The organism is Acidiphilium sp. JA12-A1 (assembly GCF_000724705.2).
Classification (GTDB): domain Bacteria; phylum Pseudomonadota; class Alphaproteobacteria; order Acetobacterales; family Acetobacteraceae; genus Acidiphilium; species Acidiphilium multivorum.
Genome location: NZ_JFHO01000062.1, coordinates 1 through 55,504, shown reverse-complemented (window position 1 = coordinate 55,504; position 55,504 = coordinate 1). Strand labels below are relative to the sequence as shown.

The window sequence follows — 55,504 nt, the reverse complement described above, 5'->3', positions numbered from 1 at the left end:
AACCGAGACGGTATACGGCCTTGGTGCAGATGCCACCAATGCCAGCGCCGTCGCCGCGATCTACGAGGCCAAAGGGCGGCCGCGGTTCAACCCGCTGATCAGCCATTTCCCCGACGCCGATGCGGCATTCCGCCACGCTGCCGCAGATGCGCGGGCGCGCGAAGCCGCTCAAGCCTTCTGGCCTGGTCCGTTGACGCTGGTCTTGCCGCGACGGGGTGAGAGCGATATCGCGGCGCTGGCGACGGCGGGTCTATCCTCTGTCGCCGTGCGCGTGCCTGGCCACGGGATCGCCCGGGCGCTTCTCGCCGCGACCGGTCGGCCTGTAGCAGCGCCATCGGCAAACCGGTCAGGACGGCTCAGCCCGACCCGCCCGGCGCACGTTATCGCAGGCCTCGAGGGGCGAATTGCCGCGATCCTCGAATCCGGCGCCTGTGAGGTCGGACTCGAATCCGCCATCGTCGATCTTACCGGGGCAACGCCAGTGCTCCTGCGCCCAGGCGGAATTTCCCGCGAGGCGCTGGAGGCCGTGCTAGGTCCAGTCTCGATCGCATCCGAGATGGGTGCGGCGGTAAAGGCGCCGGGGATGCTCGCCTCGCATTATGCGCCCGTGTTGCCGATGCGGCTTGGAGCCACCGCGCCGGAAGACGGCGAGGCATGGCTTGGTTTCGGCGTCGAGCCGCCAGCGCTGCCGCCGGTGTCGCGCAATCTTTCTCCAGCCGGCGATCTGGTCGAGGCTGCCGCCCGCCTGTTTGACTCCTTGCATGAGTTGGATGCCGCAGCCGGGCTGGCCGGGCTTCAACGCATCGCGGTGGCGCGCGTTCCGGAACGTGGACTGGGTGCGGCGATCAACGATCGTCTGGCGCGGGCGGCAGCCCCCCGGTCCTGACAGGGGCGAGCGCGGGACGCATCGATCAGACGGTTGCTGTGCCGCCGGGGAGGGCTGACTGCCGGGGAGGAAGGCCGAGCGCCTGCACCAGCATGTCGACGCTTTCCGTCAAGGTCAGCGTACAGGTCGCGGCTATTCGTGCAGCAGGCATGTCCCTGCTCGGCGCGGTGTTATTGACATCGCCGCCGCGGTGGATGCAGCCGATCTCGATGGGCATGGACCGCCGCGCTCCTTGTTCATCCAGCCAGGCACGGAAATCGTCGGCCACGGATCGGGAGACGCAAAGCGCGTTATCCGCCTCCGCGACGATTTCGAGCCAGTCGGTGCAGGGCTTTTCGCCATCGTGCGAAACCTGCCTGGGCACGCGTGCGGGCGGCTGGTCGTCGATGATAAAAGCTGTCCGGACGCCGAGCGTTCGCCAGCGCCGGTATAGGTCGGCTTGCCCAGAACCGGCGCGGTGGCTCGGATACAGCGCCAGAAAAACGTCGCCCGCGTGCGCGTCCACCGGTTCATCCTCGAATCCCTCAGACGGGACGCCGAGAAGGTTCATTGTCCAGCGCCTGGCGTAGCGATAGCCGTTGACCTTCACCGAGGCATGGACGGGCTCCACGCGAAATCCCGCCGGTGGCCTCCGCAACAGTTCGAGCAGAAGTTCCCGGGGCGATGATTGAATTCGGTCTTTCGAATCTGGTGCGAGCAGACCGGACACATCCACCAGGAATTGGCGAGTGATGGGCTGGGCTCCGTTCTGCGCGAGGCAGCCCGAGATCTGCGCGAGGTCGGCCGCGGTCAGTCCCGAAGCGGATCGGCCGATGGAACTGATCGCACCGCGGGTTGTTGCATCTGCCTGCCGATAGGCAACCTCGATCGCTTCGTGATAGGCGGCCGCGCATGCGCGCGGAGCGTGCGTCCTGAGGATGCGTTCGCGCGCGCGCTGGCCCAGGGCTTTGCGTTTCCCGGTATCACGCGCCAGAACGTCCAGAACGGCGGCCAGTTGAGCACGCTCGAATTTGTCCGGCAGCTTCCAGACCGTGTCCGCCGGGAGGTCCGCCATCGAACCGTTTGCGTTGACGATCGTGGCCACACCATAATTCATACAGTCAAGAACGGCCGCGGAGGTTTCCCCGCGCGACAACGTGCGTAGTTGCACCGCGATATCGGCAGCGGCGAGATAGTCGCGATATGTCGATTGATCGGTCCAGCCGGTGATGAGAATCCGTTCCGCGGCCCGGCTGTTCCTTGCTGTCGCAAGCAGGGCGCGGCCATAATCGTCGTTGGAATGGCCGCCGACGAAAGCGAGATAGGCGTCGGGACGATCGGCATGTGCCGAGGCGAGCCAGGCTTCGAGCGTGACGTGGTTCAGCTTGGTCGCGTTAAGGCCGCCGAAGCTGCAGGTCAGCATCGCATCTTCGGGCAATCCGATCCGCCTTCGTGCCTCCGATCGATGAAACCCAAAAGCGGGTGCACGGAGGAGGGGGATGATCGCCCAATCTCGTGCCGTGTCGGGGCCGTACCACTGTCTGGCGAGGCGCACCGCATTGGGGCCGTGAACGATGATTCCAATTGCATCCGAAAGCACGTCCGCGTTGCACGGAAAGTCCCAGATGACCGAATTGATGTCCCCGCGCTTGTAGCGCTGTTCTGCAGCCGCGTAACCGTGGCTTCGATAGAGCGCCCTTGCCAGATGGCCGGCGCGGCCGACATCGCCTTCCATCCACCAGGCGACGCCTGACAGGAAGAAATCGTGCAGCGTTACCACGCCGGGGACTTCTCGCAGAAGGTCGAACATGTGCTGATGAAATGCCGAGTTCCCGAACTGGTACAGGACCCGGTCGTAGGACGAGGGGTTGGCGCTCAGCCAGTCGGGCGAGCGGATCGGGAATTGGCTGCGGAGCCATTCGGGCCCGATATCCGGCCGACTGGCGATGATCTCGATTTCATAGAAGCGTGACAGTTCGGGAATCAGCTCGGCACTGTAATCGCTGATTCCGCTCTGTTCTGGCGGCAGAGGCGAGATGTAGGCCAGTTTTGGGCGGGGCGTTTGCGTGCGGCGCCTTTGCGGCAGCAGCGCATGGCGCAAATGGAGCGCTTCGAGAGCTTTCACCGCGCGTTGCGCCGTGATGTCCCAGGAAAAACGGGTGGCTTGCTCAAGGCCATGGGAGACAAGTCGTTCCCGGAACCTCCGATCCTCCAGAACCTGTTGGAGACTGTTCGCAATTGAGTCCGGATTCAGCGGATTGAACAGGGCTTCGTCCAGGCCCACCACTTCCGGTAGGCTCGATGCGTTGCTGGCAATCACCGGCGCGCCACAGGCCATCGCTTCCAGCGCGGGCAACCCGAAGCCTTCATGCCAACTCGGAAATACGAAGGCGGTGCAGGCGTGATAGAGGTGGATGAGGTCGTCCTCGGGCACGAAGCCGGTGAACATCAGCGTCGAGGCGCCAAGCCCTTCGCGTCGAGCGAGAGTTCTCAGCCGGTCTTGTGCGTCATCATCCGCCTTGCAGACGATGGCAAGCTGATGGGCTTCACGTAGGTGCGCGGGGAGTCGGGCGAAAGCGGTAACGAGCCGATCGAGATTCTTGCGATGATCGATTCCTCCGGTGTACATCACGAACGGCAGGTTGAGACCGTAGCGTGCCCGCACCGTATCCAGAGTGGAAAGAGGCAGATTTCGCCGATGGAATTGCGGATCCGCAGCTGCGCCGATATTGACCGTCTGACCCGCCGGAAAGCCGAGGTGGTCTTTTGCTTCCTTTGAGCTGGATGCTGAAATAGCCAGCAGCAGATCTGCGCGCCGCAGATGGTCCAGCTGGGCTTCGTACCATTTTTCTATCACGGCATGATGCGAAAGATAAGTTTCGCGGTGGATGAGCGGGATCAGGTCATAAAGCACCGCAGCCGTCGGAATGTCGTGCAAGGTGCCGATGCTGGCGACGGCGTCGTCGATCAGGCCCTCGAAGAGACTGGAAACCAGAACGACATCCGGCCGAAGCGCGGCGAGATAGGCTTCCCGGACGCATGCGGCTGCCCGTCTCCGCGCATGATTGGTGTCATCTGCCGCGCTGATCCCTCTCGGGCATTGCCAGACGCGAAATTGTCCTGGCGGCAGGAGTGGCGCGAAGGTCGCCCGAAGCAGCGGCAGCGATTCGGGAAAGGCATCACTGGCAGCGATAATGACGTCATGAGGCCCGCGCCAGCGTGCGATGCCTTGGGCCAAACCCATCGTGTAGCGCCCGATTCCGCGAAACGCGCTGCCGCTCGTCTGGGCTCCTTGCACATCAATGACGATGCGCATCAGCGTATCCTGGCCGTTTCGTCTTCATTGAGGCTGGCGCGAAGGAGTTGAGCGTAGATCTTCGCCGCCGTTAGCGGCAGGTCGGGATCCGCATGACGAGCCCTAGCCAGCCGCGATCGAGCCGCATGGGCCCGCATCTGTCCGCGGGGACGGGGAGAGCCGGGGGGCGTCGGCCGCAAAGCCGCGCGCAGAACCCGATCCAGCCATGGAAAGTGTCGCAAGATGTTGATTGCGAGTGCGCGCAGCCTCGGCATGGCCCGTACCCGATCCGCCAATCCGCTCAGGGTAAGACGCACAAGACGTCGAAAGAAATAGGCGGGTTGCACGGTCAGCCCTCATGAGTTTGGCGCGACATCCGCCGTATGAAGTTCATTGCGGCTCTAAACGGACTCGTCACGCGCCACGAGCGGCTGGCATGGATATCCATGATCAGCCGCTCCGCTTCACGCAGCCTGGAAGCCGCCTGATTCGCCTGTTGTTCCGCGTCATGTCGCAGGGCCTTTTCACGCTCCATCCGCCGCTCAGCTTCCTGCTCTCGTGCCTGGATTACGGCGAGCATTTGTCGGCAAAACGGAGCGGAGGCAAGCCCGCTCAAACTGAAATTATCAAATATATTTGGGCCGTAGCAAAAATAAGATTGTAATTCTAGATGTTGTATACTGATATAAAATCTGTTTAACCCATCAAAATATACAAATTTATAGCCTAATTTTGAGATAATTTCTTCCCAATCCGAAAAAGTCGGGTTTTTCGTATTGGGTTTGGTGCTTTCGATCACGATTATCCACGGCCGTACAGCGGACGGCGCCCAGGTGGAAATCACCTCTCGTTCCATCCCTTCCACGTCAATTTTCATCCAATGGATAACTTGATCCGTCATTTCATCGAGAATGTCGGATAGCGGTCGGCACGGCACCTTGATGCGGTTGACGGAAAATCCGCGTTGACGGTGCTCATCGGCAAGGGAGGCATCGCCCGTGCTCAACCCGGTATCGGCAATTTCGTAGAAGTCGATCGTATCGCTGGTCGCCCCGATCGCAGCTTCGATAACGTTCTCGTCAGGGCGCGCGACCCGGAGGCGTTCGGCATAAGCCGGGTTTGGCTCGACATGAACCCCGCGCCATCCGCGCTCGTAAAACGCGAGGCTAACGGAATCGATGATCGGATCCTGTGCGCCGATGTCGATATAGGTTCCAGGCGAAACATGCCCGAGCGCGCGCCAGAGCATGACATCCTCGAAATTCTGGGCATAGGAAATGAACTGACGTTCGGAGCCGGCTTCAGGCGCCATTAATCCCCACATAAAATCACTGTGAACTATACGTGCTGGCTCCGAAATAATCTTTTCGGAGCAGTCGTTCTAGCCGGCTTCCGGGTATGAAAGCCAATCGGCGCAATTCAGACGGCTGGCCCTGGCTACGGGTGAACGGTGGCGGACATCATTCGGACGGCGCCGCTCATAGGATCGACCCACCTGAACGGCGGGAAGGAACGAGTGAGAGGGAGGTGAGCGCAATGAGCGCTCATTCTGGCCAACGGAAGCGGGGCGAAGCGTGTAGGAGAGTGATCCGGGTTGCCGGGCGAGGCGTACGACACTCGGTCATGCCCGTCGACGAGCTTGATCTAGCCCGGATGTCTGGCGACATCCCCGATCCGACCAAGCACGAGGAAGCAGGCACAGCTGGAGGGACGGTCAGGCCCTCTGGCGCGCGTTGCTCAGCAGGCGCTCGATCAGCACGGCGATAATAATAGCTGAGCCGATCACCGTGCCCTGCAAGCAGGGCTAGACGTTCAGCAGATTTAGCCCGTTGCCGATGAACATCGTGACGAAGGCGCTGAACAGGTGCCGATGATCGAGCCGTGACCGCTGTACAGGCTGGCGATGCCGATCACCGCCGCGGCGATTGCGGCGAGCTTGAGCCCCTTCCCGCCGAGCGGGTCGATGGAGAGGATGCGCGAGGCGAGGAAGATCGCGGCGACGGTGCCCTTCGGGCCAGAGATGACATCGGCCACCACATTCCATGCGCGGATGCGCAGGCCTGCGCCGCGGCGAGGGTCACCTCGAGGTAGGAACCGATCCTGAGCAACTTCTTCTTGCCGCCGATCTTTTGGCAACGGAAGCGTCAGAGCTTTCCTCCTGCCATCGTTAACAGCAGGAACAAGACATTGGAATCGAACATCATGCAAGGCTTGTCGAGCGCCTTCGACTCACGGATGGCGGCGTCCGCAAGTATATCCCCATTCCCATACACGATGTCCGCCCCCTCGTGCCCCGAGGTTTGAGGCGATGTCTCGTGAGACGGATTGGGCCGCCGGTACGGGAGAAATAGAAGAGGTAGACGTCTGAGATCGTGTGAAAAGGCGAAACTGGCGGAGAGGGTGGGATTCGAACCCACGGTACCCGTGAAGGCACAACGGTTTTCGAGACCGTCCCAATCGACCACTCTGGCACCTCTCCGCGGCCGCGCGGCTTATAGGCATGTTGGCGCCGGCTAGGCAACAGTCGGCTTGCGGTTGGTGGTGCCCTGCCATCGGGCGAATCAATTGACAGCAGGGCGCATCCCGCTATAACCCCGCAATCTCGCGATGCCGAAAGGTTTCGCGCAGCTTTTTTTGTCCGCCCGCGCGGCGTTGCAGATAGAATTGGACCAGATCGATGTTCGCAGTCATCCGCACCGGCGGAAAACAATATCGCGTCGTGCCGGACGCGGTGCTGAAGGTCGAGAAGCTCGAGGCCGAGGCCGGCAGCACCGTCACCTTCACCGACGTTCTCGCCATCGGCGGTGAACAGGGCGTGACCTTGGGCAAACCCGTTGTCGAGGGTGCGACGGTCACCGCCACGGTGATCGCGCAGGACAAGCTCGATACGGTCATCATCTTCAAGAAGCGCCGCCGGCAGAACAGCCGTCGCAAGAATGGCCACCGCCAGCCGGTGACCGTGCTGCGCGTGTCCGGCATCAACGCCGCCTGATCGGAGGGATATCCCATGGCACACAAGAAAGCCGGTGGTTCGTCGCGCAACGGGCGCGATTCCGAGGGCCGCCGCCTCGGCGTCAAGAAGTTCGGTGACGAACAGGTGATCGCCGGCAACATCATCATCCGCCAGCGCGGCACCAAGGTGAAGCCGGGCGCCAATGTCGGCGTCGGCCGCGACCACACGATCTTCGCCCTCGTCGACGGACGCGTGAAGTTCTCCCGCAAGGCCGAAGGCCGCGTGCACGTTTCGGTCGAGCCGCTGCCGCTCGCCGCGGAGTAATCTGTCTCCGGCATGAAGGACGCGAAGGCCGGCCGGTGCCGGCCTTTTGCGTATCTGCACCCATGAAGTTCCTCGACCAGGCGAAAATCTATGTGCGTTCGGGCGATGGCGGCAACGGCGTCGTCGCGTTCCGGCGCGAGAAATACATCGAGTTCGGTGGGCCGGACGGCGGCAATGGCGGCCGCGGCGGCGACATCGTGTTCGAGGCGGTCGAGAACCTCAATACGCTGATCGACTTCCGCTATACCCAGCATTTCCGGGCCCGCAAGGGCGGCAATGGCGCCGGATCGGACCGTACTGGCGCCGCCGCGCCGCCGGTGGTGATCAAGGTGCCGGTCGGCACCCAGATCCTCGACGACGACCGCGAGACCCTGCTCGCCGATCTCGATGCACCGGGCAAGCGCATCGTGCTGCTGCGCGGCGGCGATGGCGGCCATGGCAACGCCATGTTCAAGACCTCGACCAACCGCGCGCCGCGCCGTGCCGATCCCGGCTGGCCGGGCGAGGAGCGCTGGGTCTGGCTGCGGCTCAAGCTGATTGCCGATGCAGGGCTGGTCGGGCTGCCGAATGCCGGGAAATCGACCTTTCTCTCGGTGGCCTCGGCGGCGCGGCCCAAGATCGCCGATTATCCCTTCACCACGCTGCACCCGCAGCTCGGCGTGGTCCGGCTGTCGATGACCGAGGAATTCGTCCTCGCCGACATTCCGGGCCTGATCGAGGGCGCTCATGACGGCGCGGGGCTTGGCGACCGCTTTCTCGGCCATGTCGAGCGTTGCGCCGCGCTGATCCACCTGATCGACGGGGCGGCCGGCGACGTGGTGGACGCCTGGCGGACGATTCGTGGCGAGCTCGAAGCCTATGGCGGGGGGCTCGCGGACAAGCCCGAGCTGATCGTGCTGAACAAGATGGATGCGATGACGCCGCACCAGATCGCCGGCCGGCGCTCGGCACTGGAACGGGCCTCGGGCTGCAAGGTCATGGTGATTTCCGCCGCCGCGCATCAGGGGGTCGATGCGGTGCTGCGCGAAACCCTGCGGATGATCCGCGAGCAGCGGCAATGAGCCCGGGGCTGCCCGATCCAGGCAGCGCACGGCTGCTGGTGGTGAAGATCGGGTCCGCCCTCATCGTCGATCCCGATGCCGCGGCGCCGCGCACAGCCTGGCTTGCAAGCGTGGCCGCCGACATCGCGGCCCTCCGGGCGCGCGGCGTCGGTGTTATCGTGGTGTCCTCCGGGGCGATCGCTCTCGCGCGGCGGCAGCTTGGCCTGACGCAGAAGCGGCTGCGGCTCGAGGAAAAGCAGGCTGCGGCCTCGGTGGGTCAGATCCGGCTGGCGCAGGCCTGGAGCGAGGCGCTTTCGGCGCACGGGCTGGTCGCGGCGCAACTGTTGCTGACCATGGACGATACCGAAGACCGGCGGCGCTATCTCAACGCGCGGGCCACGCTCCGCACGCTGCTCGAACTCGGCGCCGTGCCTGTGATCAACGAGAACGACTCGGTCGCCACCGGCGAGATCCGCTTCGGCGACAACGACCGGCTCGCCGGTCGGGTGGCCGAAATGGTGGAGGCCGACCAACTGGTCCTGCTCTCCGATATCGACGGGCTCTATACCGCCGATCCGCGGCGCGACCCGGCGGCGGCGCATCTACCCGTCGTCGCCGCGATCACGCCGGAGATCGAGGCGATGGGCGGCGCGCCGCCGCCGGGCTATTCCTCCGGCGGGATGCGGACCAAGCTCGTCGCCGCGCGGATCGCGACCCAGGCCGGCTGTGCCATGGCGATCGCGCTTGGCGGGGTTGCGCATCCGCTCGCGTCCCTCGAAGCGGGGGCGCGCTGCACCTGGTTCCTGCCGCAGCCCGGAGGGCGCTCGGCGCGCAAGCGCTGGATCGCCGGCTCGCTCGCGCCGCTCGGGCGGCTGCATGTCGATGCCGGCGCGGCGCGGGCGATCCGCCGCGGCTCATCGCTGCTGCCGGCGGGGGTGGTGCGCGTCGAGGGACGGTTCGAGCGTGGCGATGCGGTCGAGATCGCCGGGCCGGATGGGGCGGCGCTGGCCCGCGGCCTTGCCGCCTATCCGAGCGAGGATGCGATGCTCATCGCCGGCCACAGGACCGACGAGATCGAGGCGCTGCTCGGCTGGCGCGGTCGGGATGAGCTGATCCACCGCGACGACCTCGTGCTCGTCGCCGGCCCGTTGCCGTCCGTTTCGTCGTAGGCCCGAGCACAAGCGTCAGGCGACTTCCGTCCGTTCGAGGTCGACGCGCCGGCGCGGCAGCGCGTATGGATATTCCTTCTGCAGGAACGTGATCATCTGCTCGCGCACGAAGCAGCGCAGATCCCAGGCCTCGCCCGAATTGCGCGCCGAGACCAGGGCGCGCAGTGTCAGCGTGGTCTCCAGCGCGTGGGTGACCTGCAGCACCACCACCTTGCCGCTCCAGAGCGGCGTCGCGTGCACGATCTCGTCGAGCTTGCGGCGCAGCACGTCCATCGGCACGGTATAGTCGAGGCTCCAGTGCACCTCGCCGATCAGTTCTGACGAGTCGCGTGTCCAGTTCTGGAACGGCTGTTCGAGCAGCCAGGCTAGGGGGACGACCATGCGCTGCCAGTTCCAGATCCGCACCACCACGTAGGTCGAGGTGATTTCCTCCACCCAGCCCCACTGGCCGTTGATCACCACCGCATCCTCGACGCGCAGCGGCTGGGTGATGGCGATCTGGATGCCGGCGATGAGATTGGAGAGCACAGGCCGCGCCGCGAGGCCGACGACGAGCCCGGCCGCGCCGGCGGAGGCGAGCAGCGACACCCCGTAATCCCGCACCGCTGGAAACACCATCAGCGCGGCGGCCGTGGTGATGATGATGGTCAGCACATGGCTGGCCCGGCGCAGCACCTGCCATTGAGTCACGTGCTTGCGGGCGATGGCGTCGGCCTGGATGTTGTCGGGACGGTGGGAAAGCTGGCGCGTCGTGTAGATGTCGATCGCGAGCAGCACGGCCCAGCCGATCAGGATCACGAGGCCCGCGCTCAGCGCGTGCAGCACGCCGAAGCGCAGGCCCGGTCCGAGCGGCGCCTGCGGCACCACCGTGGTCAGCATCAGCACGATCAGGAAGGCCAGCACGATGGCCCGCACGCGGGCGACCAGCGCCCCCGTGGCCCTGCCGCGGTCGCGCAACGGGCGGGGGAGCAGCCGGAACAGCATCGCGTGGAACACGATCGCGACCAGGATCGCGGCGGCGGCCAGGATTGCCGTGGTGACCAAAGGCGGCCAGCCGTGCAGCACGATTGTAAGGTTGCCGGCGGCGTGCGCGATGGGGTTGCCGGGCGCGGATCGGGTCATGCGGCCTCCTCCTCTGGTGGCGCGCCGCGTCCCCCGCAAGGGATCGCGGCCGCCGGGCTCAGTGAGGAGGTAGACCGCCGTGCCGGCGATACAACCTTCGCCGGGGAAATGCGCGCCGCTTCAGCCGCCGAAATAGCCCGGCAGGATCTTCGAGGCGCTGGTTGCGGGATTGTCTTTCAGCAGCGCCGGATCAGTGGTGACGATGATCAACCCGGCCATCGGCGTGCCGAATCCATGCACGCCAGGACGCACCTTCGGCAGCCACACCCCGCCTGGAGCCTTGGCCAGTTCCGCATGGACCGGACAATAATACCATTCCGGCCCCTGGTGCCGGAAACTGATCGAGTAGGTGTGAACCTTGTGGCCCTTGCCGGGTGTGCCCGCCAGCGCCGGGGCGTCGAACGTCTTGCTCGCCGCACCGGTCTGCGGGCTGTAGCCGAGAATGGCGTGCGCCCCGGTATCCTCGTTGACGAAGACCACTTTCTGGCCCGGACGGACGAATACGAGGCGCTCCAGGAACTCGTTGGCGCCGTTCATGTGGATGTAGACCGGCTTCGGCGGCGCTGCGGCACTGGCCGCGGACGCACCGAAGAGGGTGGCAGTGGCGAGGCCGATCGCAAGGGCGGATCTGTTCATGGCATTCTCCTTTGGCATGCGGGCAGTCTCGATCGTCATCATGGCGGAACAAGGGCCCGGATCGGGCACGCTCATCAATCCGCCGTGAGCGGCGCGTTCAGGGGCCGCATTGCTGCACCGGCGCCAGATGAAGCGGCCAGGATGGGGGATCGTCGGCCGCGGCGAGGCTGTCGGTCAGTTCTGTCCAGGTGCCGCCGAGCAGGATTTCGACCGGGCGGAAGCGCGCCTTATAGGCCATTTTCGGACTCTCCGGCACCCAGTAGCCGAGATAGACATAGGGCAGGCCGAGTTCCCGCGTGCGCTCCACCAGCCACAGGATCGAACGCGTCCCCAGCGACTGCCGAGTGAGATCCGGCGCGAAGAAGGAATATACGGCGGAAAGCCCGTCGGCGAGGCGGTCGGTCAGGCAGGCGCCGACCAGTTCGTCCGCGCCGTCGCGAAACTCCACAAGCCAGGTCTCGATCGGCGTATCCTCGACCATGGCGCGATAGTCGTAGAAGCTCATGCCAGCCATATCGCCCTCGCCGTGGCGGGCCTGCTGGTAGCGCTGGAACAGCTTGAACTGCTCGGCCGTGGCGCGCGGCGGCATCTCATAGGCGCGCAGCCCGGCATTCGCGGCGATGATCCGTCGATGGGTCCGGCTCTGCCGGAACCGGTCGCTGACGATGCGGATCGGGATGCAGGAGCGGCAGCCCGCGCAAACCGGCGCATAGGCGATGTTGTGGCTGCGCCGGAACCCGCCGCGCGAGAGCCGGTTGTGCAGCGCGTCGGCATCAGCGCCGGTGAGTTCGGTAACCACCTTCCGCTCGGTCCGCCCCGCGACATAAGGGCAGGGTAGCGGGGCCGTGGCGTAGAAGAACTGCGGCGGGCGGCCAGGGACGGTCACGGCGCGGCAGGGCGCCCCAGCGCCGAGGTGTGGACGACCGTGAGGCCCGAGAGCAGGTCATGCCCCGCGCGGCGGCGGCGGGTGACCAGCACCAGCAGGAAGGGCACCATGCCGAGCATGAAGGACACGCCGAGCAGCACCGTCCAGGCCAGCGCCTGGGCGAAGCTCGGCCGCAGGGCAACGCTCGCCTCCAGCGTATCGTCCTGTCGGAGCGTGAGACCCAGCAGGCGCTGCCCCGGCGTCGCCGCGGCGGACGAGCACAGCCACAGGATGTAATAGAGCGGCGGGACGGCCCAGGTGAAATGCAGCAGCAGGAAACCGAGGCCGAACGTTGCGATGCCAAGCACCACGATCACCCACCAGACAGCGACGCTCAGCACGGCGAGAAGCACCATGTCGACAAGAAAGGCGATGATGCGGCGCGGCCAGACATCGCGGGTCAGCCAGGCGTCGCGCGCCGCTTCGGCATCGAAAGGCAGGGACTGGCTCATGCTCTCCAAGATAGTGCGCCGGGCGGGGCGCGCGCAATGGCCTGCACTGCCCGCGCGTCATGGACAGCGGCGGGAGCGGTTGCTACACGCGCCACGGATCGTCCGGTCCACCTCCTTCGACATCGGGGCCGCCCGTTCCGGCCGCAGGGATCCGTCACATGAAGATCGTCGCGTGTAACTCGAATCTGCCGCTTGCGGACGCCGTCAGCAAGGCGCTGCATCTGCCGCTGACCAACGCCATCATTCGCCGCTTCGCCGACATGGAGATTCATGTCGAGATCCAGGAAAACGTCCGCGGCGAGGATGTGTTCGTCATCCAGTCCACCTGCTTTCCGGCGAACGACAACCTGATGGAGCTGCTGATCACGCTCGATGCGCTGCGGCGCAGCTCGGCGCGGCGGGTGACCGCGGTGATCCCGTATTTCGGCTACGCAAGGCAGGACCGCAAGACCAACCCGCGCACGCCGATTTCGGCCAAGCTGGTCGCCAACATCATCACCGAGGCGGGCGCCAACCGGGTGCTCACGCTCGACCTGCATGCCGGGCAGATCCAGGGTTTCTTCGACATTCCGGTGGACAATCTCTACGGCGCGCCGCTCTTCGCGCGCGACATCCAGGACCGTTTCGCCGGGCGCGACATCATGGTGGTGTCGCCGGATGCCGGCGGCGTCGCCCGCGCCCGCGCCACGGCGAGCCGCCTTGCCTGCGACTTCGCGATCATCGACAAGCGCCGCCCGCGCGCCGGCGTTTCGGAAGTGATGAACGTGATCGGCGATGTCGAGGGACGGCACTGCATCATGATCGACGATATCGTGGATTCCGGCGGCTCGCTCTGCAACGCGGCCGAGGCGCTGATCCGCCACGGCGCGGCTTCGGCCTCGGCCTATGTCAGCCACGGCGTGCTCTCCGGCCAGGCGCTGGAACGCATCGGCGCCAGCCCGATCGAGACGCTGACCATCACCGACAGCATCCATCTCGATCCCGCACGCAATCCGCCGTCGAATCTGCAGGTGCTGACCATCGCCCCCTTGCTTGCCGAGGCGATGCGCCGCATCTCGGATGAAACCTCGGTCAGCTCGCTGTTCGACTGACCGGCCGCGAAAACGGGAGGAAACGGAATGAAACTGTTCTATGCGCCAGGCGCCTGCTCGCTCGGCATCCATGTCCTGATCGAGGAGCTCGGCCTGCCGCATGAAGGCGTGCTGGTGAACCTGCGCGACGGGCAGCAGTTCAGCGACGACTACAAGGCGATCAATCCGAAGGCCAAGGTGCCGGCAATCGTGCTCGACGACGGCACCGTGCTGACCGAGTGGATCGCCATCGCGAACTACCTGGCCGCGACCAACCCGGCGGCCCAGCTGGTGCCGTCCTCCCCGGTCGAGGCCGCGCGCTGCAACGAACTCGTCGCCTACATCAACGGCTGGATGCATCCGCAGGGCTTCGCCCGCATCTTCCGCCCCGAGCGTTTCGCGCCGAATCCCGAGGACAAGGAGGCCGTCCGCGAGCAGGGGCGGAAGATCTTCGCCGAAGGATTCGACCTGATCGAGCCGGTGCTGGCCGATGGGCGGGAGTGGCTGCTCGGCGCGTTCTCGATCGCCGATGCGGCGCTGTTCTACGTCTCCTTCTGGGCGGAAGGCCGGCAGACGATCCCGCTGCCGCCGAATGTCTCGGCGCATTATGCGCGGATGAAGGCGCGCCCGGCGGTGGCGCGGGCGATGGAGCAGGAGCGGCTGTCCTGATGACGCTGCCGCGCGCCCCGTTCTGGTTCCTCCGCCACGGCCAGACCGACTACAACGCGCAGGGCCTGTCGCAGGGGGCGATCGACATTCCGCTGAACGAGACCGGCCGCGCGCAGGCCCGCGCCGCGGCGCCGCTACTGCTCGGGCGCGGGATCGTCGGCATCGTCGCCTCGCCAATGCAGCGCGCGCGCGAGACCGCCGAAATCGTCAACGAGACCCTCGGCCTGCCGCTCGCCTTCGAACCGGACCTGCGCGAGGTGGTGTTCGGCGGCATGGAGGGCCAGCCGCTCGAACCCTGGTTCGGCGACTGGATCGAGGGACGGCTGACGCCGCCCGGCGCCGAAAGCTTCGCCGACATCACTGCCCGCGCCGGCACCGCGCTGCGCAGCATCCTGGCGAGGCCGGGGCCGCTGCTGCTGGTCTCGCACGGCGCCTTCTTCCGCGCGGTGCGCGGCCTGCTCGGCGTGAGTCTGGAAGGCCGCACCGCCAATGCAGCCCCCATCCTCTGCGCGCCGGACGGCGAGGGGTGGCGGACGGCGATGGCCGCCGAACTCGACGAGGCGGTGGCGCCGGGCGCAATGTAGATTGTCTTCATCCGGCCAGGCCGGATCGCCTGTGGGGGAACGTAACATGGAAATGGGCTTTTTCGCGCCGAGGCACATGGATATCGGCGGCGGGGCGGCGGCGCGGATTGCGGTCCTGCTCGGCCGCTTCGGCCTGTCGCGGCCGCTGATCGTCACCGATCCGGTCATGGTGAAACTCGGCCTGGTCCGCCGCATCACCGATCCGCTGGAAGCGGCCGGGATCGTCTGCACGATCTTCAGCGACACCGTGCCCGAGCCGGTCGATACCGTGGTGGAAGCCGGCGTCGCCATCGCCAGGGGCGGCGCGTTCGACTGCCTGATCGGCTTCGGCGGCGGCTCGCCGATCGACACGGCGAAGGCGATCAACATCCTGCTCGCGGCGGCGCCAAGTGCGCGCATGCGCGACTTCAAGGTGCCCGTCGCCGCTGATACGGCGGCGCTGCCGCTGATCGCGGTGCCGACGACCGCCGGCACCGGCTCGGAAGCGACCCGCTTTACCGTGATCACCGATACCGAAACCGACGAGAAGATGCTGATCGCCGGGCTCGGGGCGCTGCCGCTGGCGGCGGTGGTCGATTACGAGCTGACCATGAGCGTGCCGCCGCGCACCACCGCCGATACCGGGATCGATGCCTTCACCCATGCGCTGGAGGCCTATGTCTCGCGGCGGGCGAACCCGGTGTCCGACGCCTATGCACGCAGCGCGATGCGGCTGATCGGCGCCAACCTGCGCAAGGTCTGGCAGACGCCGCAGGATCGCGACGCGCGCGAGGCGATGATGCTCGGCGCGACCCTCGCGGGACTCGCCTTCTCGAACGCCTCGGTGGCGCTGGTGCATGGCATGTCGCGGCCGATCGGCGCGCATTTCCATGTGCCGCACGGCATGTCGAACGCGATGCTGCTGCCGGCGGTGACGCGCTTTTCGCTCAATGCCGCGCTGCCGCGCTACGCCGAATCCGCCCGCCTCGCCGGCTTCGCCCGCGCCGATGACGCCGACCAGCTGGCCGGCGCCAGGCTGATCGAGGCGTTGGAGGCGATCAATGCCGAGCTCGAGGTGCCCACACCGCAGGGTTTCGGCGTGGCCCGCGCCGACTGGGACGCGCTGCTGCCCAAAATGGCGGAACAGGCGCTGGCCTCCGGCAGCCCCGGCAACAATCCGGCGGTGCCGGACGCTGCCGAGATCGTGAAGATCTACGAGGAGATCTTTTGACGTCGCGTGCTTGATGCGCTTCTGGCGTCGCGTCCCTGACGCGCTTCTGGATTCGCGTGCCGGCCCCGCGCTCAGGCGAGTGCGAGGTCGGCCGCGAGTTCGAGCAGGGCGAGGTCGCGTCCCGGCCCGGCGATGAGCGACAGGCCGACCGGCGCCCCGTTCACCTTGCCGACCGGAATGGTGAGTTCCGGCAGGCCGGCGAAGGCGGCGATGATGCCGACGCGCAGCGTTCGCGTGCGGACGTCTTCATAGACCGCCTGCTCCGCCGCAACCGGCGGGGCCGGGCAGGGCGAGGTTGGAATCACCAGCACCGCGCCGCCGGCCAGCAGCGCGTGCATCCGCGCCGTGTGCGCGCGGCGCGCCACGCGGCCCTCGGCAGCGGCTTCGGCGGTGAAGCCGCCCGTCGCCGCGATCCGGCCCGCGGTGACGGGGTCGAGCAGCGGCTTGACCGTCTCGATGAAGCCGCCCAGCGTCAGCCACGTCTCGCGCCCGCGCACGGCGTTCTGCCAGGCCAGCATCCGGTCGAGCCCTTCCGGCACCGGGTCGGCCTCGCCCATCGGGCCCAGCCTGGCGAGCGCGGGTTCGAGGGCAGCGACGACGTCGGGATCGGCATTGGCGAAGGCTGCGGGAATCATGAGAAACTGGGCCGCGAGCGGCGGTGCTGGCGGCAAAAGCGCCTCGCCGACGCGAAGCATGGTCTCCGCATCGCGGGTGAACCAGCCAGGCGTGTCGAAGCTCGGGGCCAGCGGCGCCGCCCCGGCCAGGCTGAGCAGCCCCTGAGTCGGGCGCAACCCGTAGAGCCCGCAATAGCTGGCCGGAATCCGCACCGAGCCGCCGGTATCCGAGCCGACGCCGACATGGGCGCGGCCGGACGCGACCATCGCCACCGAGCCGCTCGACGAGCCGCCCGGCAGCCGGTCCGGCGCCGCCGGGTTGAGCGGCGTGCCGTAATGGGTGTTGCGCCCCTCCAGGCCGAAGGCGAGTTCGACCGTCGTTGTCTTGCCGGTGACGCGGGCGCCGGCCTCGAGAAGCTGCGAGACGATCCAGGCATGCGAGAGGGCGGGGCCGAAATGCCGCCCCCAGTCGGGGTTGCCGAAGGCGGTCACTTCGCCCGCGATGTCGAACAGGTCCTTGACGACCACGTCGAGTCCCGCAAGCGGGCCGTGCGGATTGCCCCGGATGTCGAGCGATTTGATCAGGCCGAGATCGGGAGCTTCGGAGAGGGGATGGCGCGTTTCCATGGCGAAAGGGTAACAGAGTTCGGCGCCGGGTTGAACCGGCTTCCGGCAGGGTTAAAATCGGCTGGCCGGCACCGATATCTCCGGCAGAGGACAAGGACGAGGGTCGATGAACGCCACTGCCATTACTGCGGATGCCGCGACGATCGAGGCCGCCGACAAGGCCGCCCGCCACTGGGTCAGCCCCGATCCCGGACCGCTGAAACCGGGCTCGGAAGCACACAAGCGCGCCGTTTGCGCGATGTTCCACGAAACCTTCAACCCTTACAAACCCTCGGTCATCGAGTGGCCGAAGCTCGACCCCGAAACCCTGCACAAGATCACCTCGCTGCCGATCTGGGACATCGCGGTGCAGACCGAGGGCAAGGCGCGGCTGCGGATGGCGGCCTATGCGCGGATCATCGCCGATCCGGACATGAGCAAGACGATCGAGCTGAACGGCTGGGAGGAGAACCGGCACAAGGAGGTGCTCTCCAAGCTGGTCGAGGCCTATGACATTCCGCTCGAACCGGAGCCGGAATACCGCCAGCCGAAGGATCCCGAATGGGCCTATCTGGTCACCGGCTATTCCGAGTGCGTCGACAGTTTCTTCGCCTTCGGCCTGTTCGAATTGGCGAAGCGGTCCGGCTTCTTCCCGGCCGAACTGGTCGAGACCTTCGAGCCGGTGATGCAGGAGGAGTGCCGGCACATCCTGCTCTTCGCCAACTGGGTCGCCTGGCACCGCGCGAGGCTGCCGCTGCACCGGCGGATCTGGTTCGAACTCCGCGTCGCGGCGGTATGGGCGTTCCTCGGCTGGGAGCGAATCGGCATCGCCCGCGGCATGGACGACGGGGGCAAGGACAAACCCAAGGCGCAGGACAACAATTTCACCGTGACCGGCAGCAAGTCGGTCAGCGCCGAAGACATCTCGGTGCCGGAACTGATGCGCATCTGCCTCGAGGAGAACGACCGGCGCTTCGCCGGCTACGACCGCCGGCTGCTGCGGCCGACGACGATGCCGACCCTGGTGCGGACCGCGCTGAAATTCATGCCGAAACCGCGCCAGAAGGCGGCGGCGTGAGCGGCGGCGGCACGGCCGGCGGCAACGAACGGCAGATCGCCTACTGGAACGAGGTCGCGGGGCCGAAGTGGATCCGCGTCCAGGCGGCGATGGAATCGAGGCTGACGGCGGTCGAGGACCGCCTGCTGGAGCGGGCTGCGCCCCGCGCTGGCGAGCGGGTGCTGGAGGTCGGCTGCGGCACGGGGACGACCACCGCGCGGCTCGCCGGGCTGGTCGGTGAGGGCGGGCATGTCACCGCCGTCGATGTTTCCCGCCCGATGCTTGAGGCGGCGCGCGCCCGGCTTGCCGGCCTGGCGCAAGTGACGCTGATGGAGGCGGATGCCGCCTTCGCGACCTTCGCAGCGCCGTTCGACCTCGTCACCTCCCGCTTCGGCGTGATGTTCTTCGAGGATCCGGCGGCCGCCTTCGCCAATCTGCGCGCCTCACTCGTTCCGGGCGGCCGCCTCGTCTGCGCCGCCTGGGGGCCGATCGCCGACAATCCGCATTGGTCGGTGCCGCTTGAGATCACCGTGGCACGGCTCGGCCCACCAAAGCCGCGCCGGCCGCACGCGCCGGGCCCCCTGGCCTTTGCCGACCGCGACCATGCACGGACGGTGCTGACGCAGGCGGGCTTTGCCGAGATCGCCATCGAGCCCGAGCGGGTCATGCTGTCCGGGCGGTCACTCGACGACGAGGCCGAAATGGCGGGGACGATGGGCCCGGCCGGCGCGCTGATCGACGAGAAGGAGGCCGATGCCCAAACGCGCGCGGCGCTGCGGGTGGCCTTCCGCGAAGCTCTCCCCGGCTATGCCGACGCCGATGCCTGGCTGCCGGCGACGATCCACATGATCACGGCGCGCAACCCGGCCTGATCCGGCTGGTCACTGCAGCGCCGCCTCGGCGTGGCGGACCGCCGCAAGCGGGGCGGCGGCGCGGCCAACGACACGCCCGCCGATCAGGGCGAGCCAGTCGCCATCGGCGGGTGGGCGGGGCAACAGGCGGATCAGCCGCGCCTCGTCATCCAGCGCCACGGCATGAAACCGGCCACGCGCGGTCGTCATCGGACCATCCAAATGAATGACGCGGGCAACAGCATTGCCCGCGTCATCAAGTCCCAGCCATTCACGGGCGCGCGCGCCGGTCTCGGTCAGGAAGCTGTCGCGGCCGCGCACCCAGCGAAGCCGCATCGCATCAGCTCCGCCAGGCCGGCGGGCGCCACACCATCAGGCACTCTTGGTCATGATCTCGTCGGCGATGTTGCGCGGCACGGGATCGTAATGGTGGAACTGCATGGTGAAGGAGGCGCGGCCCTTGGTCATCGAACGCAGGTTCGAGATGTAGCCGAACATTTCCTTCAGCGGCACCTGGGCGCGGACGATCACGGTCGAACCCGAGCTTTCCTGGTTCTGGATCATGCCGCGCCGGCGGTTGAGGTCGCCCACCACATCGCCGACATGGTCCTGCGGCGTGGTGATCTCCACATCCATGATCGGCTCGAGGATGACCGGGCCGGCCTTCTTCATGCCCTCGCGGAAGCACGCCTTGGCGGCGATTTCGAAGGCCAGCGCCGAGGAGTCGACGTCATGGTACTTGCCGTCGACCAGCGTGTACTTGAAGTCCACCGTCGGGAAGCCGGCGAGCACGCCGGTATCGGCCTGCACCTTGATGCCCTTTTCCACCGCCGGGATGTATTCCTTCGGCACGGCGCCGCCGACCACCTTGTTCTCGAACAGGATGCCCTCGTTGCGCTCCTGCGGCTCGAAGATGATCTTGACCTCGGCGAACTGGCCCGAGCCACCCGACTGCTTCTTGTGGGTGTAGGTCTCGGTGTGTTCGCGGGTGATCGTCTCGCGATAGGCCACCTGCGGCGCGCCGACATTGGCCTCGACGCCATATTCGCGCCGCAACCGGTCGATGATGATGTCGAGGTGCAGCTCGCCCATGCCGGAGAGGATGGTCTGGCCGGTTTCCTGGTCCGTCTTGAGGCGGAGCGAGGGGTCCTCGCCGGCGAGCTTCTGCAGCGCCAGCGTCATCTTCTCGACGGCTTCCTTGGTCTTCGGCTCGACCGAGATGTCGATGACCGGCACCGGGAAGGCCATGCGCTCCAGCACCACCGGGTCGTCCGACGAGGCCAGCGTGTCACCCGTGCCGGTGTCCTTCAGGCCAACGAAGGCGGCGATGTCGCCGGCGTGGACTTCCTTGACCTCCTCACGCTTGTCGGCGTGCATCTGGAACATGCGGCCGACGCGTTCCTTGTGGCCCTTGGTCGTGTTGAGCACCGTGTCGCCCGAGCGCAGCGTACCGGCATAGACGCGCACGAAGGTGAGCGTGCCGTATTTGTCGTTGATGATCTTGAAGGCGAGGCCGGCGAAGGGCGCGTCGGGGTTGGCCGGGATCACGCGGCGGTTGGCCGAGGGGTCTTCCTCCTCGCCTTCCGGCGGGGCGACCTTGATGCCTTCGATGTCGACCGGGCTCGGCAGATAGTCGAGCACGGCGTCGAGCAGCGGCTGAACGCCCTTGTTCTTGAAGGCGGTGCCGCACAGCACCGGGCGGAACGCGCCGGAGATCGTACCGGTCTTGATCGCGCGCTTCAGCGTCTCGGTCGCGACGTCGCCCTTCTCGAAATATTCCTCCATGCCCGCATCGTCGACCGACAGAGCGGTGTCGAGCAGGTTCTGGCGGTATTCCTTGGCCTTTTCCAGCATATCGGCCGGGATTTCCTCATCGTGGAACTTCGCGCCGAGTTCGCCGCCTTCCCACACGATGGCCTTCATCTCGACCAGGTCGACCACGCCGACGAACTGGTCCTCGATGCCGATCGGCAGCTGCAGCGGCAGCGCCACGATGTCGAGCTTCTCCTTCAGCGTGTCGAACGCGCGGTAGAAGTCGGCGCCGGTGCGGTCGAGCTTGTTGATGAAGATGATGCGGGGAACGTTGTAGCGGTCCGCCAGGCGCCAGTTGGTCTCGGACTGCGGCTGCACGCCGGCCACGCCCTCGATGATGAACACAGCGCCATCGAGCACGCGCAGCGAACGGTTCACCTCGATGTTGAAGTCGATGTGGCCCGGCGTGTCGATGATGTTGATGCGATGGTCTTTCCACTCGCAGGTAACGGCGGCGGAGGTGATGGTGATGCCGCGCTCGCGCTCCTGCTCCATGTAGTCGGTCGTCGTGTTGCCGTCATGCACCTCGCCAATCTTGTGCGACACGCCCGTGTAATACAGGATACGTTCCGTGGTCGTGGTCTTGCCCGCGTCGATATGCGCGGTGATGCCGATATTCCGGATCTTGGCGAGCGAGGTGCCGGACATGCAGTCTCTCCAGGGTGGGCTGTGCAGGGTTCAGCGAACAGCGATTACAACGAAAAACGGGCGCGACCGCCGGTGAGTGTCCCGGCAATCCACCCGATTACGACCGGCTTTCGACCAATCTTCGCCCGCATAATGGCAAGGCGGGCCGCATTTTGCAACCCGGCGGCGGTTTTTCCTTTCGCACGCGGCGAATTCGCGCTAGCCATTCGCCATGGGACAACCTGCCGCACGCCTGACCGACATGCATGTCTGCCCGATGGTGGACGTGCTTGTGCCCCATGTCGGCGGGCCGATCATCGGCCCCGGCGCGCCCACCGTGCTGATCGGCGGCATGCCGGCCGCGCGGGTGGGCGACATGGCGGTTTGCGTGGGCCCCCCCGACTCGGTGGTCGTCGGCGCGTTCACCGTGTTGATCGGCGGCCAGCCCGCGGCGCGGATGGGCGATTCCACCGCGCACGGCGGCACCATCATTCTCGGCATGCCGACAGTCCTGATCGGCTGAGAGGCGCCGCGCCCGTCAGGGCGCGGCCTGTATCGGAGCGTCGCCGTCAGAGCGCGGCTTTCAGCTTCCTCATCATCCTTGTGACGAATCCGGCCGGCGGGTCGTCCGCGAGGGCGACGGCGGGAACGGTCGCCAGGGTCTTGCCGCCGGCGCTGACGGTGATCGTGCCGACCGTCTGCCCGCGATGCACGCCGGCTGCCGGCGGCGGGTCCAGCGCCACGGAGGTCTTAAGGGTCTTCGCGGCAAGCGCCGGGATCGTCATCGTGATGCTGTGCGCCGGGCCGACCGCCACCGCGGTCGTGCGGTAGAGCGGCGCCTTCAGCATGCCCGCCGGCTTGCCGGCAACCGCGACCTTGGCATTGGCGTAGAATTGGTAGCCGTAATCGAGCAGGGCCTCGATATCGTGCGTGCTGACGGTCCAGCTCGGCCCGCCGAGCACCACGGCGATGAGGCGGCGGCCGTTGCGCAGGGCTGTGGCGTCGATGCAGTGCCCGGCTTCCTTGGTGCGGCCGGTCTTAAGCCCATCCACCGTCGGGTCGTGGAACAGCACCGGGTTCCAGCTTCGCTGGCGGATCTTGTCGAAGGTGAAGTGCTTCTTGACCGAAATCTTCAGGAACTGCGGATAGGTACGGACGATGTCGCGCGACAGTTTTGCAACATCCATCGCCGTGGTGCGCAGGTCCGGGTTCGGCAGGCCGTCCACGTTCGTGTAGTGGGTCGACTTCAGGCCAAGCGCCTTGGCCTCATGGTTCATCAGCCCGACGAAGCCGCTCCGGCTGCCGGCCACCGCCTGGGCGAGCGCCACGGCCGCATCGTTGCCCGAGTCGATGATCAGCCCGTGCAGCAACTGGTCCACCGTGACCGTCATGCCCGGCGAGATGAACATGCGTGAGCCGCCGGTATGCCAGGCCGAGACGCTGACCGGCACGGTCTGGTCCATCTTCAGCGAACCGTGCGCGACAGCCTGGTAGGTCAGATAGGCGGTCATCAGCTTGGTCAGGCTGGCCGGTGGCCAGGGCTGGTCCGGCGCCTTGGCGGCGATCACCGCGCCGGTATCGGCGTCCATCAGCACATAGGAAGCCTGCTGCGGCAGGGTCGGCGGCATCGGCACGCCGGGAATGGCGAGGGGCGCCACTGGCGCTGGTCCCGCGTCCTGCGGCGCGGTCGTCGCCGCGGTTGCGTGTGCCGCGCCCTTGCCCGGCGCGGGCGTGCGCCCGGCGGCGTAGGACGTAGCGGTGAACAGGGCGAGGGTGAGAAGTGAAAGGCGGCGCTTCATGGTGGCGGAAGTCCGGACTGTTGGCATGGCGAGAGGCATACAATCGCCCCCGTGCCGTGGCAAATCGCGAGGCCGTGCGTCGCGTTCACGGTGGTGTTTCGCCGCACTTCCTTGACTTCGCGCCCCCCGCACGGTTTGAAGCGGGCAGACAATATCAGAACGGGCGGACATGGCGCAGACGAAGGACTCGGTAGCAGGCTCGATCAGGGAATGGGTTGTCACTCTCGTCTATGTCGTGGTGATCGCCGTCTTCATCCGCTCATTCCTGTTCGAACCGTTCTTCATTCCCTCGGGCAGCCTGACGCCGACGCTGCTGCCCGGCGATTTCGTACTCGTGACCAAGTGGAACTATGGCTATTCGCGCTGGTCGTTCCCCTTCGGCGAGCCGGATTTCAAGGGGCGGATCTTCGGCTCGCTGCCGAAACAGGGGCAGATCGCGGTGTTCGCGCTGCCGCGCGACCCGTCGATCGACTATATCAAAAGGGTAATCGGCGAACCCGGCGACACGGTCCAGGTGACCGACGGCCAGCTCTACATCAACGGGCGCGAGGTGCCCCGCACCCCGGCCGGCACCTATGTCGAGACGCCACTCGACTCGGGGGAGGGCGTGCCCATCAAGGTGCGCCTCTATCGCGAGCACCTGCCGGACGGCGTGACCCATCTGATCGCCAAGGCGACGAATCAGGGGTTCGCCAATAACACGCCTGTCTATCACGTCCCGCCCGACCACCTGTTCATGATGGGCGACAACCGCGATTTCTCCGAGGACTCGCGCTATCTCGATGCCGTCGGCTACGTGCCGCTGGCGAATTTCGTCGGCCGGGCGCGGATCATCTGGTTCTCCATCCGGCTCGATCATCCGTGGTGGGAATTCTGGTACTGGCCGGTCGATATCCGCTGGGACCGGCTGTTCACGGTCATCCATTGAGCGAGGCGGCGGAAGCGCTGCTCGGGCATCGCTTCGCGCGACCTGACCTGCTCGCCCAGGCCCTGACCCATCGCTCCGCGGTCGGGCAGGGTGGTCTCGGGTCGAACGAACGGCTGGAATTCATCGGCGACCGCGTGCTGGGCCTGCTGATCGCCGAATGGCTGATCGAGCGCTTCCCGCATGAGCGCGAGGGCGGGCTGGGGCCGCGGCTGGCGCATCTCGTCTCCCGCCAGTCGCTGGCGGAAATCGCCGAGCATGGCGGGATTGCCGGGCTGCTGTCGGTCTCGCCGGGGGAGAGCCGGCGCGGGGTGCGCAACCGCGCGACCGTGCTGGCCGATGCGCTGGAAGCGCTGATCGGCGCGCTCTATCTCGATGGCGGGCTGGAGCCGGCGCGGCTGTTCATCCGCCGCATCTTCGCGCCCCGGATCGACGGCCAGCCGAGCGCCCCGCCCAAGGACCCGAAGACCGCGCTACAGGAATATGCGCTGGCGCGCGGGCCGGTTCTGCCGGCCTATGAGCTGGTGGAGCGGACTGGCCCCTCGCACGCGCCGCGCTTTCGCATCCGCGTGACGGTCGCCGGCCGCACCGCCGAGGGACTTGCCGGAACCAAGCGCGAGGCGGAGCAGAACGCCGCGCGCGACCTGCTGGAGCAGCTGCAATGACGACCCGCTGTGGTTATGTCGCCCTTCTCGGACGGCCGAATGCCGGCAAGTCCACCCTGCTGAACCAGGCGGTCGGCGCCAAGGTGTCGATCGTCACACCCAAGGCGCAGACGACGCGGTTCCGCATTTCCGGCATCGTCATGCGCGGTGGCGACCAGATCGTGCTGGTCGACACGCCAGGCATCTTCGCGCCGAAGCGGCGGCTCGACCGCGCGATGGTCGCGGCGGCGTGGGAGGGCGTTGCCGGCGCCGATCTCGCCTGCCTGATCGTCGATGCCGCGAAGGCGGACCCGGACGATCTCGCCGAGCCGATCGAGGCGCTCGCCGCGACCGGGCGGCCGCGCTGGCTGATCCTCAACAAGATCGACCTGCTGCCGCGCGACAAGCTGCTGCCGCTGGCCGAAACGCTGGCGCGGCAGGGCGGGTTCGCGGAAGTGTTCATGATCAGCGCGCTGAAGCGCGACGGCGTCGATCGCCTGCTCGACGCGCTGGCCGCGGCGATGCCCGAAGGCCCGCATCTCTACCCCGAGGACGAGCTGACCGACCAGACCGAGCGAATGCTCGCTGCCGAGCTGGTGCGCGAGCAGATCTTTCTCCAGCTGCGCGACGAGGTGCCCTACGGCGCCTCCGTCGAGACCGAGAGTTTCAGCGAGCGGAAGGACGGATCGGTGCGGATCGACGTTACCGTCTATGTCGCGCGTGCCGGCCACAAGAAGATCGTGCTCGGCGAGGGCGGGGCGCGCATCAAGTCGATCGGTTCGCGGGCGCGGCGGGCTCTCGAGCGCCAGCTGGAGCGGCGGGTGCACCTGTTTCTCAACGTCAAGGAACGCCCGGGCTGGGACGAGGAGGCCGCGCGGTTGCGCGCCCTCGGCCTCGACGGCTGAACACCGGCGCCGGGTTGGCCCGGCGCCGGTTCAGAACGTCAGGCGGCGAGCCGGCGGCGATGGTGGTCGGCGTTGCCGAACATCGTGTCGATCATGGTCAGCCGCTTGAAATAGTGGCCGGCCTTGTATTCCATCGTCATCGCGATGCCGCCATGCAGCTGGATCGCCTGCTGGCCGACGAAGTGCAGCGCCTTGCCCACCCCGGCCTTGGCCAGCGCCATCGCCTTGCCGCGCGCCTCGGCATCGTCGTCGGCGACCGAGAGGGCGGCGAAGATGGCGAGGCTGCGCGCCTGTTCCAGCGCCACATACATGTCCACCGCGCGGTGCTGCAGCGCCTGGAAGACGGAAATCACCACCCCGAACTGCTTGCGCTGCTTCATGTAGTCGACGGTCAGGCCGACCAGGGCCTCCATCGCGCCCACCGCCTCGGCGCAGAGGGCGGCGATCGTCTCGTCGCGCGCGCGCTCCAGCACCGCGAGATCGCCGATCTGCCGCGCGGCCGGAACCCGCACGCTGGCGAGCGAGATTTCCGCGCCGCGCAGCAGGTCCTGCATCGGATAGCCGCGGCGGGAGACGCCTTCGGCCTTCGCATCGACCAGGAACAGGCCGATCCCGTCGCGATCGCGCCGGCTGCCGGCAAGGCGGGCGCTGACGATCAGCCAGTCCGCCGTATCGCCGCCGAGGACCACCGACTTCTCGCCTTCGAGGATGAAATGATCGCCGTCGCGCTTCGCGGTAGTGGTCACGTCTTCGAGGTCGTGGCGGGAACTGCGCTCGGTATGGGCGACGGCGACGATCGTCTCGCCGGCGGCAAGTGCGGGAATCACCTCGTCCCTCACGGCCGCGCTTGAGCCGTGGCGCAGGACGGCGCCGGCGAAGACGATCGCGGCGAGATAGGGTTCGAGGGCCAGCGCCTTGCCGATCTCCTCCATGACGATCATGGTCTCGACCGGCCCGCCGCCGAAGCCGCCCTGCGCCTCGTCGAAGGGCAGGGCGAGCAGCCCGGCCTCGGCATATTCGGCCCAGACCGCGCGGTCGAATCCTTCGGGAAGTTTCGCATAGGCCTTGCGCTTTTCGAAATCGGCGTAGCGGCTGGCGAAAAGCTTGCCGACACTGTCGCGCAGCAGGCGCTGTTCTTCGGTAAAATCGAAATCCATTGTCTTGTCCTCAGAACCCCAGGATCGCCTTGGCGATGATGTTGCGCTGGATCTCGTTCGAGCCGCCGTAGATCGAGATCTTCCGCCAGTTGAAGTAGGTGGGCGCCGCCTCGGCCGCGTCGTCCGGCCCGATCGGCATGGCGTTGCCATCGTCATCCGGATCGGTCGAGCCCTGGAACGGCATGGCGAGCGGGCCGACGACATCGAGCAGAAGCTCGGTCGTCGCCTGCTGGATTTCCGAACCCTTGATCTTGAGGATCGAGGATTTCGGATCCGGCCGGCCATGCTTGCCCGATTTGCGCGCCTCGGCGAGCACGCGGAGCTGGGTGATTTCCAGCGCCTTGAGATCGATCTCGACATCCGCGAGCTTCTCGCGGAACCAGGGCGCGTCGATCAGCCTGGCATCGCCGGCCCGCTCGATCGCGGCGAGTTCGCGGATGCGACGCAGGCGCTGCTTCGAGGCGCCGACGCGGGCGATACCGGTGCGCTCGTTGCCGAGCAGGAACTTCGCGTAGTCCCAGCCCTTGTTTTCCTCGCCGACGAGGTTTTCCGCCGGCACCTTCACCTCGTCGAACCAGACCTCGTTGACCTCGTGCCCGCCATCGATCAGCTGGATCGGCCGGACGGTGATGCCGGGCGTCTTCATGTCGACAAGGATGAAGGAAATGCCTTGCTGCTTCTTCTCCGCACCCGGATCGGTGCGGGCGAGGACGAAGATCCAGTCGGCATACTGGGCGAGGGTCGTCCAGGTCTTCTGGCCGTTGATGATGTAGTGATCGCCCTCGCGGCGGGCCGTGGTCTTGAGGCCGGCCAGATCCGATCCCGCCCCCGGCTCGGAGAAGCCCTGGCACCACCAGATATCGAGGTTGGCCGTCGCCGGCAGGAATTTCCGCTTCTGCTCGTCATTGCCGAAGGTCGCGATCACCGGGCCGACCATGGAGACGTTGAACGGCAGCGGGCTGGGCGCGGGGGCCGATTGCAACTCGTCGAGCAGGATGAATTCCTGCACCGGGCTCCAGTCCTGCCCGCCCCAGGCGCGCGGCCAGTGCGGCACTGCCCAGCCTTTCGCGTTCAGCTTGCGCTGCCAGTCGACAATGTCCTGCTTGCCGATCTCGCGTCCCTCGATCAGGCGCTTCTGCACATCCCCGGGCAGGTTGTCGCGGATGAAGGCGCGCACCTCGTCGCGGAACGCGATTTCCTCGGGCGAAAAGCTGAGTTCCATGGCGCTCTCCTCAGTTGTTCTCGAAACGGCCGGCGCTGTCCTTGCGGGTGCCGGTGGGGGTGTCCATCCGCCCGCGCGGGGCGACGGCGATGGTGGGCGGGATCATGGTGCCGCAGCACCTGAAGCTCTGGCGGAAGCGTGCCGTTCGCGTTCCTCCGCCGCGAGTTCCTTGCGCGAGAACTTGCCGACCGATGTCTTCGGCAGGGCCTCGCGGAATTCGACGGCGGCGGGGAGTTCGTGCTTGCCGAGCTTGTCGGCGAGGAAGTCGCGCAGCGACTCGATCGTGAATTCCGCCGCACCCGGCTTCAGCGTTATGAAGGCCTTGGCCGACTGGCCGCGATAGTCGTCCGGCACGCCGACGACGATGACCTCGGCGACGTCGGGGTGTTCGTAGATCGCGCTCTCGATCACGGTCGGGTAGACGTTGAAGCCGCCCGAGAGGATCATGTCCTTCTTGCGATCGACGAGGAAGACCATGCCGTCCTCGTCGATATAGCCGACATCTCCGGTCAGGAAATGGCCGTCGACGAAACTGCGGGCGGTCTCCTCGGGGTTCTGCCAGTAGCCGATGAAGGTGTTGGGCGAGCGGATGCGGATTTCGCCGGTTTCGCCATAAGGCAGCACGCGGGACGGATCGTCGAGGGCGACGACGTCGAGCTTGATGCCGGGCAGTGGCATGCCGGCGGAGCCGAACTTGAACAGCCCGTCGAGCAGGTTGCCGGTGCCGGCCGAGGCGGTTTCGGTCATGCCCCAGCCGCCGCCGAGGCGCATGCCGGTCAGCCGCTCGAAACGCTGCCCGATTTCCACCGGCAGCGGCGCGCCGCCCGAGCCCACGAGGCGGAGCGACGAGAGGTCCCGCCGGTCGAGATCCGGCACGTTGGCGAGCGCGATCCACATCGTCGGCACGCCGGGAAAATAGCTCGCCTTCTTCACCTCGATGTCGCGTAGCGTGGTCTCGGCATCGAATTTCAGCCGCAGCAGCAGCGTCGATCCGCGCGAGAGCTGCAACAGGCAGAGCACGACCAGCGCGTAGATGTGGAACAGCGGCAGCACGCAGATCGCGCGGAATTTCTGCCCCGGCGGGAAGCGGTTCTGGCCGTCGAAGAAGGTGGCGTAGATCGCGACCGCCGCCCGCAGCGTCGCGTGCGTGTGCATCGCCCCCTTGGGCAGGCCGGTGGTGCCGCCGGTATATTGCAGCAGCGCCAGATCGTCCGGCGCGATGGCGGGCGGCTCGAACGCGAATGCCCGTCCCCGCGAGCGCAGGGCATCGAGCGTCATCACCCGCGGATCGCCCGTCGGGATCGGCGGATGCGCCATGCCGGGGATCTCGCCGAACGCCGCGTCGTCGGCGACGATGATGCGCTCCACATGCCCGGCATCGAGCAGTTTCAGCGCCATGCCGAGCATCGCGCCGAGATTGGTCGTCACCAGCGTGCGTGCGCCGGAATCGTGCAGCTTGTGAGCAAGCTCGCGCTCCGCATCCAGCGGCGAGAGATGCGCGACGACGAGCCCCGCCGTCAGCGCGCCGTAGAAGCAGAACGGGTGCGCCGGCACGTTCGGCAGGTAGAGCGCGATGCGCTCGCCCTTCGCATGGCCGAGCGATGCGAGCCCTGCGGCAACCTCGCCGATGGCCTCGCCGAGCTCGGCGAAGCCGGTTTCACGGTCGCGATATTCCAGCGCGGGCAGCGCCGCGTTTTCGGCAACGCTGCGCGCGATCATGGCCGGGATCGTCTCGGCCGGGATGTCGATGTCCCAGCCCAGACCGGGCGGATAATTCCGCTCCCACGGGAACGGCCGGGTGCTCATGAAGCGGCTTTCGCATCCTGGGCGAAATCCGCGAACCCTTGGCCGGCATCCGCGAGGCGGCGCAGCAGGGCGCAGGGGGCGAGTGTTTCGTCGCTCACCGCCGTTGCGTAATGCTCCAGCCGGGCGACGATCTCCTTCAGCCCGACCAGGTCGGCGTGGAAGCACGGCCCGCCGCGCCAGACCGGCCAGCCATAGCCATAGACCCAGACGACATCGACATCCGAGGGGCGGATGGCGATGCCTTCCTCAAGGATGCGCGCAGCCTCGTTGATCATCGGGTAGGTCATGCGCTCGAGGATTTCCTGGTCGGAAATCGCGCGCCGGGTGACGCCGAGCGCTGCCGCCTTTTCACTGATCAGCGCCTCGACCTCGGGGTCGGGCGTCGGCACGCGGCTGCCGTTTTCATAGATGTAGTAGCCGCGGCCGGTCTTCTGGCCGAAGCGGCCCATCTCGCACAGCGCGTCGGACACCGGTGCTGTGGCGCCGCGATGCTTGCGGATCCGCCAGCCGACATCGAGCCCCGCAAGGTCGCCCATGGCGAACGGGCCCATCGGGAAGCCGAACGCCTTGACCACGGCATCGACCTGCTGCGGCAGCGCGCCTTCCAGCATCAGCCGCTCGCACTCGATGGTGCGGCGCGCCAGCATGCGGTTGCCGACGAACCCGTCGCAATTACCGACCACGACCGGCACCTTGCCCAGCGTCTTGCCCACCGCGATGGCGGTGGCGATCGACTGCGCGGAACTTTCCTTGCCGCGCACGATCTCCAGCAGCTTCATCACGTTGGCCGGCGAGAAGAAATGCATGCCGAGAACGTCGCCCGGCCGCTTCGTCGCGGCGGCGATGGCGTCGACATCCAGCGTCGAGGTGTTGGTCGCGAGCAGCGCGCCGGGGCGGGCGATGCCGTCGAGCCGCGCGAAGACCTCCTTCTTGAGCCCGAGTTCCTCGAACACCGCCTCGATGACGATGTCAGCCTCGGCGATCACGCCCCAGTCGGTGCTGCCGGAGAACAGGGCCATGCGCTTCTCGGTCGTTCCCGCCGGCAGCGCGCCGCGCTGGACCGAGACGTCGTAGGTGCCGCGCACGCGGTCGAGCCCGCGGGCCAGCGCCGCCTCGTCGGTTTCGACGACGGTGACCGGGATGCCCGCGTTGGCGAAATTCATCGCGATACCGCCGCCCATCGTGCCGCCGCCGATGACGACGGCGCGGCCGATTTTCGCCCCTTTCACCTCGGGGCCGATGCCGGGGATCTTCTGCGCCTCGCGCTCCGCGAAGAACACATGCCGCTGGGCACGCGACTGGTCGCCGACGACGAGGCGCATGAACGCCTGCTGCTCGGCCCTGGCACCTTCGTCGAAAGGCAGGGTGAAGGAATTGCGCACGGCCTCGACGCAGGCGGCCGGCGCCTCGACGCCCTTGAGCCGCTTCGTCGCCTCGGCGGCGGCGGCCTCGAACGCGCTCGGATCGGCCTTGGCGGCGGCAATTTTGTCGCTCCGGTCGCGCACGCGGACCAGCTTCGCGGGATCGACCGTGTGGGCGAAGTCGATCGCGCCCTGCACCGGGTCGGACACGATCGCGTCGATCAGCCCGTCCGCCAGCGCAGCCTTCGCGCCGATCATCTTCCCGGAGACGATGGCGGCCACCGCCTTTTCCGGCCCGATCAGCCGCGGCAGGCGCTGCGTGCCGCCGGCGCCCGGCAGCAGGCCGAGCTTGACTTCCGGCAGTCCCATCCGGGCCGACTCGACGGCGACGCGATAATGGCAGCCGAGTGCCAGTTCCAGCCCGCCGCCGAGCGTGGTGCCGAACAGCGCGGCGATGACGGGCTTGCGGCAGTTGTCGAACCGCTCGATCACCTCGTGCAGGCCCGGCGCGCGCGGCGGCTTGCCGAATTCGGTGATGTCGGCGCCGGCCGAGAAGGTGCGTCCCTTGCAGGCGAGCACGATGGCGCGGACCGAGGCATCCGCCTCCGCCGCCGCGAGTTGCTCGACCAGCCCGGCCCGCACGGCATGGCCGAGTGCGTTCACCGGGGGGTTGTCGATCGAGATCACGGCGACGCCGTTGGCGATTTCGAGCCCGACTTTCTGCTCGCTCATGTTTCCTCCGCTTGGATGGCCGCAGCCTGCACCATTGGTTAAGCGTTTATCGCTTGCGGTCGGGGGCGATGCAAGACCCCCGGCCCGCCTTCGCGGTGTCAGAGGCCGGGGCCGACCATTTCGCGCGCGAACCAGGCGATCGCCGGCAGCGGGTTGGCGGCGACCGCGCCCGGATCGCGCGGGGCGAGGGCGGCAAGGTCCGGCAGGCCTGGCGGCGGCGGCACCGTCGCGTTCACCGGCCAGAAGGCTGAATCCATGTCGTCGGACGCGAGCGCCGCGCGCTGGCCGGCGGGCGAGCAGGCAAAGGCGATGAACGCCGACGCCGCCCGCCGCAATGCCGGCGTCATGTGCCGCGGCATCACGATCAGGCTCGGCATCAGCACGGCTGGAGCCGGCACGACGGCTTCGAGCGAGGGATCGATCCGGGAAGCGACGTGGAAGGCCACGGCGGAGCGGACGAGGGCGAGCTGGATGGCCCCGCTGCGCAGGGCGGCGACGGTGTCCGCCGTGGTGGCGTAGATATGCAGCCCGGCGCCGCCGAGCGCGGTGACGAAGCGGCGCCCGTCCGGCCAACCCTCGGTGGCCAGCAGGCTCGCGAGGCCGCCCCAGGCTGCGTCGTCCGTCGTCGGGTCGGCCATGCCCGTGAGTCCGCGGCGGGCCGGCGCGAGCAGGCCGTGCCAGTGCAGCGGCGGCGTGAACGGCGCCGATTTCGACATCAGCACCACGCCGCCGAGTTCGAGTCCGGTCGGGATTGCGCTGCCATCTGCCGGAATGAGGGCGGCGGCGCGGGGCGAGAGGCCGGCCGGCACCGGCAGATGGCGCGCCAGCAGCCCCCGCGCGTCGAGGGCCACGGCGTTCGGCGTGCCGGCGAACCAGGCGAGCGCCCATCGCGGGTGCGCGCCCTCGCGCTCGATCCGGTCGGCGAGGCCGGTCGGCGGCGGGCGGCGCACGCGCACGGCGATCCCGGTCTTCGCGGTGAAGGCGCGGGCGACGGCGGGCGCATAATCAAGCCGCGAATACAGCGTGAGCGATGCGGCGTGCGCGGCGAAGGGCATGCCGAACAGGCAGGCGAGAACAAGCGAAGCGAGACCGCGCATCAGAGACTCCCGGCAACCCGTTCGACGACGCCGGACCAGTCGGAGGGGCGCTCCTGGCGGAACAGGCGCAGCGACGGGTACCAGGGCGTGTCCTCGCGGTCCAGCAGCCAGCGCCAGTCGGGCGCATAGGGCAGGATGATCGAGGTCGGCACGCCCGAGGCGCCGGCCAGATGAGCGACGGAGGTGTCGATCGTCACCAGCCGGTCGAGGCATTGCAGGATCGCCAGCGTATCGGTGAAATCGAAGATCGACGGCCCGAGATTGACCAGCGGCGCCGGGCCGAAATACCCGCCCACCTCGTCGATCCGGTCGCCTTTCTGCACGGTGACGATCGCGATGTCCGGCCGCGCGAACAGCGGCGCGAAACGCTCCAGCCGCACCGTGCGCTTGCGGTCGTTCTTGTGGGTCGGCCGCCCGGCCCAGACCAGGCCGATGCGCTTCAGCCCCGGCGGCACCAGCGCGGCGAGGCGCTGGCGCCACGCCTCCACCTTGCGCGGATCGGCCCGCAGATAGGGGATGTCGGCCGGAATCGTCGCGATCGTCGTGCCGGCGAGGCGCGGCAGCCCGGAGAGCGGCATGAAGGCGTCATACTCGCCGGCGGCGGCCCAGCTGTTCGCGAACCGGCCCACCTCAGGGAACTGCCGCAGCAGCGGCATGAGATCACCGCCACAGGCGATCACCGGCTTCGGCGCGCGCGCCGCGACCCAGGGGATATAGCGGCCGAACTGGATGCAGTCCCCGAAGCCCTGGTCGGCGACCAGCAGCAGCCGCCCCTCCGGCATCGGGCTGCCGTCCCATTGCGGCTTGTCGGTCTTCGGCAGCATGCCGTCGGCCTGCTTCAGCTTGAAGCGCCATTCGTAGCTCTCCCAGCCTTCCGTCAGCCTTCCGCCGATCAGCAGCAGCTCGGCGCGCTCGAAATGCGCCTCGGCGAAATCAGGTGAAAGCGCGATGGCGCGGTCGGCCGCCTCGATGCCCGCGTCCAGCTCGTGGCGCTCGTAGCGGATCAGGGCGAGATTGAAATGCGCGGCGCGCTCCTCCGGCGCGAGTTCGACGGCGCGCAACGCCATCGCCAGCGCGTCGTCGAGCCGCCCGGCGCCGCGATAGATTTCGCAGGCGTTGCGCGGATAGATCGCGACCTCCGGCGCCAGGACGAGGGATTTCTCGATCCGCTCGATCGCGCGCGGGATGTTGCCGCGCCGGTAGGCGACGATCCCCGAGAGATGCAGGATGTGCGGATGCCCGGGCGAGGCGGCGACCGCGCGCTCGGCGAGCGATTCGGCGTCCTCCAACCTGCCGTCCCGTTCGAGCGCGGTGATCTCGGCCAGCACCTCGCCGACCGTGATCTTCGCCGTCGGTTGCGGCGCGGCGCTCATGCCGCGCCCTCCGGCGTCGCGGCATAGCCGAGGCGCTCGATCCAGGGGGCGAGAACCGGCATCGCCTCGCCGAAGACGTCGCCGAAGCGGCGGTGGCGGAACACACCCCGGCGATGCGGCGGCTCCAGCTCGGCGCGATAGGCCGGAACGCGCGGGACGGCGCGCGGCGGGGTGGCGATCATCGCGGCGGGGTCGGCGGCCAGGCCGATGAAGTCGAGCACGCGGCGCAGCGTCGCCTCCGTGTCGGTGACGAGATCCTCGTAGCGGACGGGCAGGTAGCGCATGGTGGTCTGTCCGCGGACATGGGCGATGGCGTTCATCTGCGCGTCGTAGAGCCGGGCGAGGCTCGCCAGCGTCACGCCGGCATTACCCTCGTAAAGCCGGTCCTGCGCGAAGCCGGACAGCACCACGTCGAGGGGGTGGCGCAGCACATGGATCACCGGCGCCCCCGGGAACAGCGTGTTGGCGAGGCCGAGCAGCCAGGGCAGTTCGGGATGGCGGTCGGTCACGAACCGCGCCTGCGGCCCGACAATGCCGGCGGCGCGGATCAGGGCGACATAGCGGCTGGCGAGAATGGCCGGAATGTCCTGCGCCTCGCCGGCCACCGTGCCCTCGAGGGCGGCCGGAAAGTCGAGCGTCGGCCCGCCAAACCCCTCGACCAGCCTGGGCAGCAGCCGCCCGAGGCCGGGCAGTGGCGCGCGGTTGTCCGCGGGGTCGATCTCCGCCGCCTGGGCCAGCAGGTGTTCCAGCAGGGACGATCCGGAGCGCGGCGTGCCGAGCAGAAAGACCGGCACCGGCGCGTTCGCCACTGGCGCCGGCCGCGGCAGCCCTGCCAGACGGTCGGCCCTGAACGTTTCGCGGATGCCGGCGAGCCGGGCCTCGATCGGCGCGGGATCGAACCGGCGGCGGGCGCGTTCGCGCTGGAAGTCGCGGCCGGCAAGATAGGCGGCCCAGGCCTCGTCGTGGCGGCCGAGGCGTTCCAGCGCGCGGCCGCGCATCGCCAGTTCGGTGGTGAGCAGCGGTTGCGGCGCGATTGCCGCCTCGGTGGCGGCGATGCGGTCGAGCGCGGCCTCGGCATCGCCCGCACGCAGCCGGGACAGCGCGATCAGGGCCGCGACCATGCGGTCGCCCGGGGCGGCGGCGGACGTCCCGGCTTCGGCCAGCAGCGCTTCCGCCGCGTCGAAACGGCCGCGCCCGGCCTCGACCTGCGCCAGCCCGGCCAGAGCGCGCACCGGCCGGGCAGGGCCGGACAACGCCTGCCCGTAGACCGCCGCCGCCTCGTCGAGCCGGCCCTGCTGGCGCAGATTCCAGGCGAGATTGCCAAGCAGCGTCGGGTTCGGCGCCTCGATCAGCGCCTCGGCCATGCGGTAATGCCGCTCGCCGGAGGTCGGGCGGCCGGTTTCGGTCTGGATCATGCCGAGCAGGTGATGCACCGACGGGTCGCGCGGGGCGAGCAGCAGTGCGCGTCGCGCCGGCGCCTCGGCCTCGGCGTGGCGGCCCTGCCCGATCAGGAGCTGGGCGTGCTGGACGTGCGCCGCCGGCGTCTCCGGCGGCAGCGCGGCGATGCGCGCAACGAGGGCGATGGCCGCCGGAATCCGCCGCTCGGCGTGGCGAATCTCGTAGAGCAGGCGCAGCGCCTCGCGATGCAGCGGGGCGAGATCGAGCACCTGCAGCAGCAGGCGTTCGGCCTCGCGGTTGCGCCCGGCGGTCCGCGCCGCGCGCGCCTGCTCCACTTGCGGCGCGACCAGTGCGTGATGGGCGGGGTCCGGCGGTCCGCCGCCATCGAGCGCGCAGCACCGCCGCGCCCGCAGCCCGGACCCGCAGGCACACGGAGCGGGATCGGGGCGGGGAGCCGGAGAGGGCGATGCGGCGCTCATGGGCGGATCATGCAGGGTTTGCGGTCCCGCGCAAGGGCCGGGCCGCCTCGGCCGGACACCCTCAATTGCAAATAAATCTCAAGTAAAACAAGGACCTTGACCTTGTCCGGCGGTGCCGCCATGTCTTGCGCATGCGCAACTTTTCAGAACTGTCCGACCGCGAAATCCTGGCCCTGGCGATCGGCGCCGAGGAAGAGGACGGCCGGATCTACGCCGACATCGCCGAATCGCTGCGGACCGATTATCCGGCCTCGGCGAAGGTGTTTTCGGAGATGGCGGCGGAGGAGAGCGAACACCGCCGCTCGCTGATCGACCTCTACCAGCAGAAATTCGGCGACCATATCCCGCTGATCCGCCGGCAGGACGTGCGCGGCTTCCTTGCCCGCAAGCCGGTCTGGCAGCTGCCGACGCCCTCGATCAACGATGTGCGCAAGCTCGCCGAGAGCATGGAGGCGGAAACCCAGAATTTCTATCGCCTCGCCGCCAGCCGTACGAGCGACACCGCAACGCGCAAGCTGCTCGGCGACCTCGCCGAGGCGGAGGCCGATCACGAGCGCCTCGCCGACCGTCTCGCGCGCGAGAACCTGACCGAGGAAGTCCGCTCCGCCGAGGACGATACGGCGCGGCGCAACTTCGTGCTGCGCTACGTCCAGCCCGGTCTCGCCGGGCTGATGGACGGGTCGGTCTCCACCCTGGCGCCGGTCTTCGCCGCCGCCTTCGCCTCTGGCAGTCCTTGGCAGGCCTTCATCGTCGGCATCGCCGCCTCGCTCGGCGCCGGCATCTCCATGGGTTTCGCCGAGGCGCTCTCGGACGATGGCAGCCTCACCGGCCGCGGCTCGCCACTGATGCGCGGCGCGATCACCGGCGCGATGACGACGCTGGGCGGCCTCGGCCACACACTGCCCTTCCTCATCCCGAATTTCTGGACCGCGATGGTGCTGGCCTTCGCCGTCGTCGTCGTCGAACTCGCGGCGATTTCGTGGATTCGCACCAAATACATGGACACGCCGCCGCTGCAGGCGGCGCTTCAGGTCGCACTCGGCGGGGCCATCGTCTTCGCCGTGGGCGTTGCGATCGGCAGTAGTTGACGTTTAGGGAAACCCTCGGCACAGTCGGGGGATGAGCGCCGCACAGGATCTTCGAAACAGGCTGGCGATTCCGGTGATCGGGTCGCCGCTTTTCATCATCTCCAACCCGAAACTGGTCATCGCCCAGTGCATCGCCGGCATCGTCGGCTCGTTTCCGGCGCTGAACGCCCGGCCGGCCTCCCAACTCGACGAATGGCTGGCGGAAATCACCGAAACCCTGGCGGCGTGGGACCGCGATCATCCGGACCGCAAGGCGGCGCCGTTCGCCGTCAACCAGATCGTGCACCGCTCCAACGCGCGGCTCGAACAGGATCTCGAACTCTGCGTGAAATACCGCGCGCCGCTGGTCATCACCTCGCTCGGCGCGCGGCCGGAGGTGAACCAGGCGGTGCATGGCTATGGCGGCATCGTGCTGCACGACATCATCAACGACCGCTTCGCCCGCAAGGCGGTCGAGAAAGGGGCGGACGGGTTGATCGCCGTGGCCGCCGGCGCCGGCGGCCATGCCGGCACGCTCTCGCCCTTCGCGCTGGTGCAGGAAATCCGCACCTGGTTCCAGGGGCCGCTCGCTCTGTCCGGCGCGATCGCGACCGGCCGCGCCGTGCTCGCCGCCGAGGCGATGGGGGCCGATTTCGCCTATATCGGCTCGGCCTTCATCGCCACCGAGGAGGCCAACGCGGCCAGTGCCTACAAGCAGGCGATCGTCGCCAGCGGCGCGGAAGACATCGTCTACACCAATCTCTTCACCGGCGTGCATGGCAACTACCTGCGCCCGAGCATCGTCGCCGCCGGCCTCGATCCCGACAACCTGCCGCAGAGCGATGCCTCGGCGATGAATTTCCACGAGGGCGCGAAGGCCAAGGCGTGGAAGGACATCTGGGGCTCGGGGCAGGGGATCGGCGCGGTCGATGCCGTGGTGCCGGCAGGCGAGCGGGTCGCGCGGCTGATCGCCGAATACCGCGCGGCGCGCGCCGCCCTGTGCGGCTGAGCGCGGCTCAGGCGAACGGGTAGGGGCCGCCGCGCTCCAGCGCCCGCTGCCACGCCGGCCGCGCGTGGATCGCCGCGAGGAAGGCGTTGAGCCGCGGGTAATTGCCGCGCAGCAGCCCCCTTGTGTTCGCCGCCTCGATCGGGAAGCTCATCATGATGTCGGCGCCGGTCAGCGCATCGCCGGCGAACCAGGCGGAGTTGGCCAGCGCGTCTTCCCAGAACCGGATATTGGCGCCGAGATTGGGGTCGAGAAACGCATCGCCCACCTTGTTGCCGATGGCGCGCATCAGCGGCTTGAGCACGAAGGGCGCCTGCTTGGGCATTTCGTCGAACACCAGCTTCATCACCAGGAACGGCATCGCCGACCCCTCGGCGTGGTGCAGCCAGTAGGTGTAGCGGCGCCGCTCGTCGGTCCCTTCGGGCGGGATCAGCCGCCCCTTGCCGTAGGTGCCGATGAGATATTCGACGATCGCGCCGGTCTCGGCGACGGTGATCCCGCCATCGGTGATGACGGGGGATTTGCCGAGCGGATGCACCGCGCGCAGGGACGGCGGGGCAAGCCTCGTCTTCCGGTCGCGGTCATAGCGCTGCACCTCGTATTCGAGGCCGAGTTCCTCGAGCAGCCAGAGCACGCGCTGCGAGCGCGACGCTTCGAGATGATGAACGACGATCATGGGGTCGCGGTCTCCGGCAGGGTCATCCAGGATGGAATGTCGGGCGTCAGCGCGATGCCGTCGAGACTCAGCCTGGCATCCAGCGCATCGAGCCGCAGCAGCGCGAGGCCGCGCCGGCCGAGGCTCGTCCGCAGCGTGCCCACTTCGCGCTCACCGGCGGTGATCGCCCCGGCGGCGGGCAGGTCCGCTTCGGCATCGACCGGGACGAGCCGGCGCTTCACCAGCCCCCGGTAGCGGGTGCGGGCGGTGAGTTCCTGCCCCATGTAGCAGCCCTTGTCCCAGTCGATCCCGTGCAGATCGCCGAAGCCGGCTTCCATCAGCAGGGTCTTTTCCGGTTCGAGATCGTCATGGTCGGGCAGGCCGAGCGCCAGCCGGTGCGCGCGATAGGCGGTTTCATCCGCCGCTCCGGCCAGCGGCGCCGGCGCGAGGAGCCTGTGGCCGGCTGCGGGCAGACGCGGATCGGCGGCGACGATCGCGCCGGGGGCGGACGGCGCGCCGCCCCATGCGGCATGCACCGCGAATTCGTCCGACCGGTCGCGCAGCGCCACCTGGCTGCGCAGCCGGAAGCGCGACAGCCGGCGGATCAGGTCCGGAACCGCCGCGCCCGGCGCATCCAGCAGGAGCGACTCGCCGTCGGTGAGAATGAAGAACTCGGCCAGGTAGCGCCCCTGCGGCGTCAGCAGCGCGGACCAGACGGCCCGGCCCGGTCCCGCCTTCGTCACGTCGTTCGACACGAGGCCCTGGAGGAAGGCGACGCGGTCGGGCCCCTCGATCCCGATCACGCCGCGCGCGGGAAGATATGCGATCGTCGTCATGACCGGCATGTGGCCCCTTGGCCGTGCGGCGGCAAGCCGTGCTACAGCCACCGCAGCATGAGAATCCTGTTCATAGCCTCGTCCCGCATCGGCGACGCGGTGATTTCCTCCGGCGCGATGGAGCGCATCCGGCACGATCATCCGGGCGCGCGGCTGACGGTGGCCTGCGGCGCCGCTTCCGCCGGCGTGTTCGCGCGCCTGCCGGGGCTGGAACGGCTGATCATCTTCGAGAAGCAGCGTCAGGATCGCCACTGGCTCTCGCTCTGGAGCCGGCTGGTGCGCGATCGCTGGGAGGTGGTGGTGGATTTTCGCGGCTCGGCGCTGGCCTACACGCTGCGCGCCGGGCGGCGGATCGTGGTGCGCGGCGGCCGGCGGCCGGGCCGGCGCTACCGGCAGATCGGCGCCTCCTGCGGGTTTGATCCGGCGCCGCTGCCGGTGGTCTGGACCGCGCCTCAGGACCGCGCCATCGCGGCCGGCCTGCTGCCCGAGGGCGCGCCGGTGCTCGGCCTCGGCCCGACCGCGAATTGGGACGGCAAGATCTGGCCGGCCGAGCGCTTCGTCGCACTGGCCCGCGCGCTGGACTATCGGCGAATCGCCGTCTTCGGCGGCCCGGGCGAGGCCGAGGCGGCGCGCGCCGCCCCGGTGCTCGCGGCGCTGCCCGGCGCGATCGACCTCGTCGGCCGCGTTTCGGTGGTGGAGGCCGCCGCCTGCCTCGCCCGCTGCGCCCTGTTCGTCGGCAACGATTCCGGGCTGATGCACCTTGCCGCTGCCGCCGGCACGCCGACGCTCGGCCTGTTCGGCCGCTCCCGCGCCTCGGAATACGCGCCCGCGGGCCGCTGCGCCGGCTTCGTCGCGGCGCCGGGCCTGGAGGGCGAGGTGCCGATGGAGGGATTGAGCGTGGAATCGGTGATCGCGGCGGCGCGCGAACTCGCCGCGCGGGTGGGGACGGCATGAGGGTCGCCCAGCTGATGGCCGGTGCCGCGAACGGCGGCGCCGAACTCTTCTTCGAGCGGATGACGCTGGCGCTGCACGAGGCCGGCGAGGCGGTGCTGCCGGTGATCCGCCCCGATCCGGCGCGGATGAACCTGTTGCGCGCGGCGGGGCTCGACCCGGTTGGCCTGCGCTATGGCGGGCCGCTCGATTGTCTCACCCGCCCGCGCGCGGGGGCGGCGCTGCGCGGCTTCGGCGCCGAGGTGGCGATGGCCTGGATGAGCCGCGCCGCCTTTCACGCGCCGCGCGGCGACTGGGCGCTGGTCGGCCGGCTCGGCGGCTATTATCCGCTGAAATATTTCCGCCGCTGCGATCATCTGGTCGGCAACACGCGCGATATCGTGCGCTGGATCGGCGAGCAGGGCTGGCCGCGCGAGCGCATCGCCTATCTCCCCAATTTCGTGGCCGATTTCGCCGCCGCGGCGCCGGCCGCGCGCGAGGGGCTCGGCGTGCCGGCGGCGGCACCGCTGGTTCTCGCCCTCGGCCGGCTGCACGAGGTCAAGGGATTCGACGATCTGATCCGCGCGATCGAGCCGGTTGCCGGCGCGCATCTGGTGATCGCCGGGGAGGGGCCGGAACGCGCCGCGCTGGAGGCGCTGGTCGCCGCGCGCGGGCTTGGCGGGCGGGTCCATCTCGCCGGCTGGCGGCGCGATGTCGGCGCGCTGCTGCGCACGGCCGACCTGTTCGTCTCGTCCTCGCGCCATGAACCGCTGGGCAACATGGTGCTGGAGGCGTTCTCCGCAGCGACCCCGGTGGTGGCGGTCGCCGCCGAGGGGCCGCGCGAAATCATCCGCGACGGGGTGGACGGTGCGCTGGTGCCGCTCGGCGACACGCAATCTCTCTCCGCCGCGATCGCGGCCCTGCTCGCCGATCCGGCCCGCCGCGCCGATCTCGCCGCCGCCGGACGGGCGCGGTTCGAGGCGGAGTTCGCCGCCCCGGTCGTGATGGCAACCTGGCGCGACTACCTCGCCGGGGTGCGGCGCTGATGTGCGGCATCGCCGGACTCGCGCTGAAGCCGGGGGCGCGGATCGCGCCGGAAACCCTCGCGGCGCTCGCCCGCGCGCTGGCCCATCGCGGGCCGGATGGTGCGGGCACCCATGTCAGCGAGCGCGCGGCGCTGGTGCATACCCGCCTCGCCATTGTCGATCTCGCGACCGGCGACCAGCCGCTGTTCGGTGCCGGTGCCGCGCTGATCGGCAATGGCGAGATCTACAACAACCGCGAATTGCGCGCCGCCCTGCCGCTTGTGCCCTTCCGCACCGGCAGCGATTGCGAGCCGCCGCTGCATCTTGCCCGCGCCGAGGCGGATTTCGTGCCGCTGCTGCGCGGGATGTATGCGCTCGCGATCGATGATTCCGAGCGCGGCGTGGTGACGCTGGCGCGCGATCCGTTCGGAATCAAGCCGCTCTATCGCTGCGCCGCCGACCAGGGCACCGCCTTCGCCTCCGAGCCGCAGGCGCTGCTCGCCGCCGGGCTCGCGACGCGGCGGATCGACACGGCGCGCCTCGTCGAGCTGCTGCAACTGCAATTCACCGCCGGCACCGCAACCGTCTTCACCGGGATCGAGCGGGTGCCGCCCGGCGCGCTGCTCACCCTGCGCGATGGCGCCGAGGCGGCACTGCTCGACCATCCGCCGATCGAGCCGGGCGAGGCGCCGCGCGATGAGGATGCGGCCCTCGTCGCGCTCGATGCCGTGCTGGCGCAATCGGTCGAGCTCCACCAGCGCAGCGATGTGCCGTATGGCATGTTCCTCTCGGGCGGGATCGACAGCGCCGCGATCCTCGCCCTGATGGCGCGGCTGAACGAGACGCCGGTGCTCGCCTTCACCGCCGGGTTCGACCGCGCCACGGTGGCCGACGAGCGCGACGATGCCGAGGCGACCGCCCGCGCCGTCGGCGCCCGGCACGAGCGGATCGAGATCACCGAGGCGATGACCTGGCGGCACCTGCCCGCCATCGTCGCCGCGATGGACGACCCGGCCGCCGATTATGCGATCATCCCCACATGGTTCCTCGCCCGCCACGCGCGCGGGAGCGTCAAGGTCGTGCTGTCCGGCGAGGGCGGGGACGAGATGTTCGCCGGCTACGGCCGCTATCGCGCGGCGGCGCGGCCCTGGCCCTTCGCCCGGCCGATGCGCGCCCGCGGCGCGTTCGACGGGCTCGACCTGCTGCGCGATCGCGGCGAGGGCTGGCGCGCCGGTCTCCTGCGGGCGCGGCAGGCGGCAGGCGGCAGCGGCCTCGCCCGCGCGCAGCGCGAGGATGTGGCGACCTGGCTGCCCGACGATCTGCTGCTCAAGCTCGATCGCTGCCTCATGGCGCATGGCGTCGAGGGCCGCACGCCCTTCCTCGACCGCGAGGTGGCGCGCTTCGCCTTCGCCCTGCCGGACCGGCTGCGGGCGCGCCGGGGGCTTGGCAAATATCTGCTGCGCAAATGGCTGGAGGCGAACCTGCCGGCGGCGCGTCCCTTCGCCCGCAAGCAGGGGTTCGACGTGCCGGTCGCCGCCTGGATCGCCGGGCAGGGCCAGCGCCTCGGCGAGCTGGTGTCGCGCGCGCCGGTCATCGCCGAGGTGGCAGATCCGGCGCGGGTGCGCGACCTGTTCGGCCGCGCGGCCGACCGCCGGGCCGGCGTGGCTTGCTGGCGGCTGCTGTTCCTCGCCCTGTGGCATCATCGCCACGGGCTGGGCGGCGCCGTCGATGGCGATGTGTTCGAAATACTGGGAGAACGGGCATGACCGAGCGCTACGACCTGATCATCGAGAACGGCACCCTGATTCTGCCCTGGGGCGAGGCGACCGGGCGGATCGGCGTGCGGGACGGCCGAATCGTCACCCTCGCTGCCACCGGGGATGCGGCCGAGACGATCGACGCCCGCGGCCTGCACGTCCTGCCCGGGCTGATCGACCCGCATGTGCATTTCCGCGATTCCGGCAGCGGCGAGCTGCCGGCGGTCGAGACGATGGAAACCGGCACGCGCGGCGCCGTGCTCGGCGGCATCACCGCGATCTTCGACATGCCGAACACCGGCACGCCGGCCACCGGGCAGGCGGCGCTGGCGGCGAAGCGGGAGTCGCTCGCCGGCCGGGCCTGGTGCGATGTCGGCCTCTATGTCGGCGCGACAAAGGACAATATCGGCGAACTCGCCACCCTCGAGGCCGAATCCGGCGTCTGCGCGATCAAGGTTTTCGCCGGTTCCTCCACCGGCAACCTGCTGGTCGAGGACGATGCCTCGATCGAGCGCGTGATGCGCGCCGGAAGGCGGCGGATCGCCTTCCATTCCGAGGACGAATACCGCCTGCAGGCGCGGCGCGGCGAATTTTCCACCGGCATGGCCTATGCGAACCACGCGATCTGGCGCGATCCGGAATGCGCGGCGCTGGGCACGCGGCGGATCATGGCGCTGGCCCGCCGCACCGGCCGCCCGGCGCATATCCTGCACGTCTCGACCGAGGAGGAATTCGCCTATCTGCGCGATTTCCGCGATGTCGCCAGCGTCGAGGTGCTGGTCAACCACCTGACCCAGATGGCGCCCGACGCCTATGACCGGCTTGGCGCCTATGCGGTGATGAACCCGCCGATCCGCGATCGGCGCCATGTCGAGGCGGCATGGCGCGCGGTGGCGGACGGGCTGGTGGACACGATCGGCTCCGACCACGCGCCGCATCCCCGCGCCGCGAAGGAGCGCCCCTGGCCCGAAACCGCGGCCGGGCTGACCGGCGTGCAGACGCTGGTCCCGGTGATGCTCGACCAGGTGGCGAAGGGGCGGCTGAAGCTGACCCGGCTGGTCGATCTCATGGCGGCCGGGCCGGCGCGGATCTACGGCGCGGTCGGCAAGGGGCGAATCGCCGCCGGCTATGACGCCGATTTCACCCTGGTCGACCTGCGCCGCCAGCAGCGGATCGAGGCGGGCTGGCTCGCCAGCCCCTGCGGTTGGTCGCCGTTCGAGGGCGAGCGCGTGACCGGGTGGCCGGTGATGACGATCATCCGCGGCCAGGTCGCGATGCGCGACGGCGCGGTGCAGGGCTCGCCCGCCGGCCGTTCCGTTACCTTCCGCTCGTAGCCGCGCCGTCGACGCTGCCGGCGTGGCGGATTTCGAACAGGGCGCAGTAGGCCGAGCGGTCGACCAGCTTGAGCCGCCCCGGCATGAAGCCGCCGAGATGCCGCGCCGCGCCGGACGATGACCGGATATTGCGCGGAGTCGCCGAACAGCAGTGGCCAGTAGGCGCGGTGAGAGTCGAGTCTCGGCATCGCGGCCAGCACGCGGCTGCCGGGGGCCACCGGCGCGATGCAGTCCTGCTGTTGCCTGGCCGGCCGGTTCGGCCGTGCCGATCCAGCCTATTGTCCGGGAGACTTGGTTCCTTTGCGAGGGCGCGCCGGCGGCGGATCGTGCCCTGGAGCATCAGGCGAGCCATTTGCAACCGGAACGCCGAAGCTCGATGATCTGGACCGATCAGACATTGCGGACGTCATTCGCGCCAGCGGGGCTCAATTCAGCCGGCTTCCACGCTCGCCGAAACAGCGACCCGTTCAGGATCCGCCGTAAAAATGAGAGCCGGGAGGGAAGGGGAAAATTTTTGGAAATCAATGGTCGGAGCGGCGGGATTCGAACCCACGACCCCCAGTCCCCCAGACTGATGCGCTACCAGGCTGCGCTACGCTCCGACCCCGGCGTCTTAGCAAGTGACGCGGGGCGAGGCAATCGACCCGCATCACTTATCGAGGCTGGCACGCAGGTCTTCCAGTTCGGCAAGCACGCTCGCCATTGCCGCGCGCAGGAGCGCGGTCGCGGCGCGGGCCCGTTCGAGTGGCGCCGAGTCGGCGTCCGGCATGGCAGCGGGTGCGTGGCCAGGGTTGGAAGTCGCCGGTGCGGGATCGATCGGCAGTTCCGGCAGCCGGTCGGGCCGCGGGGCTGGCGGGGCCGGGATGTCGGCCCGCGCCCGCTCGGCGGCCGAGGCGGCGCGCTCCTCCTCCGAGGCTGGCGGAATTTCATCATGCAGCAGCCCGCCGCTTTCGCGAAGCAGGCGCTGAACGCCCTTGATCGTGTAGCCCTGGATGTAGAGCAGGTCGGCTATGCGCTGCAGCAGCAGGACATCGTCGGGCCGGTAATAGCGCCGTCCGCCGCCCCGCTTGAGCGGCTTGATGCGGGGGAACTTGGTTTCCCAGAACCGCAGCACATGTTGCGGCACATGCAGTTCGTCCGCCACCTCGCTGATCGTGCGGTAGGCTTCGGCGGATTTGCGGACCCGGTTGCGGCCGTGCTCGTCCGGCGTGGATTCGTGGCGATGCGGCTCGTCGGTCAAGACTGGCCTGCCGCCGACGGAACCTGGCCGGTATCGACGGCGTCGCGGAGGATCTGGCTCGGCCGGAACACCAGCACGCGGCGCGGCAGGATCGGCACTTCACGTCCCGTCTTGGGGTTGCGCCCGATCCGGCGGCCTTTCTGGCGCACAGAAAACGTCCCGAACCCGCTGATCTTGATGGATTCGCCTTCGGCCAGCGCCTGCTTCATGCGGTCGAGCACAGCCTCGAGGAGTGCCGCGGATTCATTGCGCGACAGCCCAACCGCCGCGTAAATCGACTCAGCCAGACCTGCGCGTGTCAACGTGCTCATTTTTCAAGATTAGCAAGAAAGCCTGTCGGGTCAACACGGAACAGGCTGCGGGCAGCGGCCGGAGCCATGCGCGCCGGCGGTTCAGAAGCGGATCAGCGCCGAACCCCAGGTCAGCCCGCCGCCAAGCGCCTCGATCAGCACGAGATGGCCGCGACGGATGCGCCCGTCGCGCACCGCCTCGTCGAGCGCGAGCGGGATCGACGCGGCGGAGGTATTGGCGTGCCGGTCAACCGTGACCACGACCTGCTCCGGCGCGAGGCCGAGCCGCTTGCCCATCGCGTCGATGATTCGCCGGTTGGCCTGGTGCGGCACCAGCCAGTCGATATCCGCCTGGGTCAGATCGTTGGCCGCCAGCGCCTCGTCGACCGCGCCGGCGAGCTTGCTGACGGCGTGGCGGAACACCTCGCGCCCGTTCATCACGAGGTGCTGCGGCCGGTCGTCCTGGCCGGTCGCCCCGTCGATGAAGAGGATGTCGCCGTAGCGCCCGTCTGAATGGATATGGGTGGAGATCACGCCACGATCGTCCTCGCCGGTGCCGGCGCGCAGCAGCACGGCGCCGGCGCCGTCGCCGAACAGCACGCAGGTGCCCCGGTCCTCCCAGTTGAGGATGCGCGAATAGACTTCGGTGCCGATCACCAGCGCGCTGCGGCATTGCCCGGCGCGGATCATCGCATCGGCCACCGAAACGCCGTAGACGAAGCCCGAGCAGGCGGCCGAGAGATCGAAGGCGAAGCCGCGCGTCATGCCGATGGCGGCCTGGATGCTCACCGCGGTGGCCGGAAAGCCCTGGTCCGGCGTGGACGTCGCGACGATGACGGCATCGACCGAATCGGCCGAAGCGCCGGCGGCGGCAAGTGCCCGCCGCGCCGCCTCGGCGCCCATGAAGGTCGCGGTTTCATGCGCGGCGGCGATGTGCCGCTGGCCGATCCCGGTGCGCTCGCGGATCCACGCGTCGGACGTGTCGATCCGCGTCGCGAGCTCGTCATTGGTGACGATGCGTTCCGGCAGGTAGCTGCCGACCCCTTCGAGAACGGTGCGTTGCATGTCGGTCAGCCGGTTGTCACGGAGGTGGCGGAAGCGGGCGGTGTGGCGCGGAACGCGTCGCTGGCGAGGCGTTCGCGGTCGGCGTGGCGGCCGAGATCGTCGCGGATGCGGTCGTTGAAGCGGTTGACGATCATGTCCATCGCCACATCGACCGCATGGGCGAACCCCTCGGCGTCGGCCCCGCCATGCGACTTGACGACGACACCGTTGAGTCCCAGCAGCACGGCGCCGTTGTAGCGCCGCGGGTCGAGCCATTCGCGCAGCCGGGTCAGGCCCGGCCGGGCGAGGAGATAGGCGAGGCGGGAGGCAATGTTCGCCGAGAAGACCCGGCGCAGCAGGTCGCCGACCAGGCGCAGCGCGCCCTCGCCGGTCTTCAGCGCGACATTGCCGGTGAACCCGTCGGTGACGACGACGTCGACCGTCCCGCCGGCGATGTCATGCCCTTCGATGAAGCCGCGGAACTGCGGCCCGATCGGGCTTTCGCGCAACGCCTCGGCGGCGCGCCGCAGGGTTTCGTCGCCCTTCATTTCCTCGGAGCCGACATTGAGCAGGCCGATCGTCGGGTGCGGCAGGCCGAGCACCGTCCGGGCGAACAGCTCGCCCATCACGGCGAATTCGACGAGGTTGCGCGCGTCGCAGACCACATTGGCGCCGAGATCGAGCATCACGACGTCGCCGCGGGCCGAAGGGCCGATCGCCGCCATGGCCGGGCGGTCGATCCCGCTCATCGTCTTGAGGACGATCTTGGCCAGGGCCAGCATCGCGCCGGTATTGCCCGCGGAAATCACGCCCGCGGCCTCGCCGTTCGCCACCGCGTCGATCGCCCGGCGCAGCGAGGCGTCGCGCAGGCGCAGTGCCGCGGTCGGCTTCAGTTCGTTCGGGATGATCTCGGTGGTCGGCCGGATCGAGACCCGGTTGCGCAGCCGCTTGCTGAGCCGCACCAGCTCATCGATCTGCACCGCATCGCCGAACACCTCGAATCGCGCATTGGGATGGCGCTCGGCCGCGATGTCGAGCCCGGCGATGACCATGCCGGGGGCGCTGTCGCCCCCCATGGCATCCACCGCGAGGATAGGCATCCCCGGCGCCGGCGTTGCGGTCCGATCGGATGCGGTCGCCGTTTCCGGCGTCGGGGGCGGGCTTGGCATGGCGGAAGGGGAGGCGGCTGCGGCTGTTGATCCGGTTGTCATCGGCGGCCTGAAGGCACGTACGGCGCCGACGCGGACACGACCGGATCAGACCCTGACCGTGCCCTTGAGATCCTTGCCGGCCGCGACGACTTCGCGCCCGTCGTAATGGCCGCAATGGCCGCACACATGATGCGGGCGCTTCAGCTCGCCGCAATTGCTGCACTCGGCGTGAGCCTGCTGGCCCAGCGCATGATGGCTGCGGCGCATGCCTTGGCGGGAGGGGGAGGTCTTGCGCTTGGGTACGGCCATGGTCGACTCTCGGTTCTCTTGTGTTACGTCGCGACGGGTCGCGGCGCGCCAGCGGGTGACGCCCCGCTGACCGGGGGGATTGGAAAGCGGCCCTCTAGCAGAGCGCCGGGCCCACGGCAAGTTTGTCCGGCGCGGGACTGCCACATGCCGGTTGCTCAGTTGGGCCGGCGCAGCCGGGCGAGCGCGGCAAAGGGATGCGCCTCATCCTTGGCGCCGGTCCCGGAAGCCGCGGGCGGCTCGGCGCCCGGCCGGCGCGGATACGGATCGAGGGCCAGCGCCAGCTGTTCGACGAGCAGCGCGCCGAGATCGAACACCGTGCCGTCGGCGACGATGTCGTCCGGCGCATCGGGGTCGAGGGAGCCGGCATCGTCCGGCTCGCCGCCGGAAAGCAGCCGGAAGCTGGTGCGCTCGGCGATGGTCTGTTCCACCGGCTCGAGCGAGACGACGCAGCTCTGGATGACGCGGGCGGCAAGCTCCAGCCTGGCCTCGGCCTGGTCCGGCCCGATGCGGCTGATGTGGAACCGGCCGGACAGCGCCTCGACCGCCGGAATGCCGAATTGCCGGGCGATCGCGGCGCGGGCCTCGGCGTCGGCATCGATCGTCACTTCCTGCGCCGCATCCCCGAGGCGGGCGAGATCGAAGTGCCGCGACAGCGGAAACGGAGGGGCGTCAGTCATCATGAAATACTGGCGCATCTTGCACGACGATGGAAGCTCGCCCATAGAACCGGGACCAGCCGCAACCCGAGGATCCAGCCGCGTGCGCAGATTGGCGACCAAGCTCCGCCCATTGTTTCCCCTCCTGCTGCTGCCGGCGCTGGCCGGCTGCGCCCTGTTCACGGCCCAGCCACGCTATCGCGGCACCGCGGTAACCGAGGCGCAGCTCAAGCAGCTCACCCCCGGCGTCTCGACCGAGGCGGACGCGACCGCGCTGCTCGGCTCGCCGACGCTGCGCGAAACGTTCCACGATCACGACTGGCTCTATGTGAGCCAGGTGACGAAGCCGCGCATCGGCCAGACCCTTGGCGTCGAGAAGCAGCAGGTCGTCGTGCTCGATTTCACCGGCAACGGCGTGCTGAAATCGATCCGCCGGGTCGGCGGGAAGCAGGCGGTTCATGTGGCGATGGCCGGCGGCAGGACGCATGCGCCGGGCGGCCATGCAAGTTTCCTGCAGCAGCTCGTCGGTGGCGTCGGGCACTATAATCCGGGCCTCGGCGCCGGATCGGCCGGCGGCCTCGGCGGCGGGAGCGGTTTCTGATCCCATGATCGGACGGCGCGGCGTGATGGCCGGAAGCGTGGCGGCGCTGGCGATGGCCGGCGCCGCCCGCGCCTCGACGTCTGTCCTTGGCACGGCGGAGCCGGTCACCAGCCTGCCGCCAGGGTCGGAGGCCCCGCAACTGAACGACGTCGTCGCGCCGGGCTGGCGGCGGGACGTGCTGATCCGCTGGGGCGACGCCGTGCTGCCATCCGCGCCGCCCTTCCGCCCGGGCGAAGTCACCCTCGCCGCCGCCAGCCAGCAATTCGGCTGGGATGCGATCATTGCCGGGCTGGTGAAGATGCCGCCGGCCGACGACGGCGTGCGCCGGCTGCTGATGGTCGTCACCCACCCCGACGTGGAGATGCGCATGGCGTTTCCGCGCGGCCGCGGCGCCGCGACCGTCGCCGGCAAGATGCAGGGCGCCTCGGTGCTCAACCTTGCCATGCAGAACGGGCGCTGGGTGGTGGTCGCCGGCGGCTACCAGTCCCGCCGCATCACCGACGGCACGCTGTGCCGCATCGCCGGCCCGGCCGCCGCTTCGGTCGGGCAGACGGTCCAGGGCGTGCTGGCGCCCTCCATCGGCGGTGTGACGCCCTGGAACACGGTGCTGCTGCCCGAGGGCCACACCGCGGGCTGGATCCGGCGCCTGGCCGGCCATGCGCCCGGTTTCGGCAGCCCGACCGTGGGCGCCGGCTTCGGCTGGGTGGTCGAGCTCGACGCCGCGAATCCGATGTCCTTTCCGGTGAAGCGCACCGCCCTCGGCCGGCTGCCCCGCGCGGGCGTGGCCTGCGGGCTCGCCGCCGATGGCAGCGCCGTGGTCTTCATGAGCGAGGACGGGCCGATGGGGCGGCTGTTCCGCTTCAAGGGCGCCGCCCCGGCCGGCACCGGCGAGGGCGCGCTCGATGCCGGCACGCTCGCCGTCGCGGTGATCGAGCACTCGCACATCGTCTGGCACGACCTGCCCGCCGGCCTGCCCTCGCTGACCGCGACGGCATCGGCCGGCCGCCGGGGTTCCGGCTTCGATGCCCCTTCGGGCATGGCGATCGCCCCGGACGGCACGCTCTACCTCGCCTGCCGCGGCAATCCGGGGCGGGGGATCAGCCAGATCGATCCGCTCAACCCGCGCGCCGGCAACGGCGCCGGCCACATTCTGGCCTTCGCCCCCGAGGGCGGCGATCCCGGCGCCCGCCGCTTTGCCGGTCGCGTGGTGCTGCTCGGCGGCAATCCGGCGCATGATTCCTCCTCGCGCTACGCGCCTGGCTCGACAGCCTGGCTGCGCGCGCCCTCGACCCTCGATCTCGACGGCAGCGGCCGGCTCCTCATCGGCACCGACCAGCGCGGCGCCGTGACCGACACGGCGGACGGGCTGTTCGCGATGCACCCGCATGGCGGGCTCGATCTGCTCTACAGCGCGCCGGTGGGGGGTGCCGTCGGCGGTGCCGCGGCCGATCCGGCAGGGAAGACGCTGTTCACCGTGGCACGGCATCCCGGCGCCACGCGCGAGGCCGATTTCGCCGATCCGGCCACGCGCTGGCCGACGGTGCGCCCCGGCATGCCGCCGCAGACCACGATGGTGTCGCTCGCCCCGGATTGAATCCGGCCCCGGCCAGCGTACCTGAAGCCATGACGCTTTTGAACATGACGAGGAGGGCAGGATGCTGAACACCACCGGAACGGTACGGCTGAAAGACCCGGCGCTGCTGCGGGAAGCCAATTACATCAACGGAGAATGGGTGCAGGCGGAGAGCGGGAAGACCCTCGACGTGCTGAACCCCGCGACGGGCGAACTCGTTGGCCGGGTGCCGGCGATGGGTGCCGCGGAAACGCGCCGCGCGATCGAGGCGGCCGGCCGCGCCCTGGCCGGCTGGCGGGCGATGCTGGCGAAGGAGCGCGCTGCGATCCTCCGCCGCCTCTACGAGTTGATGATGGCCAACCAGGACGATCTCGGCGCGATCATGACGGCCGAGCAGGGCAAGCCGCTGGCCGAGGCGAAGGGCGAGATCGCCTACGCCGCCGGCTTCATCGAGTGGTTCGCCGAGGAGGGCAAGCGGATCTACGGCGACACCATCCCGCAGAACGCCCCCGGCCGGCGGATCATCGTGCAGAAACAGCCGATCGGCGTCTTCGCGGCGGTCACCCCGTGGAACTTCCCCTCGGCGATGATCACCCGCAAGGCCGGTCCGGGCTGGGCGGCGGGCTGCACCGGGGTGATCCGCCCGGCGAGCCAGACCCCGTTCTCCGCCCTTGCCCTCGCCGTCCTTGCCGAGCGCGCCGGCATGCCGGCGGGCGTGTGCAACATCATCACCGGCCCCTCCGGCCCGATGGGTGCTGAACTCACCGCCAACCCGATCGTGCGGAAATTCTCCTTCACCGGCAGCACCGAGGTCGGCGCGAAGCTGCTCGCCCAGTGCGCGCCGACCATCAAGAAGACGTCGATGGAACTTGGCGGCAACGCCCCCTTCATCGTCTTCGACGACGCCGATCTCGACGCCGCGGTGAAGGGGGCGATCGATTCGAAATTCCGCAATGCCGGGCAGACCTGCGTCTGCGCCAACCGCATCCTCGTTCAGGACGGTGTGTTCGAGCTCTTTGCCGAAAAGCTGAAGGTCGCGGTCGAGGCGCTGAAGGTCGGCAACGGCATGGAGCCTGGCGTCACCCAGGGGCCGCTGATCAACCGCGAGGCGGTGGAGAAGGTGGAGGCGCATATCGCCGACGCGGTGGCCGGCGGTGCCCGAATCGTCACCGGCGGCACGCGCCACGAGCGGGGCGGCAATTTCTTCACGCCGACCGTCATCGCCGACGTGAAGCATGACGCGCTGATTTTCCGCGAGGAAACCTTCGGCCCGGTCGCCCCGCTGTTCCGCTTCAACACCGAGGCGGAGGCGATCGCGATGGCGAATGATACCGAATTCGGCCTCGCCAGCTATTTCTACGCCCGCGATGTCGGCCGCATCTTCCGCGTTGCCGAGGCGCTGGAATACGGCATCGTCGGCATCAACGAAGGCCTGATCTCGACCGAAGTCGCCCCCTTCGGCGGCGTCAAATCCTCCGGCCTCGGCCGCGAGGGATCGAAATACGGGATCGAGGATTATCTCGAGATCAAGTATCTGGCGCTCGGCGGCCTGGGCGGCTAAACCGGCGCTGCCAGGATGGGTGGCCGAGTGGTTTAAGGCAGCGGTCTTGAAAACCGCCATACGTGAAAGCGTATCGTGGGTTCGAATCCCACCCCATCCGCCATATACGCCATGTGACAAACTGAAATTTCTTAATTTTCATCCTGTTCACCGCCGAGTTCCGCCAGATGGTGGTCACGCTGCATGCCGCCCGGAAGTCTCGGTGCTCCGCCATCGACGGCAGAACCACCCGGCGCCCCGGCTAGGCAAGGCCGCAGCGGCACCAGAGCCGGAAAAAATCCACTCGGACCGCACCCCAGTGGAAAATGCCTCACTAGGCCGACCATGCCGAGGAAGGCGTTCCTCTCACAGACCTCTTGCAGCAGCCTGTTAGATCGACGCACCGGGGCTCTCCGAACGAAAATGAGTTTGATTAAAGGCTAGACGTGGCGCTATACCCCAACATATAATATTGAAATTCTAACAAAAATATACATCCACAACCGTGCACCTGCGCAATCTCAGCCACGCGCAACCCGCCGATGATCTCTTCCGGCTTGTGATTTCGCGCCATTCCAATTCTCCTTCTCCCTCAGGCCAAAATCTGAAACAAGCCCGGACCACTCAGAAGGCGGCAGGTCACGACTTGGCCGTTCACCGCGCTGTGATGTGAATATGACAATCGTGAGTCGCTTTGCTGAAGCTTTGATGAAAACAGGTCCCGAACACTGTTGGTTACATTGTGTTTAAGGAACCCGTCTGGTTACTCCCCGCCCAACATCGAGCGTGCCCGCCGGCAATCAGTCCGGCGAGAACGCGATTCGATGACTGATCGAATGGAAAAGGGATCTCAACAGTGCGGCTTTCCTCCGGCGTTCGTCATACTGTATCTGCTCAACCCGGTAGGGGGGCGATGGGCAGTGATGCTCCGGTGACGGCGTTTTTGATAGCGGTGTAGGCATCAAGGCCGTGCCGCGCGGCGGTCCCGACGACGGATCGGACGTTGGCGAAGAAATCGGCGCCCCAGTTGGATCGGAACCCTCCGGTGACCTTGCGATATGTCGCGGTAGGCCGGAGTTCGCGCTCGGAGCCGTTGTTGTCCGCGGCGATATCCGGGTGGTCGAGGAAGGTGAAGAGATGATCACGAACCTTGCCGTATCGTCGGCGCAATCGTCTGCCGTGGTGGTTGATCGGGGCGAGCGCCATGACGGCGTCGAGATCATGGTCGAGGCGCCGCCGCCAGGCGCGTCTTGTAGCGTCCGCGAGCGTGCGATGGCGCCGCGCCAGCACGACGGCGCGGAGCAGCAGGGCCTTCATTCTGGGTGCGAAGATCGTATCACCCGCCTCGATCGCGAATTTGCAGTCCCGGAGTTGGTGGGCGAGGCAAATCTGCCAGTCATCGGCATGACCGCGCTGGGCGCCATAGAGATCGGAGATCCAGATAGCGGGGCGATGGCCGTCCATTACCTCCGCGACGACGTTGGCGCCCCGGCTTGGCCGGATCACATGGATGACGACTTCGTCGTTCTGAAATACCCAGTTCCAGTGGGTCCGGCCGTTGATCCGCACCGAGGTTTCGTCGGAGCAGACGACCCGCGCGCGGCGCAGTCGGGCGAGGATGGCACCGACATCGGCATCGAAGCCCGGCTTGGCGCGGCGGAATGCGGCATCGAGCGCGCCTTCGCTGATCGCCAAGCCGAACAACTCGGTG

The 55,504-nt window shown here is 68.4% G+C and carries 51 protein-coding genes and 3 tRNA genes (1 of these 54 cut by a window edge); 25 read left to right on the top strand and 29 right to left on the bottom strand.

The window, feature by feature from the left end; translation table 11 throughout:
- Nucleotides 1–886, top strand: the 3' portion of a protein-coding gene (locus RT91_RS12050) for an L-threonylcarbamoyladenylate synthase (RefSeq protein WP_035187468.1). The gene continues 83 nt to the left of window position 1, outside the view; the window shows 886 of its 969 coding nt (coding positions 84–969); its start codon lies beyond the left edge, outside the window; its stop codon occupies nt 884–886.
- A 25-nt stretch (nt 887–911) separates the two neighbouring features.
- Here RT91_RS12050 and RT91_RS12045 read toward each other — a convergent pair whose 3' ends face one another.
- From RT91_RS12045 to RT91_RS12030, 4 genes are all read right to left on the bottom strand, one after another.
- Complete coding sequence (locus RT91_RS12045) at nt 912–4,181, bottom strand: glycosyltransferase (RefSeq protein WP_035187466.1); 3,270 nt, start codon at nt 4,179–4,181, stop codon at nt 912–914.
- Between the two features lie 328 nt (nt 4,182–4,509).
- Complete coding sequence (locus tag RT91_RS12040; RefSeq protein ID WP_035187522.1) at nt 4,510–5,472, bottom strand: FkbM family methyltransferase; 963 nt, start codon at nt 5,470–5,472, stop codon at nt 4,510–4,512.
- A gap of 509 nt (nt 5,473–5,981) precedes the next feature.
- A complete protein-coding gene (locus RT91_RS12035) occupies nt 5,982–6,194 on the bottom strand; it encodes a sugar ABC transporter permease (RefSeq protein WP_240314278.1) in 213 nt (70 codons plus the stop codon).
- Between the two features lie 355 nt (nt 6,195–6,549).
- Nucleotides 6,550–6,639 (bottom strand) — tRNA-Ser (locus RT91_RS12030).
- Between the two features lie 198 nt (nt 6,640–6,837).
- Between RT91_RS12030 and rplU the strand changes: the two genes are divergently transcribed.
- The 4 genes from rplU (at nt 6,838) to proB (ending at nt 9,646) form a co-directional block, all read left to right on the top strand.
- Nucleotides 6,838–7,152 (top strand): 50S ribosomal protein L21, encoded by a 315-nt coding sequence (gene rplU, locus RT91_RS12025; RefSeq protein WP_007422159.1) that lies wholly within the window; start codon nt 6,838–6,840, stop codon nt 7,150–7,152.
- A gap of 15 nt (nt 7,153–7,167) precedes the next feature.
- Nucleotides 7,168–7,437 (top strand): 50S ribosomal protein L27, encoded by a 270-nt coding sequence (rpmA, locus tag RT91_RS12020; RefSeq protein ID WP_011941373.1) that lies wholly within the window; start codon nt 7,168–7,170, stop codon nt 7,435–7,437.
- A 62-nt stretch (nt 7,438–7,499) separates the two neighbouring features.
- Nucleotides 7,500–8,498 (top strand): GTPase ObgE, encoded by a 999-nt coding sequence (obgE, locus tag RT91_RS12015; protein ID WP_007422157.1) that lies wholly within the window; start codon nt 7,500–7,502, stop codon nt 8,496–8,498.
- Nucleotides 8,495–9,646, top strand: a complete 1,152-nt coding sequence (gene proB, locus RT91_RS12010) for a glutamate 5-kinase (protein ID WP_007422156.1) — start codon at nt 8,495–8,497, stop codon at nt 9,644–9,646. The genes obgE and proB overlap by 4 nt, the downstream gene beginning before the upstream one ends.
- 15 nt (nt 9,647–9,661) lie before the next feature.
- Here the strand turns inward: proB and RT91_RS12005 are convergent, their stop codons facing one another.
- The 4 genes from RT91_RS12005 to RT91_RS11990 all read right to left on the bottom strand — a co-directional run bounded on the left by RT91_RS12005 (nt 9,662) and on the right by RT91_RS11990 (nt 12,781).
- Complete coding sequence (locus tag RT91_RS12005; protein WP_011941374.1) at nt 9,662–10,768, bottom strand: mechanosensitive ion channel family protein; 1,107 nt, start codon at nt 10,766–10,768, stop codon at nt 9,662–9,664.
- 120 nt (nt 10,769–10,888) lie between these two features.
- Nucleotides 10,889–11,404 (bottom strand): Cupredoxin, encoded by a 516-nt coding sequence (locus tag RT91_RS12000; RefSeq protein ID WP_197535476.1) that lies wholly within the window; start codon nt 11,402–11,404, stop codon nt 10,889–10,891.
- A gap of 97 nt (nt 11,405–11,501) precedes the next feature.
- On the bottom strand, nt 11,502–12,290 hold the full coding sequence (locus RT91_RS11995) for an arginyltransferase (protein ID WP_035187464.1): 789 nt from the start codon (nt 12,288–12,290) through the stop codon (nt 11,502–11,504).
- The gene (locus tag RT91_RS11990; RefSeq protein WP_011941377.1) at nt 12,287–12,781 is read right to left on the bottom strand and encodes an RDD family protein; all 495 of its coding nucleotides are present in this window, start codon (nt 12,779–12,781) and stop codon (nt 12,287–12,289) included. Before RT91_RS11990 ends, RT91_RS11995 begins: the two co-directional genes overlap by 4 nt.
- A 158-nt stretch (nt 12,782–12,939) precedes the next feature.
- Between RT91_RS11990 and RT91_RS11985 the strand changes: the two genes are divergently transcribed.
- Genes RT91_RS11985 through RT91_RS11970 form a run of 4 tightly spaced genes read left to right on the top strand, consistent with a single transcriptional unit; the run spans nt 12,940 to nt 16,314 of the window.
- Entirely contained in the window at nt 12,940–13,872 is a 933-nt protein-coding gene (locus RT91_RS11985; RefSeq protein ID WP_007422151.1) for a ribose-phosphate pyrophosphokinase, read from the top strand.
- A gap of 27 nt (nt 13,873–13,899) precedes the next feature.
- Nucleotides 13,900–14,520 carry a glutathione S-transferase family protein gene (locus RT91_RS11980; RefSeq protein ID WP_007422150.1) on the top strand — a complete coding sequence of 207 codons (621 nt, stop codon included), beginning with the start codon at nt 13,900–13,902 and terminating at the stop codon, nt 14,518–14,520.
- Nucleotides 14,520–15,104, top strand: coding sequence for a histidine phosphatase family protein (locus RT91_RS11975; RefSeq protein WP_007422149.1), 585 nt, complete (start codon nt 14,520–14,522; stop codon nt 15,102–15,104). Before RT91_RS11980 ends, RT91_RS11975 begins: the two co-directional genes overlap by 1 nt.
- A gap of 46 nt (nt 15,105–15,150) precedes the next feature.
- Entirely contained in the window at nt 15,151–16,314 is a 1,164-nt protein-coding gene (locus RT91_RS11970) for an iron-containing alcohol dehydrogenase (protein WP_011941378.1), read from the top strand.
- Between the two features lie 71 nt (nt 16,315–16,385).
- Here RT91_RS11970 and RT91_RS11965 read toward each other — a convergent pair whose 3' ends face one another.
- Nucleotides 16,386–17,555, bottom strand: coding sequence for an amidase (locus RT91_RS11965; protein ID WP_035187463.1), 1,170 nt, complete (start codon nt 17,553–17,555; stop codon nt 16,386–16,388).
- 106 nt (nt 17,556–17,661) lie between these two features.
- Between RT91_RS11965 and RT91_RS11960 the strand changes: the two genes are divergently transcribed.
- Together RT91_RS11960 and RT91_RS11955 are read left to right on the top strand one after the other, a co-directional pair.
- Nucleotides 17,662–18,612 carry a hypothetical protein gene (locus tag RT91_RS11960; protein ID WP_035187461.1) on the top strand — a complete coding sequence of 317 codons (951 nt, stop codon included), beginning with the start codon at nt 17,662–17,664 and terminating at the stop codon, nt 18,610–18,612.
- On the top strand, nt 18,609–19,463 hold the full coding sequence (locus RT91_RS11955) for a class I SAM-dependent methyltransferase (protein WP_035187459.1): 855 nt from the start codon (nt 18,609–18,611) through the stop codon (nt 19,461–19,463). Before RT91_RS11960 ends, RT91_RS11955 begins: the two co-directional genes overlap by 4 nt.
- A gap of 9 nt (nt 19,464–19,472) precedes the next feature.
- On the opposite strand, the gene RT91_RS11950 is transcribed toward RT91_RS11955, so the two are convergent.
- Together RT91_RS11950 and fusA are read right to left on the bottom strand one after the other, a co-directional pair.
- Nucleotides 19,473–19,778, bottom strand: coding sequence for a hypothetical protein (locus tag RT91_RS11950; RefSeq protein WP_007422144.1), 306 nt, complete (start codon nt 19,776–19,778; stop codon nt 19,473–19,475).
- A 36-nt stretch (nt 19,779–19,814) separates the two neighbouring features.
- Nucleotides 19,815–21,902 (bottom strand): elongation factor G, encoded by a 2,088-nt coding sequence (fusA, locus tag RT91_RS11945; protein ID WP_007422143.1) that lies wholly within the window; start codon nt 21,900–21,902, stop codon nt 19,815–19,817.
- Between the two features lie 211 nt (nt 21,903–22,113).
- On the opposite strand from fusA, the gene RT91_RS11940 reads away from it, so the two are divergent.
- On the top strand, nt 22,114–22,404 hold the full coding sequence (locus RT91_RS11940; RefSeq protein WP_013639273.1) for a PAAR domain-containing protein: 291 nt from the start codon (nt 22,114–22,116) through the stop codon (nt 22,402–22,404).
- Between the two features lie 46 nt (nt 22,405–22,450).
- On the opposite strand, the gene RT91_RS11935 is transcribed toward RT91_RS11940, so the two are convergent.
- Complete coding sequence (locus RT91_RS11935; protein WP_162839080.1) at nt 22,451–23,680, bottom strand: D-alanyl-D-alanine carboxypeptidase family protein; 1,230 nt, start codon at nt 23,678–23,680, stop codon at nt 22,451–22,453.
- A gap of 169 nt (nt 23,681–23,849) precedes the next feature.
- Between RT91_RS11935 and lepB the strand changes: the two genes are divergently transcribed.
- Genes lepB through era form a run of 3 tightly spaced genes read left to right on the top strand, consistent with a single transcriptional unit; the run spans nt 23,850 to nt 26,154 of the window.
- Nucleotides 23,850–24,608 carry a signal peptidase I gene (gene lepB / locus RT91_RS11930; RefSeq protein ID WP_007422140.1) on the top strand — a complete coding sequence of 253 codons (759 nt, stop codon included), beginning with the start codon at nt 23,850–23,852 and terminating at the stop codon, nt 24,606–24,608.
- Nucleotides 24,605–25,270 carry a ribonuclease III gene (gene rnc, locus RT91_RS11925; protein WP_007422139.1) on the top strand — a complete coding sequence of 222 codons (666 nt, stop codon included), beginning with the start codon at nt 24,605–24,607 and terminating at the stop codon, nt 25,268–25,270. The genes lepB and rnc overlap by 4 nt, the downstream gene beginning before the upstream one ends.
- Complete coding sequence (era, locus tag RT91_RS11920) at nt 25,267–26,154, top strand: GTPase Era (RefSeq protein WP_035187456.1); 888 nt, start codon at nt 25,267–25,269, stop codon at nt 26,152–26,154. Before rnc ends, era begins: the two co-directional genes overlap by 4 nt.
- Nucleotides 26,155–26,192: 38 nt before the next feature.
- Here the strand turns inward: era and RT91_RS11915 are convergent, their stop codons facing one another.
- The 7 genes from RT91_RS11915 to RT91_RS11885 form a co-directional block, all read right to left on the bottom strand.
- Nucleotides 26,193–27,311 (bottom strand): acyl-CoA dehydrogenase family protein, encoded by a 1,119-nt coding sequence (locus tag RT91_RS11915; RefSeq protein WP_035187454.1) that lies wholly within the window; start codon nt 27,309–27,311, stop codon nt 26,193–26,195.
- Nucleotides 27,312–27,321: 10 nt separating this feature from the next.
- The gene (gene pimC, locus RT91_RS11910) at nt 27,322–28,533 is read right to left on the bottom strand and encodes a pimeloyl-CoA dehydrogenase large subunit (RefSeq protein WP_035187453.1); all 1,212 of its coding nucleotides are present in this window, start codon (nt 28,531–28,533) and stop codon (nt 27,322–27,324) included.
- Between the two features lie 102 nt (nt 28,534–28,635).
- Complete coding sequence (gene pimA, locus RT91_RS11905) at nt 28,636–30,339, bottom strand: dicarboxylate--CoA ligase PimA (RefSeq protein WP_035187452.1); 1,704 nt, start codon at nt 30,337–30,339, stop codon at nt 28,636–28,638.
- Nucleotides 30,336–32,432, bottom strand: coding sequence for a 3-hydroxyacyl-CoA dehydrogenase NAD-binding domain-containing protein (locus RT91_RS11900; RefSeq protein WP_035187450.1), 2,097 nt, complete (start codon nt 32,430–32,432; stop codon nt 30,336–30,338). The genes pimA and RT91_RS11900 overlap by 4 nt, the downstream gene beginning before the upstream one ends.
- Before the next feature lie 98 nt (nt 32,433–32,530).
- On the bottom strand, nt 32,531–33,529 hold the full coding sequence (locus RT91_RS11895) for an ABC transporter substrate-binding protein (protein WP_035187449.1): 999 nt from the start codon (nt 33,527–33,529) through the stop codon (nt 32,531–32,533).
- On the bottom strand, nt 33,529–34,902 hold the full coding sequence (locus RT91_RS11890; RefSeq protein WP_007423564.1) for a tetratricopeptide repeat protein: 1,374 nt from the start codon (nt 34,900–34,902) through the stop codon (nt 33,529–33,531). The genes RT91_RS11895 and RT91_RS11890 overlap by 1 nt, the downstream gene beginning before the upstream one ends.
- The gene (locus tag RT91_RS11885) at nt 34,899–36,779 is read right to left on the bottom strand and encodes a tetratricopeptide repeat-containing sulfotransferase family protein (protein WP_035187447.1); all 1,881 of its coding nucleotides are present in this window, start codon (nt 36,777–36,779) and stop codon (nt 34,899–34,901) included. The genes RT91_RS11890 and RT91_RS11885 overlap by 4 nt, the downstream gene beginning before the upstream one ends.
- 131 nt (nt 36,780–36,910) lie before the next feature.
- Here RT91_RS11885 and mbfA point away from each other — a divergent pair, with 131 nt between their 5' ends.
- Nucleotides 36,911–37,867, top strand: a complete 957-nt coding sequence (gene mbfA, locus RT91_RS11880) for an iron exporter MbfA (protein WP_011941392.1) — start codon at nt 36,911–36,913, stop codon at nt 37,865–37,867.
- Nucleotides 37,868–37,898: 31 nt separating this feature from the next.
- Nucleotides 37,899–38,855 carry a nitronate monooxygenase family protein gene (locus RT91_RS11875; protein ID WP_011941393.1) on the top strand — a complete coding sequence of 319 codons (957 nt, stop codon included), beginning with the start codon at nt 37,899–37,901 and terminating at the stop codon, nt 38,853–38,855.
- A gap of 7 nt (nt 38,856–38,862) precedes the next feature.
- Here RT91_RS11875 and RT91_RS11870 read toward each other — a convergent pair whose 3' ends face one another.
- Both RT91_RS11870 and RT91_RS11865 read right to left on the bottom strand, forming a co-directional pair.
- Nucleotides 38,863–39,528: a glutathione S-transferase gene (locus RT91_RS11870; protein WP_007423669.1), complete on the bottom strand. Its 666-nt coding sequence runs from the start codon at nt 39,526–39,528 to the stop codon at nt 38,863–38,865.
- Nucleotides 39,525–40,352, bottom strand: a complete 828-nt coding sequence (locus RT91_RS11865) for a folate-binding protein YgfZ (protein WP_035187445.1) — start codon at nt 40,350–40,352, stop codon at nt 39,525–39,527. Before RT91_RS11865 ends, RT91_RS11870 begins: the two co-directional genes overlap by 4 nt.
- A 48-nt stretch (nt 40,353–40,400) precedes the next feature.
- Here RT91_RS11865 and RT91_RS11860 point away from each other — a divergent pair, with 48 nt between their 5' ends.
- The 4 genes from RT91_RS11860 to RT91_RS11845 are packed head-to-tail and all read left to right on the top strand — an operon-like array spanning nt 40,401 to nt 45,389.
- Entirely contained in the window at nt 40,401–41,297 is an 897-nt protein-coding gene (locus RT91_RS11860; RefSeq protein ID WP_035187444.1) for a glycosyltransferase family 9 protein, read from the top strand.
- A complete protein-coding gene (locus tag RT91_RS11855) occupies nt 41,294–42,319 on the top strand; it encodes a glycosyltransferase (protein WP_035187442.1) in 1,026 nt (341 codons plus the stop codon). Before RT91_RS11860 ends, RT91_RS11855 begins: the two co-directional genes overlap by 4 nt.
- Nucleotides 42,319–44,064 (top strand): asparagine synthase (glutamine-hydrolyzing), encoded by a 1,746-nt coding sequence (asnB, locus tag RT91_RS11850; protein WP_035187440.1) that lies wholly within the window; start codon nt 42,319–42,321, stop codon nt 44,062–44,064. The genes RT91_RS11855 and asnB overlap by 1 nt, the downstream gene beginning before the upstream one ends.
- Nucleotides 44,061–45,389, top strand: coding sequence for a dihydroorotase (locus RT91_RS11845; protein WP_035187439.1), 1,329 nt, complete (start codon nt 44,061–44,063; stop codon nt 45,387–45,389). Before asnB ends, RT91_RS11845 begins: the two co-directional genes overlap by 4 nt.
- Before the next feature lie 525 nt (nt 45,390–45,914).
- On the opposite strand, the gene RT91_RS11840 is transcribed toward RT91_RS11845, so the two are convergent.
- The 7 genes from RT91_RS11840 to RT91_RS11810 form a co-directional block, all read right to left on the bottom strand.
- Nucleotides 45,915–45,991: transfer RNA gene (locus tag RT91_RS11840), tRNA-Pro, on the bottom strand.
- Between the two features lie 47 nt (nt 45,992–46,038).
- Nucleotides 46,039–46,629: a MerR family transcriptional regulator gene (locus tag RT91_RS11835; protein WP_011941399.1), complete on the bottom strand. Its 591-nt coding sequence runs from the start codon at nt 46,627–46,629 to the stop codon at nt 46,039–46,041.
- The gene (locus RT91_RS11830; protein ID WP_007421756.1) at nt 46,626–46,940 is read right to left on the bottom strand and encodes an integration host factor subunit alpha; all 315 of its coding nucleotides are present in this window, start codon (nt 46,938–46,940) and stop codon (nt 46,626–46,628) included. The genes RT91_RS11835 and RT91_RS11830 overlap by 4 nt, the downstream gene beginning before the upstream one ends.
- An 81-nt stretch (nt 46,941–47,021) precedes the next feature.
- Nucleotides 47,022–47,984, bottom strand: a complete 963-nt coding sequence (locus RT91_RS11825) for a beta-ketoacyl-ACP synthase III (RefSeq protein WP_007421755.1) — start codon at nt 47,982–47,984, stop codon at nt 47,022–47,024.
- Nucleotides 47,985–47,989: 5 nt separating this feature from the next.
- Complete coding sequence (gene plsX / locus RT91_RS11820; RefSeq protein WP_013639289.1) at nt 47,990–49,063, bottom strand: phosphate acyltransferase PlsX; 1,074 nt, start codon at nt 49,061–49,063, stop codon at nt 47,990–47,992.
- Nucleotides 49,064–49,219: 156 nt separating this feature from the next.
- The gene (gene rpmF, locus RT91_RS11815; protein WP_011941402.1) at nt 49,220–49,423 is read right to left on the bottom strand and encodes a 50S ribosomal protein L32; all 204 of its coding nucleotides are present in this window, start codon (nt 49,421–49,423) and stop codon (nt 49,220–49,222) included.
- 155 nt (nt 49,424–49,578) lie between these two features.
- Entirely contained in the window at nt 49,579–50,100 is a 522-nt protein-coding gene (locus RT91_RS11810; protein WP_035187520.1) for a DUF177 domain-containing protein, read from the bottom strand.
- Between the two features lie 82 nt (nt 50,101–50,182).
- On the opposite strand from RT91_RS11810, the gene RT91_RS11805 reads away from it, so the two are divergent.
- The 4 genes from RT91_RS11805 to RT91_RS11790 all read left to right on the top strand — a co-directional run bounded on the left by RT91_RS11805 (nt 50,183) and on the right by RT91_RS11790 (nt 53,917).
- The gene (locus RT91_RS11805; protein WP_007421753.1) at nt 50,183–50,680 is read left to right on the top strand and encodes an outer membrane protein assembly factor BamE; all 498 of its coding nucleotides are present in this window, start codon (nt 50,183–50,185) and stop codon (nt 50,678–50,680) included.
- Nucleotides 50,681–50,684: 4 nt separating this feature from the next.
- Complete coding sequence (locus RT91_RS11800) at nt 50,685–52,274, top strand: PhoX family phosphatase (protein ID WP_035187437.1); 1,590 nt, start codon at nt 50,685–50,687, stop codon at nt 52,272–52,274.
- A gap of 61 nt (nt 52,275–52,335) precedes the next feature.
- A complete protein-coding gene (gene gabD, locus RT91_RS11795; RefSeq protein ID WP_011941405.1) occupies nt 52,336–53,814 on the top strand; it encodes an NADP-dependent succinate-semialdehyde dehydrogenase in 1,479 nt (492 codons plus the stop codon).
- A gap of 13 nt (nt 53,815–53,827) precedes the next feature.
- A tRNA-Ser gene (locus RT91_RS11790) sits at nt 53,828–53,917 on the top strand.
- Nucleotides 53,918–54,687: 770 nt separating this feature from the next.
- Here RT91_RS11790 and tnpC read toward each other — a convergent pair.
- On the bottom strand, nt 54,688–55,504 hold an 817-nt coding region (gene tnpC, locus RT91_RS11785), incomplete at its 5' end, for an IS66 family transposase (protein ID WP_035187436.1).

Bases quoted from the DNA above. Each gene is read 5' to 3' on its own strand.
- RT91_RS11860 (WP_035187444.1), top strand. From the start codon at position 40,401: ATGAGAATCCTGTTCATAGCCTCGTCCCGCATCGGCGACGCGGTGATT.
- RT91_RS11965 (WP_035187463.1), bottom strand. From the start codon at position 17,555: ATGGAAACGCGCCATCCCCTCTCCGAAGCTCCCGATCTCGGCCTGATC.
- RT91_RS12005 (WP_011941374.1), bottom strand. From the start codon at position 10,768: ATGACCCGATCCGCGCCCGGCAACCCCATCGCGCACGCCGCCGGCAAC.
- rplU (WP_007422159.1), top strand. From the start codon at position 6,838: ATGTTCGCAGTCATCCGCACCGGCGGAAAACAATATCGCGTCGTGCCG.
- RT91_RS12000 (WP_197535476.1), bottom strand. From the start codon at position 11,404: ATGAACAGATCCGCCCTTGCGATCGGCCTCGCCACTGCCACCCTCTTC.
- RT91_RS11940 (WP_013639273.1), top strand. From the start codon at position 22,114: ATGGGACAACCTGCCGCACGCCTGACCGACATGCATGTCTGCCCGATG.
- RT91_RS11950 (WP_007422144.1), bottom strand. From the start codon at position 19,778: ATGCGGCTTCGCTGGGTGCGCGGCCGCGACAGCTTCCTGACCGAGACC.
- RT91_RS11915 (WP_035187454.1), bottom strand. From the start codon at position 27,311: ATGGATTTCGATTTTACCGAAGAACAGCGCCTGCTGCGCGACAGTGTC.
- era (WP_035187456.1), top strand. From the start codon at position 25,267: ATGACGACCCGCTGTGGTTATGTCGCCCTTCTCGGACGGCCGAATGCC.
- RT91_RS11990 (WP_011941377.1), bottom strand. From the start codon at position 12,781: ATGAGCCAGTCCCTGCCTTTCGATGCCGAAGCGGCGCGCGACGCCTGG.
- lepB (WP_007422140.1), top strand. From the start codon at position 23,850: ATGGCGCAGACGAAGGACTCGGTAGCAGGCTCGATCAGGGAATGGGTT.
- RT91_RS11855 (WP_035187442.1), top strand. From the start codon at position 41,294: ATGAGGGTCGCCCAGCTGATGGCCGGTGCCGCGAACGGCGGCGCCGAA.
- RT91_RS11980 (WP_007422150.1), top strand. From the start codon at position 13,900: ATGAAACTGTTCTATGCGCCAGGCGCCTGCTCGCTCGGCATCCATGTC.
- asnB (WP_035187440.1), top strand. From the start codon at position 42,319: ATGTGCGGCATCGCCGGACTCGCGCTGAAGCCGGGGGCGCGGATCGCG.
- proB (WP_007422156.1), top strand. From the start codon at position 8,495: ATGAGCCCGGGGCTGCCCGATCCAGGCAGCGCACGGCTGCTGGTGGTG.
- pimC (WP_035187453.1), bottom strand. From the start codon at position 28,533: ATGGAACTCAGCTTTTCGCCCGAGGAAATCGCGTTCCGCGACGAGGTG.
- mbfA (WP_011941392.1), top strand. From the start codon at position 36,911: ATGCGCAACTTTTCAGAACTGTCCGACCGCGAAATCCTGGCCCTGGCG.
- RT91_RS11870 (WP_007423669.1), bottom strand. From the start codon at position 39,528: ATGATCGTCGTTCATCATCTCGAAGCGTCGCGCTCGCAGCGCGTGCTC.
- RT91_RS11970 (WP_011941378.1), top strand. From the start codon at position 15,151: ATGGAAATGGGCTTTTTCGCGCCGAGGCACATGGATATCGGCGGCGGG.
- fusA (WP_007422143.1), bottom strand. From the start codon at position 21,902: ATGTCCGGCACCTCGCTCGCCAAGATCCGGAATATCGGCATCACCGCG.
- RT91_RS11900 (WP_035187450.1), bottom strand. From the start codon at position 32,432: ATGAGCGAGCAGAAAGTCGGGCTCGAAATCGCCAACGGCGTCGCCGTG.
- obgE (WP_007422157.1), top strand. From the start codon at position 7,500: ATGAAGTTCCTCGACCAGGCGAAAATCTATGTGCGTTCGGGCGATGGC.
- RT91_RS11865 (WP_035187445.1), bottom strand. From the start codon at position 40,352: ATGCCGGTCATGACGACGATCGCATATCTTCCCGCGCGCGGCGTGATC.
- RT91_RS11960 (WP_035187461.1), top strand. From the start codon at position 17,662: ATGAACGCCACTGCCATTACTGCGGATGCCGCGACGATCGAGGCCGCC.
- RT91_RS11975 (WP_007422149.1), top strand. From the start codon at position 14,520: ATGACGCTGCCGCGCGCCCCGTTCTGGTTCCTCCGCCACGGCCAGACC.
- RT91_RS11985 (WP_007422151.1), top strand. From the start codon at position 12,940: ATGAAGATCGTCGCGTGTAACTCGAATCTGCCGCTTGCGGACGCCGTC.
- plsX (WP_013639289.1), bottom strand. From the start codon at position 49,063: ATGCCTATCCTCGCGGTGGATGCCATGGGGGGCGACAGCGCCCCCGGC.
- RT91_RS11890 (WP_007423564.1), bottom strand. From the start codon at position 34,902: ATGAGCGCCGCGCCGCAACCGACGGCGAAGATCACGGTCGGCGAGGTG.
- RT91_RS11825 (WP_007421755.1), bottom strand. From the start codon at position 47,984: ATGCAACGCACCGTTCTCGAAGGGGTCGGCAGCTACCTGCCGGAACGC.
- gabD (WP_011941405.1), top strand. From the start codon at position 52,336: ATGCTGAACACCACCGGAACGGTACGGCTGAAAGACCCGGCGCTGCTG.
- pimA (WP_035187452.1), bottom strand. From the start codon at position 30,339: ATGAGCACCCGGCCGTTCCCGTGGGAGCGGAATTATCCGCCCGGTCTG.
- rpmF (WP_011941402.1), bottom strand. From the start codon at position 49,423: ATGGCCGTACCCAAGCGCAAGACCTCCCCCTCCCGCCAAGGCATGCGC.
- RT91_RS11800 (WP_035187437.1), top strand. From the start codon at position 50,685: ATGATCGGACGGCGCGGCGTGATGGCCGGAAGCGTGGCGGCGCTGGCG.
- RT91_RS11830 (WP_007421756.1), bottom strand. From the start codon at position 46,940: ATGAGCACGTTGACACGCGCAGGTCTGGCTGAGTCGATTTACGCGGCG.
- RT91_RS11845 (WP_035187439.1), top strand. From the start codon at position 44,061: ATGACCGAGCGCTACGACCTGATCATCGAGAACGGCACCCTGATTCTG.
- RT91_RS12045 (WP_035187466.1), bottom strand. From the start codon at position 4,181: ATGCGCATCGTCATTGATGTGCAAGGAGCCCAGACGAGCGGCAGCGCG.
- RT91_RS11935 (WP_162839080.1), bottom strand. From the start codon at position 23,680: ATGAAGCGCCGCCTTTCACTTCTCACCCTCGCCCTGTTCACCGCTACG.
- RT91_RS11810 (WP_035187520.1), bottom strand. From the start codon at position 50,100: ATGACTGACGCCCCTCCGTTTCCGCTGTCGCGGCACTTCGATCTCGCC.
- RT91_RS11875 (WP_011941393.1), top strand. From the start codon at position 37,899: ATGAGCGCCGCACAGGATCTTCGAAACAGGCTGGCGATTCCGGTGATC.
- RT91_RS12040 (WP_035187522.1), bottom strand. From the start codon at position 5,472: ATGGCGCCTGAAGCCGGCTCCGAACGTCAGTTCATTTCCTATGCCCAG.
- RT91_RS11895 (WP_035187449.1), bottom strand. From the start codon at position 33,529: ATGCGCGGTCTCGCTTCGCTTGTTCTCGCCTGCCTGTTCGGCATGCCC.
- rpmA (WP_011941373.1), top strand. From the start codon at position 7,168: ATGGCACACAAGAAAGCCGGTGGTTCGTCGCGCAACGGGCGCGATTCC.
- RT91_RS11885 (WP_035187447.1), bottom strand. From the start codon at position 36,779: ATGAGCGCCGCATCGCCCTCTCCGGCTCCCCGCCCCGATCCCGCTCCG.